The following is a 57,671-nucleotide window of genomic DNA, read 5'->3' on the forward strand; positions in this document are numbered from 1 at the left end:
CACCGAGTTGAAATAATACATTTAAACGGTGACAGTTATCGAATGAAGCATCGAAAGAACATCTTCGGGCAGGAAAGTGTAACAAATTAATCAGCAAAAACTGTAACATTTTACTTGACGGTCACAAGCCCCCTACAAAGAGGGAGTTGTCTTATTTGACGGGGATATTACAGTCCGCCGTGCTCATGCTCACGTTCAAACCCAGACCACTTACTGAACCTTCGAGATTGTGAAACGATATGCAAAGACAACCAAAAAAATAATTACTAGCAGTGAAACTCCTTTCAAAGATTTTTTCAATATGTACCTACAACCCCGCATATGTGGTTTCGCCCGACATACATAATGCTAAGTACCTATTGACCGTAGCCAATCAAAACTCCACCGAACCGTTACTGCAAGAAGTCGTTCCCAATTCTCTAAGTCTCACAAGTCGGTCAAAAACAGCAGGAAAGACCTTGCCTATGATTATTGCTACGTTAATTTCCTGCATTGGCTCAACTCACCTGAGCTGTTATTTTTCGTTCGTGACTTAAGGGCAATTCCCACGGTAATTTTCTTTGTAGTTTTATTATGTCTAAACTATCAAAAGACAGCGTATTGACAGAGAGTGCGGCTCTGACCCTAGGGGATTTTTTATATTGTAAATTAAATAAAACCATTTAGAAAAAATATTACAAGAACTTACTTATGGTAATATAAAAAAGAACAGTAATAATTTTTGGAGGGGTACAATTTATGTTGACGCATAGTTCTATAGAATTCAAAAGTGAGGAAATCTATCACTCTAAATCAAAAGAATACTTTGATGAGGTATTAAGTTCATATCATAATGGGAATTATCGATCGGCTATAGTCATGTTATACACTGTAGTTGTTAGTGACCTAATATATAAACTTCAAGAACTATCGGACAGATATTCTGATGAGATTGCCACTTCTATATTAGAGAAAGTTAAAGTAGAACAAGAATCAAGCCCTACTTCCCCAAGGTGGGAGATTACATTAATATCAGAAGTTAAAGAAAGAACAAATCTTTTAGAATCTCAAGATAAACTTAATATAGATTACCTGAGAGATCAACGACATCTATGTGCTCATCCTGTTTTAAATGGACAGGACATGCTTATAAGTCCTAATAAGGAAACCGTAAGAGCAAATATGATGAATATGTTAGATGGAATCTTATGCAAATCACCATTATTATCTAAGAAGGTCATTAATACATTCTTACAAGACTTAGCTTCTGTAAAAGACCAGTTGATCGAGGAGACAGAATTTAAGAGGTATTTAAATACGAAATATCTTAGTAAATTTAATCGAGTTACAGAGGAAAGGTTATTTAGGGATTTATGGAAATTTTCTTTTAAGTTATCTGACGATACCACAGCTGAAAATAGAGGGGTTATCAATAGAACTTTATTATTTTTATTTGAAAAGAACCGGTCGTCTTTTATAAATCTAATAGAAAGTGATAGTGGTTATTATAGTGACATTAATTTAGAAGACCAAACAATATTTACAAATTCTTGTTATTTCTTTTCAAAATTCCCTGAAGTTTATCAGTTTATGGAAGAACCTATAAAAATATTAATAAATTCAAAGGCTGAAGAAAATATAGAAACATTTAGTAGATGTCTATTCTTGTCAGAAAGTATGGAACAACATTTTGAAGAAATTAAAAACAGGATTGAAGGTTTATTACTTGTACCAAACATAAGTGACTTTACTAGAAAATATTTATATTATTTTTCCAAAGAGTATGATGTTATAGATGGATTCTTAGATTTTCAAATTTATTTAACAGAGAAAAGTAGTTATAGTTATGATGACTCAGATTATAATTTTAAGAACTACATCCTACCATATGGGGAAGATTTTAGTTTGGAGCAGTTCCAAAAAATATTAGAAATTGTTAATTCAAATTCGCAGATACATGATCGAAGAAAGGCTCGTTTAGATAATAGCCAATTAAAAGTATTTATAGAAAAGAGATATGGAGATGAAATCGATTATAGTGAATATCCAAATGTTGAATTTTAAAAAAACACCCTACCTCCACAAAGAATTTAGATAAAGACTGCAATTAAATTGCACAGATTTTATAGAAACAATGGAATTAACAGAAACAAATTGCATAAATAAACATCCAGAACCTGATTAAATGGACGTATTAGAATTTATAGATGCATAAATACTAGATAAAACTCACTCTAGAGAATTGGCAGGGTGGAGGTCGTTGGTTCGAGCCCAATCGGGATCCTTATGTGAATATATTTTGATAAGATAAAGGTAATCCTATCGCCATTAATGTCTAATCTTGTTGGAAAGAGAGCAAGGATAAAAGAATCAAGAACAAGAAGGATAAAATAACATTTTTGAAAGAGTTGCTTTTTTTGAATGATAAAAGGAAGCAACAGCGGCATGCTGAACTGACACAACACACCACTTTTGTGTAAGACCTGTGCATTTGAATAGAGAGTTTAATAAATAAGGGAATTGAGTATGTTTAGTTATAGTTGTCTCTTTTCTTCTTTCTTACGCAAAATCCAATCTTTAAAGTCATGCTTTTCGACTCTTTTTGAAGTACCAAATTCAAAGTTTGGAATACCACCTACTTCCTCATGAAGCTGAAACAATTCATATACTCTTCTTCTTGAAATATGAAGATACTCAGAAATGTGGAGAGCTGTTCAGCTCCAACTTAGAAAGGGATTCGTTATTTTTTGTATTAATGATGTCTACAGGAAGTCGACCATCGGAAGTCATTTATACAAAGGTTAACAACATAGATTATCTTAATGGAACAATCTTTGTAGAGAGGACAAAAAATAAAACGAGTAAATATATCATATTAAGGGAAGGTGTCGGTGCTGTTCTAAAGCGATACGTTGAAAAATACAAATTAGGGAATGATGAGTATCTTATTAATGAAAATGGAAAACCTTTGAAATTGAGTGAGTTACAAGACTTGTTTAATACGTTTCTGAAAAAAGCAAATTTACCTTCGTTTACCCTTCACAAACTAAGACATTCTTTTGCAACGATTATGGCTGAAAGTGGTGCAGAAGTTATGGTGATTCAACAATTATTAGGGCACAAAAAAATAGATTCCACTAGTACATATATTGAACTAAACTATGTCCGAAATAGAGGAATCGAATTACAAGTAAATTAAGATATATATAAACATATTCGTAAAGAGAAATATAAGAAGTGATATGTAATTAAGAACGCTCTCTGTCTCCAAATCAATCTACAAATTAGTAAACCCTTCTCTGTATTTCATTTGTAATGAACTCTACAAAGTGTTTGAACAAAGATAACCCCTTTTACAAATAAAAGGGGTTATCTTTGTATTGGATTTTAATTAATGGGGCATAAGCAAAACTGTTAGACTTCATTAGACAATTAATCGAATATTTGATTGCTATCAAAAGATGCCTGTTAAATCAAATATATATAAATTAAACCCGATTATTGAAGAAATACAGTATATTAATTTTAAACAAATAGAGAGCTAGAGAACTAAAATTTAGAGGTTTCGTCCCTAGATCATTTAATATATAAGTATAGTTTTGCTTAACTAGTCTCTTAAATTATGTTCTTTTCTTCTTATACCACCACAATCCTCCGATTCCTGCACCTACCAGTAGAACGATTGGTACAATGACTAACATTAATGGAAAAGAAGATGCTGACTCTGATTCCACTTCAGCTGATGGACTGGTCACCTCTTCAATTTCCTTATCGTTATCAGTTAATTCCAATTCTTCTTCTTCTTTTGGCTCTATTTGTTCTTTTTTATCAGTTTCATCGGATTTTTCCTCTTTTTCTTCATCCATAGAATCTGGTGTTTCAGATTCTTCTTTTTCTACAGGATTAGTTTCCTCTTTCTGAACTGTCTCTTTCTTATCTTCTTCTGTTACCAATGGTTGTTTTGTGTCAGTTTTTGGTTGTTTAGATACCTCTTGCTTTGGTTGAGTTGTAGTTTTTGTTTCTTCTTTAGTGTTTTGTTCTTGTTTAGGCTCTTCCGTCGGCTTAGTTTCTTGTTTTGGTTCCTCTTTAGGTTCAGTCGGTTCAGGTTTTGACTCTTCCTTAGGTTCTTCCTTAGGCTCTTCAACCTTCTGAATATAAACTGTTACGATTGCATGAGAATAAGTTCCGCCCATTGGCATTTCGAATTTTTGACCATTATACTCGACATAGCCAAATAAAGCACCTTGTAGAATGAATTCGTCAAGATTTGGACTATAGAATCCCCATGCATAGTCTTTTTGTCCACAAACTCCATCTGGGCGAGCTGGATTAGAATCTGTGTGTACGTTAGATTTGATCGTCATAGTACATTCAGGAATACCAGTTTTTTCTGTAAAGGTTACATTTGTGAATACTATCACTCCTAATAACCATCATTGTTAGTAATACTTTTTTCATATAAATTCCCCCTCTATAGTGTGTGTTCTCTCTATAATAGTTTGCCGAGTAAATAAAAAAACGCCTTATGGAAGTAGATAAAGACACACTATTAGTGTGATACATATCCACGTTCCCATAGGACGGACGCATTACGTTTGCTTCATTCCCGCTAATCCATTTCTATGGATTGCAAAAAACTATAAAACCTAAATATAATTAGGTTTTAATCGTTAGTATTATTGTGCGTCTGGTCATTTCTTTTCGTGCATATCATTGCGAGTGTTTGGGTTGATTATGCCCTAGTAAATCTTGGATATAGGCTAATCGCATTCCCCTAACTGCGCGATAAACACCCTATCCATTCTAAAAACTTAAACAAAGAAAAAATCAAAATTATTAAAGTATTATTCCGTTCCTTTCAACTAAAGTGTTATAAAACGGAAACACGCTAGCTACTAAGCTGGCGTGTTATATTCTCATATTAATATTTAACTAATTTCGTATTTGTATCTTGCGTTTGTTTTGACTTCGTAGGTTGTTGCTTACTTGTATTTAGTTTCGGTTGTGCATTAGTATTTCAATTTTTATAAAAAAAGCTTCTAGTTATAAAAAAGGATTTTTTGCAAATGTTACTCTGCAAAAATTGAGTTAATCTTTTAATAATTTTATTAAGTTATTATTTTTAATTCCTTTTACTCCCCAAATGATAGAAAGTGATACGATAATAATAACAAGTAGAGATAAGGAAACAACATTTTCAAATGTTAGTAAATTCGTAAAAAGATGACCATACTTACTAGTATTTAAAAATATAAAGTCAGATAAGAAAGCTAATAAATAAGCAATTAAGAAATAAATAGTGAAAATTACGCCATTTTCCAAAGATATTATTTTGATTATATCTTTTTTGGAATATCCTTGACAAAATAAAATAGCGAATTCTTTGGTGCGGTCGTAAATATAACCTTTATTAAGGAAGATTACAACTAAACCAATAATTACAGCTATTGTGATAGAGCCTACAACTAAATTCCGAACTAACGAGTGGTATACAAATGATAAATCGCCATTCTTTAAATCATATTGTGAAATGAATTGATATTTAGGGAAAACTTTCTTTAATTCATTATAGACACTTTCAAAGTTTTCTTCATTGTCAACCACGACTATCATTTGGTCAAAACCTGTTCCCATCGATCGTTTAAAATGTTCGAAATCTTTAGTGATATTTTTAGAATATTCTTCTGTTGCTTTATTTATTTTATAAGTTTGTACATGAAATTGATAAGCCTCTTCGGTCAATTTATCTTGACTTTCAGCTTGATGAAAGTAACCCACATAGATTGGGTAAGATGGCGATAAATTATATCTATATCCCGTATCATAAATACCGACAATTTTATATTCCTCAGTAATCATGTCATTTTTAGCAGAAGTAACATCTAATTCAATTGTACTATTAATTAAATTTGTATAATTTTCAGAGTCAGATATCATAAAAGCATATAGATCTGGAATTAATATTTCTTTTGAATCATCCTTAGGAAACTCTCCTGAAATTATATTTATATTATTAACGTTGTAATTATGAATGACTGAATAAGGAACGCTTTGTGCTGTTAATGTAAAGGTTATGGATTCTCCATTTCGAATCTGAGCAAGATCTTTTCTTAAAAATGCAGGTATATTTTCATAGTCTAATCTATATTCAAATCGATTTCCTTCATGATCATAAAAAGATTGTATACCTTCCACTGTAAGTTCAATTTTATCGATATGTTGAATGTTTTCGACCTTTTTAACATCTTCATTTGAGAACCCAATTCGCTTCCCATCATGACTTGCTAGAATATTATTCTCTTTTAAATCTTCTGCTGCTTCAGAGGTTAATTTCTGAGTACTAAAGACAATGGATTTATTATCGACTCCTGAAAAAAAGTTAGTAAATGATTCTAATGAAGCCGCTTGAAAAGCAGTAAAACTTAAAATGAAAAGCAATAGAATAATTACAATTGGTACCCCTAATAAAGAAATTCGTTTCATTTTACGAAACACACTTAAAAATGTATAGAGAAGAACATGTTTTTTTTGTTTAGTTTTTTCTAATTGATATGATTTTTGTTTTGTTTCACTATATTCCTGTTCGTTTTTTGAATTAGTTTGATTAATTTTCCCATTTTCTAACTTAAAAACTATATCTGCATAGTCAAGAATTGAATCATCGTGTGTAATGACAAAGAATGATATTCCTTTATTTTTCAATTTACTGATATAACTCATGATTTTATCGGTTGTCATTCCGTCTAAATTTCCTGTAGGTTCATCAAGTAAGATAATCTTTGGAGAACCTAAGACAGCACGCCCGATTGCTACTCTTTGTTTTTGCCCCCCACTAATATTTTTTACAACTTCATCTTTTAACTCAAGTAAGTCCATACTTTCTAGAACAGAATAAATTTCATCCCCTTTATAATCACCTGATAGATAAAGATTTTCATAGACAGTTAATTGTTCGAATAATTTAAAATCTTGAAAAACCATTTTTATTTCATTGGTTCTTAGATGATCCCAGTCTTGATTTTTGTATGCTTTGCTATCTTTTCCAAATAATTTATAAGAACCTTGATAGTCATTATCTAAACCGAATAGTATATTAAATAAGGTGGTTTTGCCACTACCACTTTCCCCAGTTAAGACATAAAGACTAGAAGGATTAGTTAATTGTAGGTTAATATCATTTAAAACAATTTTATCACCAAAAGATTTTGTTAAATTTCTTAAATCTAACATAGTATCCTCTTTTCTTAATCAACAAAAATCCATATCCTAATTGTATAGAATATGGACTTTTGTTAATAATATTCTTAATGGTTGAAGTACGGTGTGAACCATACTTGAGGTGATGCTGAAATACGACCTTGCTTATCCTTTAAAGGTGCAGACCAATGAGTAGTGCTGTATTCTTGATGAGCACCAATTCGTTTATTACTACTGCTCAAAATTTCACTTCCTGCACCCCATACTTGAAATTGAAAGTAATATGGATCTTCCATCGCGCTCGTTGCACCAATTTTTGAGGCCCCATTCACATCATAACCCCAACTAGATTTCCATGTACCTTGAGCAGCTGAAGCAAAAATAGGTGAAAGTAAAATTAAAGTAGCCCCTAAAATAATAGCAATATTTTTCCTCTTTTTCATAAAAACACCTCCCTCCACAATGATTATATATATTAATCTTACAAAAAACAACAATATTTGTTATAATTATGTCATAAGTTAGATTATTTCTGCTATATTATTAAAATCTATTACTATTAAAATAACTAGGATGGAGGATCATTTTGAAGAAAAAATTGTCTTTAAAAAAAGTTATACTTTTTTTCTTAATAAGTGCGATTATATTTTTATGTTTATATATTTTATGGGGTATATACAAAGCTCAAAATATTAGTGTAGTTCCTATTGAAGACATAAACAGCATCAGTATATCTGCAGACGAAGTTTTATCAACAGAAACTGAAATTACCGGAGAAGTTAAAGTAGATCGTTTTGAAGCAGTATCTCACATAAATAAAGAAAAAGTTGATGAAGTATTATATATCATCATTCATAAAGAACCATCTTTTTTTAGTAAAGGGACATTTTCAATTAATTTAAATGATGTAAATGATGTAGAATCTATTAATAATATCTCGATCATATCAGGTAATATATATACAGGAGAAGGAGTAGAGCGAGGTTATTCCCTTGGAGATTTAAAAAAAATACCTGATCAGGAAGTCATATGGGAACAACCTGCAGACTAATTGTTTTTTGAAAGCCCCCTCTCTCTTCGAAAGTTAAGTTAATTAATCGAATGAGGCCACACAATTTCGATAAAGGTCTGGCAGTTTCATAGACTGAAGGGTTATGAGGTAACGCTCTGAAAGACACAGACTATCCCTTAGGACAGTCTTTTTAATAATGTGATTTTAATTTTTCCTGGATGGGATCCCTCCCACTTTCTGTAGATATAAATAGTCTCATTAATACGGGATAAGGAATTGAAAGAGGAGTATGAGAAAATTAAGAAAATGAGTAGAGAAATTTTTAATAGAAAACATTAAGAAGCAACCCGGTAACTATAACAGGGTTGCTCTTTTATCATACATATCTTTTTCTATGTTATTTATTTTCTCCTTGAATCTAAAATTCCTACAACTAGTATAAGTACATCGTTAACGCTCTCCAACTATAATCTAAACCGACTCCATACAAATTGTTTTCCACCAATTCCCGAATGAATCTGACGATATAACAAGATATAATAGGTACTACAAGGAGGTTATTGAATGTTTCAATCACCAATGTTATTAAAGCAAGCAGATGAACAATTCGACATCCCGAATTATATCTTCGAACCGAAAGCGGATGGTATTCGCCTAGAATATACGAATATAAACCATAACGTAAAATTCTTTACTAGACATGGTAATGAAATAACTTATAAATTCCCCGAGTTAAAACAATCCCCTATTAAAGAAGATGTTATCCTCGATGGTGAGTTATTCGTGGTAGATCCTCAATCTGGTATTACTGACTTCGAACTTTGCATGAAACGATTTTCAGCTTCTAATAAAAGCATCATAAACACTCTCGCACATTACCAGCTATTTTTATCGTCTTTGATATTCTGTATTATGATGGAAAGAATTTAAAAGGGCTTCCTTTAATGGAGCGTAAACAAATCCTATCTGAAGTCGTACCAAAAACAGCACACTTTCAACCGATTATTTTTATGGGAAATACAGGGACTATATTATTTGAAGCACTCTCTTCTTCCCCATTTCGCGAAGGTATAGTTGCTAAGAAAAAAGCAGATTATATGTAAATAAACGAAGCTATGATTGGTTAAAAGTCATAGGATCACGCTTAGATTTCTTCGTATTATAGGAGTGGTAGTTATGATTATTGAAAAAAACGTCTGGATTATTCGACCAATGCCCGACGGAGTTAACCGATTGAAACAATTCTTAGACGATAACTTTATTGCCATTGGTTACCCAACAGGAACATAATTTGAGAAATTAAGTTACGATAACATTAGAGATTTATTGGAGCAAGAAAATTGGACTGACGGGATTGGTAATGTTAACCTATTTGTAAAAAAGATGCGTATTGGAGATTTAATTCTCGTACCAGACAACAATAAAAAATATGTTTACATCGGCGCAATAGAATCAGATTATTATCATGATCCAAAAGTTGATAAACCAAATGAAGGTTCTTATCCTCATCAAAGGAAAGTAAAATGGTTCTATGATAAAAATCCTCTCTTACGAAGTGATTTACCAGAGGAGATACGTGGTTCCTTAAGATATCCAGGAACAATTGCTAATATAACAAAACACATCGCAATAATCGAAGATCTATTAAATATAAGTGAAAAAATCAATCCTAAAGATAGCCTTGTAAAAAAGGCGCTCAAAGTTTTAGAAGAACTACTTGAAGATAATGATTCTGAAATTCGTCTTAAAGCTGCTGAAATTATTGTCAGACACGGAACACTAAATGAATAATAGATCTATTTGTCCAGTATTGGAAAAAAGGCTGATAAAATTAGTGATAAAGAATAGTTAAAAATAATTGAAAAAAGGATTTTAGTAAAGAAAAATGGCCATTGGCATAGTTTCAGGGTAAAAGCCAGTTAGAAGGAATTTCTGTTGAAAAAAATAGGAGCAATTGCTAACATTTTGCTAACGCAATCCTATGAAAAACGGTAAATTTAAGTTAAAAATGTTACACCTTATATTTCTAAAAACATTGATACACCGCACTTCTCGCACACATCATTAAAGATATTATACACTCTCAGCTTACGGGCGGCATGATGTAATCTGCCTCTCTAACCCTTGAAAAAAAAGGATTTGTTGGTAAGGTGAGAGTGAAATGCTAACATTTTGCTAACTAAATAGAGGAAGCTTCTCTTAAGTTAACTAAACTTGTGAGAGGCTTCTTTTATTAAATTCTTGCATAACGTGGAGATATACATTTGGTGGTAAAATCCCGTGGCCGTAATCAGCCTACATATCTTTTAAATTCAATAAATAGTTAATGAAGAATTTACTATAGCTAGTTTAATATTAAATACATACATCGGCCTTGGTTACACCATGAGTAATAAAATAAGACCAGATTGTTTTCATACTGAACAATCTGGTCTTTTTCACTCCTTGATACTGAGCATGACCATCTAGTTTTCATTTTATTTATTAGGGAGAGATGACAATCCGTAGAAAAACAATTGTAATAGTTGTTCTAATTCTTCGCTATTATTATTTTTTGTATTGATGTAATCATTTATTTCTTGAAAGAATAATTTAAAGTACCTCTTTAAGATCTGTTCAGAATAGTGGTGAGCAATATATCCATTGCTTTTTCCTTGTTGTATTAATTTGAGAAAAAAAGATTCAAATTTCTCCTCTATATTGTTAAGAAGAAAAAGAACTGATTCCGACTGATCTTGGTAAAGGATTGTCAAGAGCTTGATGTTTTTAGCCTCAAGAGTCATTATTTCCTTAATCTTTTCATTAAATGGAATCTCCGAATTTATTATCCTCTCATAGTCCTTTAATCTTGAATCTATCCAATTATTAAGCATTTGTTGATATAGCTGCTCTTTGGTGCCGAAATAATTGTATATCGTAGCAGGTGAAACACGGGCCATATTAGCAATTTCATCTACTCTTACCTTGTCAAACCCATACTTCATAACCAATTCATGTGAAGCTGAAAATATCTGCATTACTTTTTTTTCTTTTCTTCTTTCATATCCATCCATGTATTTTCACCTCAAATTAAATTCTATATTAACTTTTAGAGTAGTTCAATACATTTACTACATAATCTTATTGCAATTCAATATATAGTTATATACTTAATGTATAAAACAACTATAAAACTTTAAGAGGAGTAAAGTAAGAATGGATATTAAAATCCCTACATTTCTTCATGAAGTCTTTGGTGAAAGACAGAACATATTCCAATTAACAGTTATCTTACTCTTTGGAGTGCTATTTACATCATTACTATTTATTTATTACTCCAACACATTCTACGAGGTAGCATTATGGCGAAATGTATTAGCTTTTCTGTTAATATTTGATATTTTTTCTGGTTGTATAGCAAACTTCACGAAGTCTACGAGCAATTATTATGCAAACAACAAAAAGAAACAAATTATTTTCATATTAATTCATTTTCATCTAATATTTGTTGGATTCTTATTAGATACATCCATTTGGGCTGTTACTTTGGTTTGGATCTATACTATTGTATGTGCTTTTATCATTATTTCCATAAAAGAAAAAAATCAGACTTTTGCGGCAGGTTTATTATTAGCAATCGGTATAGGAGGGACTCCAATGCTTGAAATGGAAGTTTATATGCTGATTGTCAGCATGCTTTTTATGATTAAGGTAATATATAGCTTTAGTGTTAATCATTATCAAAATAGGATTTAGGTGATGTGATTATGGGTAGTAAGTATTCTATTAAACGATTGGATAAGAGGGCAAAATCAAGTTTTGTAGCTTTAATGGTAAGTTCATTTGAAAAAGATCCACTCTTTGTTTATTTGTTTGATGATGGTGATCAAAATAGGTTTCAATATAGAGCGCGCGCATTCGTATCATTTTTGTTTGATAAAAGTTTCTTTTTATTCGAAGAGATATGGGGTATTTATGATAAAGGAAGACTTGTAGGTGCCTATATTATTGAGTTACCGAATGTAAAACGAACTGATAAAATAATCGGTGGACTTTTATTGCTAAGTGGAATCGTTAAGCTAATGACTAAACTATCACTAAGCACTATAGCTAAACTTAATAAATATATGAAAGTATCTAGGTCACATGTAAAGAATAGGCGATTTCATTATCTCATCATGATTGGTGTTTTACCAGCAGAGCAAGGAAAAGGTATTGGTGCAATGTTAATTTTTCATATATTGAAACAAGTTAATGAAGAACAAAATACAAATGGAATCGCCCTAGACACTGAAAATAAAAATAATGTAGGCTATTACTACAAATTAGGTTTTACTCTAAATAGTGAACATCAATTTGGTGACATTACCATTCATAGAATGATAATCATAACATAAATATAATATTCTTTCTCGGCGGATAGGAAAGTGCATAAGTGCAACCAAGGCATTCACCATAAAGAATTGGTGAATGCCAAGTTTTCTACTAGTGAGCAACAACAGTGGTTAAGCGTTTGTCTGAATGCTAACATTTTGCTAACACAATCCAGTGAAAAACAAAAAATTTAATGATAAAGAAACTACAGACAAAATTCAACAAAACGCTGATAAACCGAACCCTCCGACACCAAGTTAAAGATATTACACGCTTGCACCTTAGGGGAGTCATGAAGTAATATGCCGTTCCAACCATTGATATGAGTGGGTTTTGAGTAAGATGAGAGTGAAATGCTAATATTGAGGAATTTAACGTAGGCTTCTCATTAGTTCACTGAACTTTTGGGAAGTTTCTTTTTTCATTCTTTCGTGACATGGATGTACATATTTTTGGTTATTTGGTCATCTGTATGACCAAGACGGTCCATAATTTGTTCGAGTGAGACACCTGTTTCAGCAAGAAGTGACGTTCATTATCAGTTTATTAAACCTACTGATTTTACTCAGTGAAAAATATAATAGAATAAAAAACGTTCAATCAGGCTCATCTCCATTTTAGGGAGGTGGACCGTTTTCTTATGTATAAAAGTCTATAAGAATAAGAATGTGGTAAAATAAGTTATGAATAAGTAGTTGTCACTACTAACTATCGGTAGCTTATTTAATAAAAAGAACGGTAGGATAAGAAATTAAAGTGGTTGAGGGGATTGTTGTCGGTACTCAGAGTGTGACAATTACCCAACTTCAGCTAGAGCATCGTTTAATAAGATGAAAAAAATCCAAAAAAAATAGAGGAAGATTTTTTTAAATTAACTTACTCAATAATCAAAACAGTAGATCAAAAAGATTTTAGCTTTGTAAGAAGTTGTCAAACAGTAATAAATTTCATGGAACATTGGAGAGGTTAAAGTGAAAGATTAATAACAATAAGTCAATAGGATAGAAAGAGAATTATTTATCTGTAGAGCCAAAAGTTACTGCCCTAATCGGAAGGTACACCTCAATATCACGAGGGAAGAAGTATTTTTAATGGGAAGATAAAAAATGCAGAGGCCTTACTTGGTAAGTATGCAGGAAAAGGACAAAGAGTAACAGATTATAAGGAGAGAGTTAATTTCGGTTCAAACATAGGCAGGTATATAGATTCTGAAGGAACAGCATGGCTCTCTCGTAACGGGATGATTGTTTATTCGAAAACAGGAGCACACATTTATCCTACAAGACCTTAAATTAGGAGGAAAACTATGATTTGGGGAGAACTTGCACTATTCGTAGAGAAGATCCCAACTTCGACAAGGTTAATTTTAAAATGGAATAGCGGACTTACCATAATGTGTGAATTCGATACACAGCATTATACTGATAATAACTTAGATGAAGATGACCCAGGTTATGAGGAGTTTCAAGGAGTATTATTTCTTGTAGAAGAGATAATCCAAGATGGAAATGAGGAAATAGTAAATTTTGGAGTGGGAAACTTGATTGAGTTGTCATACAAAAATGAACCAGATATTATTATGGATCTCAATAGAGAAGTGCTCTGGAAAAAGGCAGAAAAGTAAATCACATATTTGATGTTTGTATTTATGGGGAGATACGAAAAAAATAGTAACAGGTTGATTGGTAGAAAATAAAGCTTCAGAAGGTGTAATGAAAAAGCTTGGTTTGGTTAAGGATGCTGAGTTAAAAAGTCATGTTGTTTTACACAATAATCTCTATGATAGAGTGGGGTATAGAATACTAAAAGAAGAATGGGAAGAATTAAATAAAGAGAACAAACCGGGTAAGTAATAATGATTACGATTTAATTGGCTAATTGGAACTCTGAAGATTGTAGTTATTTATCAGGAGATTCCTATTACATAACTGTAATTGAAGTAAAATATTTCGAGTTATTCTTCAAGTCAAGGTAAGTTTTAGGGGAACAAGAGTTCTCTATTATAACAAGATTTTTTGCTGTGTAATACAAAACTACCATTTAATAGGAAATAACATTTAGCATTTCAAGTACTATTGTGAGGAAGACCATAAGCCTAACTCCTCGGTGAAAATAAGGAGGATTAGGCTTTTTCATTTTCAATCCATTGAGTTTTCTCTATCTGGTGACCCAAGTGGTAATTTTAGTGGAAAATGCTGGTGGAAAACGGAAGGTATGGTGCGTTTCTGTGTCTGTAATCATGATAGCAAATGCTAACATTTTGCTAAAGCAATCCAGTGAAAAACAGTTAAATCTTGTTAAAGATGTTACAGACAAAATTTTGCAAAACCTTGATTTACCGTACTATTTGCACTCGAAATTATAGATATTATAAACTTTCATCTCACGGGCGGCATGTTGTAATAAAGGTTTTTAAACCTTGTTGCATCAGTGTACAAGATACCAACCAAGCAGTGCAAGAAGAAACAAGCCAAAGACTGCTATCTTCCTTCCCGCCATTCTACGAAAAAGGTCATCGTCGCGCTACGGGTGCTTAGGATACAACCGATCGAGGATGTAAATATTCAAGTACATTCCCCAAATGCTAATGGAGGTTAAAATAAAAAACCAACCATCTGAGCTTATTAACACTTGATATTTTTCTGTAAAAAAATGAGCGATATAGAGAATAAATATCCCCGCAAATTTCCACTTCCACTTTATGTTTGAAAAATATAGAATCATTGTACTAACGGCCAAAAGCAGATGATAGGTACCAGCGATAATAGCAATACTGCAATCATTATCAGGAACCAGAGTTTCATTGAAACTACGAATACCGACTGCCTTAGATGCCCAAGTTACTAAATGAAAGTGCAACGTACACAATCCAAAGAAAATAAAGATGTTACGCCAAATGTGCCCACTGTGTTTTGATAAGATGGTGCTTACTATTTTCGCAATGCGAAATAAAATGAGAAGTCCGATAATAGTCATCCATGTCCGATACCAGTTTTGTTCATATATTCCCATTAGAATAAACCATTCTTCAATACCTCCGTAAATTAGAGCGATGATCAATTGCCAGCGAAATTTAAGATTTAAGACAGTAATGAGGATTGCAGATGCGGACACGGAAGTTTGCGAAAACAAATTCCCCTAAAACCGAATCATCGTGCTGGTTAGAAAAGATCTTAGGAAAATAAATGTACGCGTTCAAACACTTTAAAATAATCACTTCGAATGCAAAAAAAGTGATTCCGCTAATCGTTAAAAATAGAGCAAGTACGTGTTTACGGTTGGGTGTCTTGATGAAAACAATGACCAATACAATGATAGTAATAATCCCAAGGAAAATATACCATATCGTATTGTTCCAAAATGCATGCCCCATAAATCACAGTCCTTCCTTACTTATATAATGTGATATTTATTGGTAAACATTATATTGACCTGGGATTTAGAAAATATTCAGTGTAGTCAATTGTTTAGAGAGGACTTTGGGTCCAGTGAACCCTCTTATTTCTTTTCTTTTGCAACTGGAGATATATTTACATGCTTACGCAATAGTTAATCAATTATTAACCCTTCGTTATTATCCATTGAAGGTGAACAATCGTTACTTCTTCTATGTCCTTTCCTCTATTTCTATTATTTTCTAATCACTTTACAATCAATTTACTAAAATAGGGCTGTAGGCTTAGTGAAAAATTAGGCTCTAGCCAGTGTAACCAATAAATACCATTTTATATAATTACTTTTGTAAGTTCAATAATCATTGAGATCAAGTCTACTAAGAAGCAATATGTATAGTTCATAAAAAGTGATTAGTAAAAATATTGTTTGTGAAGAGAGGAGTAAAATCTTTGTTCTTGAAAATTGTAGAGAACGATTTCAAAAGGAACAAGATTGTAACGACGGCCGTATTTGTATTTATCACGATGGCAGTTATTTTGGCAAGTAGTGCCATCAATAATATTACCAATTTGATTCAGTCGATGTCGGAGCTGCAGAAACGAGCAGTTCCAGCTGACATCACACAGATGCATTCTGGAGAATTTGACCAGGCAGAAATTGATCAATTTACAGAAGAACATCGTGAGGATATAGCGATGCAAGAGACGATGGTTCTTCTAACGTTTGATGGAAGTAATATTCATTTTGGTGAAAATCAAACGATGGCTGGAACGGTACAGGATATTTCCTTTGTTGTACAAAATCAAAAATTTGATTTTATCTTGGACCTGGATAATGAAAAATTGGATGTAAGGGAAGGGGAAGTCGCAGTTCCTATCTATTTCATGGAACAATATGACCTAGAAATCGGCGAGACGATTACGGTGAAAAATGGAGAGTATGTGAACGAGTTTGTTATTTCAGATTATGCAAGAGATTATGAGATGAATTCTTCCCTTACTTCTTCAAAACGGTTTGTTCTGAATCAAGCTGACTATAATGAAATGCGTGTAATGCATGCAGGGGAATTGGAATATCTGATCGAATTCAAACTGAATGAAAACGGGGATTCTCAGGCTGTGCAGACTGCCTATATCGAAGCTGGACTTCCAGCAAACGGTCCTATAGTCGGAGGAAAGGTCTTTATGATATTTAATGCCATGTCAGATGCGGCAGTAGCAATGGTCATTATACTTATTAGTATTCTGTTGATTATTATTGCATCTCTCTGTATCAGACTTACGTTTCTAGCAACGATTGATGAAGATTTAAGGGAAATCGGTGTGATGAAAGCAATTGGTATATCCAAAAAGGATATAAAGAAGGTATATCTTAACAAATACAGAATCATGTCATTAGTAGCGGGCATCATAGGCTATCTGCTATCCTTCGCAGTAGTAAACCTGATTAACGGGAATATGAGACTGTACATATCCTCAGACTTAACAGGGAACTTAAAATATATACTAACTCTTGTTGCTCCACTATTGGTCTATTTTTTGATTGTAATATACTGCAAGAGAGTACTAAAGAAATTCGATAAGATTTCGGCAGTGGAAGCATTGCGTTCCGATATCATGGAGCAAAAGAAGAACCGAAAATATAGTTTTTCGCTGCTTAAGAACAAATTCTTCAGTACCAATATTTACATGGGGCTAAGGGATGTATGGAAACGATTCAAAATATATCGGTTACTGTTATTTATCTTTGCTGTCTGCACATTTATAGTCATTCTTCCTTTAAATGTGTATAACACCATGAATTCACCGGAATTTTCCACATATATGGGAATTGGGAAATCTGACATGAGAATCGATCTTCGAAAGACAGATACGATAACAGAAGATTATAAGAAGCTGCAGGAAGAGCTGCAAAATGATTCGGATATTGAAAAGTATGCCGCTTACATCACAAGTTCCTTTCATGTCAAAAATACGGAAGGTTCTTGGGACTATATTAATATTGAAACCGGTGATTTTTCCGTATTTCCATTAAAATATTTGGAAGGAAGACCACCGGAGGCTGAAGGAGAAATCTCACTTTCCTATGCAAATGCTTTAGAAGACGGATTAGACAAGAAAGTAGGAGATGAGGTAGTAGTAAAGGCTGGCGAGAAAGAAAAGACATTAAAAGTAACTGGTATTTATCAAGATATTACAAATGGCGGGAAAACTGCAAAGGCAGATACCAGTCTTGGTATTAATGAAGAAGCCGTTCTTTGGTATATTCTGAGCATGGATGCGGCTGAAGGCATTGATATTCGCGAGAAAATGGACTACTATCAGAAAACCTATGAATCTGCGCAGGTCAATGATATCAAAGAATATACCGGGCAGACTCTAGGAAATATCATTGATCAGATGAGCATTGTTTTGATAGGTGGAATCGCAATTGCAGTTATCATTATTGTATTGATCACTGTATTATTCCTTCGAATGTTATTATCAAAGGATATGTCTCAGATTGCCATAATGCGAAGTGTGGGATTAACTGCTAAAAATATTAGTCATCAATATATGGCAGGAACTTTAATGGTACTCGTATTGGGAATCATATTTGGGGTTTTGGCTTCCAATTATTTAGGAGATTTTTTAGTAAGTATAGCTATGTCCTCTATGGGAGCTGCAAAAATTGAATTGGTTAATGTAGCCTGGCAGACTTGGCTACTATGTCCGTTATCACTGATTTCAATAGTTGGAATTACGATATATGTGTCCTGTAAGGTAACTGTAAAAGAAGATTTATCTGTCATTTTAAGAAGTTAGAAGTACTGAAAGATAACGATGAAGTTTGAGAAAATAAGGCATTAACGGTCAAATTTGTAGGTATAGACTTTGATTTTATAGTCGGCATGGGAGGAATATAAATGAGCACTATCGTAGAAGCAAGAAGTTTGAACAAAAAAGTAGATTTAGATAATAATAAGCTTCATATTTTAAAAGACGTAAATCTGGAGATAGAAGAGGGTGAATTCGTGGCGGTTATGGGGCCTTCTGGAAGTGGGAAATCAACACTGCTATATAATTTAAGTGGTATGGATAGAATTACATCTGGCAGTGTAAAATTTAAGGGAAGTGAAATCGCGAGTTTAAAAGAAGAAGAGCTGGCACAGATTCGACTGAATAACATGGGATTTATCTTTCAGGATATTAATCTATTAAAAAATCTATCACTGATTGACAATGTGATGTTTCCTGCTCTTGTATCAAAAAATGCGGATAAAAATGTAATCAATCAAAAAGCCAAAAAACTATTGGAAATGACGGGGATTGAAAAACTTGCAGAAAATAATATCACGCAAGGATCGGGTGGACAGCTGCAGAGAGTTGCCATTTGCAGAGCATTGATACATGAGCCAGATATCCTATTTGGCGATGAACCGACCGGAGCCTTGGATTCTAAATCAACAGCAGAGATTATGGCCATTCTTGCAGAGATAAATAAAAAAGGGACTACCGTAATGCTCGTTACACATGATGCAAATGTGGCAGCAAAAACCGAAAGAGTGTTGTTTATTGTAGATGGAAATCTTGTTGCACAGAAGGAAATGAGTAAATACGATCCGAAGCATGATGATAGTAAGAAAAGAGAAGAAAGTATTCTGAAGTGGTTAGTGGAGAATGGTTTGTAATTTTCCATTTGAAAGGTGTCTTCCATTAAGTTCCAGAACTTAGTTTAACGCCGGGGGTAACATGAGATATAAACAAACAAAATTATAAGAATGACTGGTAAGAAAAGTTAATATCATCCTTAAATGAAACCCATGGAATAGCTTATTTGAGATTACTTAGAGACTACTTCGTATCTATTCATGAACTATTACTATCAGAAAAAACTGGTTAACTTTCTGAAAGCATAACTAAACAACATCTATACCATTGTCAAAAACTCAAGAACCCATGCAATTAAATACTATATTATCGAGATGGGAATCTCAGGTCCTAACAGAGTTACTAGAAAAACTAAAGATAATGTATGTAACAGAGGGTGTGCTTACTTTTACCATTATTTTCGATAGGAGTGGGAGTTTCATTAGTGATAATACAAAATTTTTATGATTGTTAAGAACGGATTTATTATGTTAGTAATAATAGAAAAAGGCTGTTTTTATAGATTGATAGAACATTAGCCAATACGAGAAGCAAGCTATTTCATATAATGTTATTAAATCAGATATGAAAGGAGGTTTTCTTATGGGACGCCGTAAGATTAGAAACGTTAGAAGCAGTGGAAACAATAATAATTCCGTGGCAGGTGTAAATAACAGCAACAATAATAATTCCGTAGCAGGTGCAACGGATGAAGTAATCTATAGCCCAACAAGAAATGTAGTAAATACAACAACTAATGAACGTACAATTAAACGAGTGCATCCTACTCAGGTTGAAAATGTCAATAGAACTATTGTTAGAAATGAAAATTATTATCCAGTAACAGAATCAGATGTAAATGAAACAGTTGTTGAGAACTATGACTGTGGTAGCGATATTAACAATCCAAACTGTAGACGTGTAGGAGGAAGAAGAAAAGGAAAATGTGGCTAGTAAAGGTCGTTAAAAGCATCCATTATTCATGGGTGCTTTTTCTGTACTTCAATACAAATCTAATTTCAATAGATTATCTCAAAGGCATGAAATATAAAGACTTTGCTGCCTAGTGGGATCTGCACATAAAGGAAATAGCTACGCAGTCACTCATGGCATATTTTGAAACTATGCTAACATCGAATTTCACTGACGAATTTGCTGACAAACACATGATTATATTATGAAGGGACTATTTTTCTAACAAAGGAACTTAATAAATTATAGATTCTCTATTTTCACATGCAAAAATGCATTTCGATGTATAATGATTAACTGAAAATGCTCATTCATTTTTACTAAAATCAAAGAATATTAAAAGATTGGAGGATTTATAGTAATGAAGAATCTCTTTCTTGTATTTTTCGTGATTGCTTTGTTGCTCTACTTTGCCTGAGGTAGTGTAAATTCGGTAGTCCGCCACCATTGACTTAACTTTTGTCAGTGTTGTGGAAATATCGCAGGTGTGACATAAATAATGCCTAAGAGGCACACCTACTTAAATATGATAACTCGGACAAGTCGATTCTAAGCATTCGCCGGTGGGCTCCGACCCCTTCCAGCGTCTGCAAAGAATCGGGCGTTATAGTCAATGGAAAGCAGCTACGCTGTTGCTCTGGCTTTATTCCATAAATGAGTAGTTCTATTAGTGGCTCTCTTTTCCGCAAATGATGGCTAAGGCTAAACAGTTGGTCCGATATATTAAATTTTCTAGTGATTTCACACAAATAATAAACTCATAGAGTTTTAAGATTTAGTGTAAATTTTCCAAAGAAGATTCTTTGAGACGTCAGTACTATATTTATCTAATTTGTATCTCCGTTTCTAAATGGAAGAGACATTCATCTTATACTACTTGGCAATTTCACTTAATGATTTATACCGTTTTCTCGTTTTTAAGACCTCAACTTTTGTTCTACTGTTAATTATTAGTAAAGTAGTTCATGTAAATTATATTTTTTCAAGAGGATGTTGCGTCATATTTCCCAATGCAAAGAATGGAGGATTAAGGAAAATTAAGTCGAATATATTATAATATTATCATTTCACTTTTGAAAATTGTTTGTTGAATTACACGTACAAGGTTTTAATCGGTCATTTATTAATAGTTTTTACTGTAGCTTGACTTCGTTATAAGTTTATTGTCATTGTGCTGTTAATAGCATTATAGGTTCATGTCTACTGAGAACATCAATCGCAGATTTCAAAGTTGGGTTAAATATGAATTTTATTCATGCTTTATTTCCCTTTCCATGAAGGATCTACAGATCAAAAAATAATTAGAAATCTAAGAACTTATATTAAGAGTTAAAATTATAAATAATATCTAAATTTAACTATTAAACTATTTTTCTGATTAATATAAAAAATAAAATAAAAATATTTACAAAAATATAAAATAATAGTAAATTATAATTGCACACATTAAATGACATAATTGTATGAAAAATTAGACTGGAAGGAGTGAGAGGAAATGAAGAAACTTTTAGTAATTATTGACAACTTTGGTAACATTCTCAACTGTTAGTGAAGCTGCAAGCGTTAGTCCATATTCTCAAACAATTCGGGGTTCTGATCAAAAAGCAAGTTGGACCTTTTCATGGAATCAAGGTGGAGCGAATGCAGTAAGATTTAATCCTGGGGATGGAGCAGGAAGTAGATTATGGGATTCTAGAAATTCAAAAGGTTATAGTCAAGTTTATTATACTTATAGTACTAATGAAAGATTGACATCTTATAGACCTTCATTTTCAGCTGTAAAACTATCTGATGGCACAGCCGAAACAGCTAGCGCATATGTCGAACATAGGTTACCATAGCTAGCTAAGGAAAATATGTATTTGGAAATACCTTTAAGTTCCACTTAAAGGTATTTCTTTTAGGAGGAATAACTTTGATTAAATTGCAAGATATCGTAATGAGATTCGGGACAACTCCTGTTACTATTGCACTAAATAAAATAACGTTGAATGTGGATCAGAACGATTGGGTCACTGTATTAGGAGCATCTGGGTCAGGGAAAACAACTTTGTTGAATATTATTGGAGGTATATTGAGCCCTTCTTCAGGGATTATACAAATAGATGCTGTGAATCTTAATGATATGGAAAAAGCTGATATACAAGAGTATCGTCGTAACAAAATCGGCTTTATTTATCAAGATTTTAAGCTGTTTAATCAGTACACTGTATTAGAAAATGTGATGATACCACAATTACCGTATGTCAAAAGGAAGATAATCGAGGATAACGGGAAATCTCTCCTAGAAAATGTAGGATTAAGCCACCGAATAAATCATTTTCCGACAGAATTATCAGGGGGAGAAAAGCAAAGGGTGGCTATAGCCAGAGCTCTCTTAAATAACCCGGATATTTTATTATGTGATGAGCCTACAGGTAATTTAGATAGTAAGAATACAGAAAAAATTATGCAAATTATCCAAAAACTACATAAAACAGGAATTACAGTAATTTTTGTCACCCATGATAATAGTTTAGTTGAAAATGGTAACCGAATTCTAACCATGCAGGATGGGATGATAAAGGAGTACGTAGGGGTATGAACCAACTATTAAAGAAAAATATTACAAAAAATAAAAAGACAAATCTGTTGTTCATCTTTGCGTTTTTTATTATTTTTTCTATCGCACCAATTGCTCTATTCTCCATTACAAATATGTATAACCATATACATGCTGATATTGCTGAACATTCTAGGGGAAGTTATGATCTATTAGTTCGCTCTCCTGATGCAATTACAACTATTGAAAAAGAACTAGGGATTGTTCCGGAAAATTACTTAGGTGGAGGAAGAGGAGGTATTTCGCTAGCGCAATGGAATGAAATTAAGAATAGATCAGACATTGAAATTGCTGCTCCAGTTGCCTCTTTAGGCTATTTTACAGGGATTAATACAACATTAGGTGTGTTACCCTCTCCTAATCATGCATCAGCATATCGAGTGGAATATTCCACGACTGATGGGGTTAATGACTATGTATATAATGCATATGAGCAAATATTTTTAGAGACTAGTAGTGAACTTTATCCAATTGTTAATCAAAATGAAATGTTTCATTTTATGCATCCCAAGCATGCTCTATTCCCCCTTCCAGTTACGTATAATCACCTAGTAGGAATAGATGCAAAAGAAGAAGAAAAGTTAACTGGTATTAGCTTTACATCTATTAAGCACGGAGAGGAAGAAAAGGGATTGGCCCAAGATTTTGGATCTGATCCAGATTTATTAGAAAGTGTTCATATTATTCCTGTTATGCAGTTACAAGATAGTGATATATCGGTAAAAGCTAAAATAGAAATGGGAGAATTACCTTTAACAAGTGAAGATACACTTCAGTTTCAGGATCAATTGGGAGTAAGCGAGGTATATGAGTTCAACAATAACCTCGAGGAATCTAAATATAAACAATTTTTCGAAAATCTAATGGAAACATCAAAAGAGAATGAGATATATCATGAACTGGATATAACAGAACATATTAAGCCTTTCAATGCAGAAGCTAAGGGGCTTGTTGTAAAGGAAAATGGGGAGCTTGTTGACATGGATGAGTATAGCAATAATGTGAGCTACGCTAACTCTTTAAATTGGAATGATATAACACGCTTCTATATAGCGACCCCTGTGAATTATGAACAAACATCTGAAGGACTTCGAGTTGAAAAAGTAGGACAAGAAAATGGTATTCCCATCTATCGCCATATTGAAGAAAAAGGATTAAGTATTAGAGAGGCTGATCAATCATATGAATCACTGTCTGTAATGACTGATCCAGTAGGCTATTATCATATAGACGGGAAGGAAGAAAGTTTATCATCTAGTCCATTAGGCATATATCAATTAGAGCCAGTAAAACATAGGGATGTTTCTGGAGAGGAAATTACGTTAACTCCCACCTTTACTGCCGGAAGCTTTGTCACTGCTCCTGCTGAAGGAATAACTAATATAGAATCGGCAGAATTTGTAAAGGGAGATAACCCAATTGATGCTATACGTGTCAAAGTTGCAGGGATTGATGAATATTCTCCAGCAGCAGCAAAGGAAATTGAGAGGATAGCCAATGAGATTACTGATATGGGATTGCATGTTGATGTTGTTGCTGGTTCTTCTATACAGGTTATCGATGTGGAAGTAGAAGGTGTAGGAGTAGTTCAAGAATCATGGACGACATTAGGAGCTTCTGGCCAAATCGTCGGGCAATGGGATACCACTAACCTATTATTGGGATTAGTCTTTATGCTAGTTTCAATTATTTACGTTATAAATCGAATTAAAGTGTGGGTTGCAGAGAAAGAGGAAGGGATACGACAATTCATATTGCTTGGATGGAAGTACAAACATATCAAAAAAATGCACAGAAAAGAGATTATTAGTTTACTTGCAGTTTCTATTTTATTATCATTTCTGGGTGTTGCAGTCTTTATGCATTCAGAAGAGCAATACTTCATGTTACTATTAATTCAAATATTGGTTATTCTGTTGATGGTGATCTTTGTAATAGTGTTACTAACAAAGCTATTTAATAGTATTTTTGAAGAGAAATGCAAGAAAGGGACTCATAAAGTAAAAGTAACCACGTCTTTAGTACTGAGAAATGTATTGTACTACCGAAAAAGTATAGTATCAACCTTCCTTCAAATTCTATTAGTAAGCTCGTTAGCCTCTTTTGTTTATTTATCATTAACAGAATCGGTAACGCAAACAAATCTAACAATACTAGGACAACATATAAACGCTGAAGTAAATAGTTGGAATAAGACTCTCATCATTTGTACGTTTTTATTAACGCTGATTACATTAATTGAGAATATGAGTACGATGCTTCAAAACCGGAGAGAAGAGATAAATAACTATAAATTTCTTGGGTGGAAGATAAGGAATATAAAGGTTCTATATATGAAAGAGATATCTCTTTGGACAGGTATTGCCTTGCTAGTTGGTAGCATCATAAGCTTCTTTCTTTTCTTCAGTTTTTATCCAGTAAGTATGAGAAATATTTTCTTCATCATCTCAACAGGACTGTGTTTATATATGTTAATTGTGATCGTATCTTATAGTATATTAAGGAGAAAATTGAAATATTCATATGCTTAAAAAAGAATCCTAAGCGGATAACTGATTTGGATATGGATGATAGACCCTAAAAACTTTCCCCTTAACGGTTTCGGAGTACCGTACTGTAAATTTATCAGATTACAATTTACCTACAGTAAAAGTACAAATTTAGGAACAAACTTGTAAAATATAACATAACACCTTGGTTGTTAAATACCTAGGCGTTATGTTATATAATGGAACTTAAGGTGTGTTTAGCAAAGGATGGTTATTAAATGAAAAAAATAGAAAGGCAATGATATTGATTTTAGTAGATTTGCTGTCTATTAGTCTTATCTTTAATTATAAGTTTTATAGAACCAATCAAGAAAGAAACAATTATTATAACACTTATATAAATGTTTTTTTACGAGATCAAGAATACAATAGCACAACTGGATTCGATAATTGAAGGAAAAAACAAAACAGATTTGCGTAAAGAATTTTCATCTTTAACAGAAACTTTGAGTAACATCGATTATATGATTAGTAGGGTGCCTTATTATATTGACGGTATGGGAGGATTATCCAATTATAATGGAGATGCGTTAGCTGTTATTGATCGCGGAACTAATTATGAGGAAATAACATACCATCATTTATTGAAGATCATGAACTTAACCAACAGGAAATAGCTTATTTGAGATTACTTAAAGACTATTTCGTATCTATTCATGAACAATTGCTATCAGAAGAAACTGGTCAACTTTCTAAAAGCATAACTAAACAACTATTTAACGATATTATAAGCTAGAATATTTTTGTCTTTAAAAAAGAAGATGAATTATTAGAAGAATACATAAAGCATAGTAAAAATTAGAAAAGTGGCCATTAAGGCTGAGGTATAATGTGTAAAAGGTAACGGAAATTCTCTTTTATCTTAATCTATACCATTGTCAAAAACTCAAGAACCCATGTTATTAAATACTATATTATAGAGATGGGAATCTAAGGTCTTAACGGTATTTACTACATTTTTTGTTGGGGTATAGATTACTTCATCTGTTGCACCTGCTACGGAATTATTATTGTTGCTGTTATTTACACCTGCCACGGAATTATTATTGTTTCCACTGCTTCTAACGTTTCTAATCTTACGGCGTCCCATATATAGACTACTTCCTAAGTGCAAAGGAGGTGTTGTTTATTTTATAGACAGACGCTAACGGATCATTTTTAAAATTTCCATGAATAGTAATAAAATCGTTATTGTAAACCATATAGTAATCTTTTACGTTTTGCGTATATAATAGATGGTTTGTAGGATAAGATAATGGAAAAAGGGAGCTTGACCAATGCCTAACTATGTCCCTTATTTGATCCTTACTATTATAAGCATAACAATATTGACTATAGTAATTGTTCATAAACGACAATTTGGTTTAATTGTACTATTTCTGTGTTTTTCTGGAATGGTATATATAGCAGAACTTTTTGTCATGATCATTGGAAACAGCTACTTTTATATTCCTGAAGTACTCTCTGTACAATACTACGACCACATACTAGGGGCAATTGTTTCAAATTTATTTGTCATTCCTACCTTAGGTATAGTAGCCGCGGTGTACCAGCTTAGGTTACGTTGGTTCGTACTATTTGCAGTAATATTGGTTGGTGTAGAATGGTTATTTGAGTGGCTAGATATTTATCATGCAAACTGGTGGTGGAAGGGATATACGTTCATCTCTGTATTGTTTTTCCTTTTATTAAGTAAGTTCTGGATGCGTGCTCTTCAGTTAGGTACTAAATGGTCACGTTTTCTATCGTTGTGGATGCAGGGTTGGAGTGGTACGGCTACTGTGATGTACATAATGTCTGTTGCGACAATTCGTCATTATGAATTTGGTTTTTTTGAAAATGTTTATCGTGATAACATGTTTATATCGGCGATCATGGGCTTGATAAAAGGTCTAATTTTTGTTGTAGCAATTATACAATTCCGAAAACTCCGCTGGCGTTTATTTGCACCTATTTTGGTTTACGGAATTGATTTGCCATTGTATTACTTAGGTGTCCTCGTGGTTGAAATACCATTTTGGGTGTATACAAGTATTTATTTCGTGCTGGCAACTCTTTTACTCTGGTGGATCCAGTATGCCTACTCTTTTATTTCCAAAATTGCAAGATGATTTTTTATAAGCAGGGATGGTTCCTTGCTGGTCTAATTTATAGAACTATTAACATTAATTTTACTAACAAAATCAGTTCAAAATACGTCACAAACGAATTTTATAGATAGAAATAAATGATACTTGTTATGCCACACTATTGAACACATTGTTAAACACCTCTTTCCTCAGATATCTATGTCGGACTTTGAACACAAACTTTTTAGCAATCGACTTGTTACCACCTTCACCAGTTAAATACTCTACTACATTTTTTATCATACTTGAGACCATAAATAACCCACTATAACCTTAAGAGCGCAGATCAGAGCAGAGCATGAGTTTTTCCTTTAATTCATTATGAATTTTTTTTACAAACTTTCCAAGTAGCATTGCCTTTTATTTTGTTTAATGAATAATAACATAGAAGTTAACCATTCTAAATTACAAGGGAATCAGGGAGTTAATAGAGATGATGATTACTATTATAGATAGTAAATTTGCTAAGGACATTTCTCTTGCATTAGTTTTTCGTTGATTTGTATCAACAAAATCGTTTATACATTTCTCCTAGATTCCGCATGGGAAAGGTGATTTTATAACAAGTTAAGTATTGATATTTTCTACTTTGGAGGATTCTATGAACAACCAGATTAGCATTTCTCAGTTTTTTATTATTTTTCTATTAAGTACAGGATTAATTAATCATGTACTTGTTATCCCTTTAATAATTGACGTTGCTGGTCGCGATGCCTGGATTAGTGCTATTATTGGTTTTTTTATGATTATCCCATTTCTTTGCTTATTGTTGTATGTTACAAAGCGGTTTAATAATGTCTCTATGTTTGAATGGCTGGAAACAAATTATAGTATCGTCCTTCGGAGAGCAGTTGCTATGTTGCTGGTTGTTTTCCTTTTTATTACTGGTTTTATAACTTTAAAGGAAACAGTGACCTGGACACATAATACGTATTTGCTCAATACCCCAATAATGGCTATCGGGTTCTCAATACTTATCGTTTCATTGTATATTTCCTATGAAAAGATAAATGTCATTGCAATTTGTGCTGGTGTATTGATTCCTTTTGTAATCATATTTGAAGTGTTTGTAACTGTTGGTACTATTCCAGATAAAAATTATTCGTTAATATTGCCAGTTCTTATTCAGAATGGTTGGGTTGATGTCATGAAAGGGTCCATTTTTGTTTTTGGATCATTAATAGAAATCTTTCTATTATTAATGATCCAGCATGAAGTCGCAAAGAAAGTGAAATTTCGTCATTTGATATTATTATCTCTATTTTTATTTTTTCTTACATTGAGCCCTTTAATAGGAAGTATTGCAATTTTTGGAACAGAGGAAGCAGGAAGAATAACATACCCTGCATTTATGCAATGGAGAATACTTAGTATCGGTCAATATTTTAATCATTTAGATTTTTTATCTATTTATCAGTGGCTTTCAGGTTCTTTTATTCGTTTGGCGCTTATTATGTATTTAATAACAAAAACATTCAAACTTAAAGAAAAAAGACAGCATATAATTATACAAACTGTTGTTTGCATATTCTATTTATTACTTATTCTGTTACCCATATCGGACGAGCAATTCTCACTCTTTTTAAGTAGATATTTTTATCTAGCAACAAGTATTTTTGGGATTATGATGACGGTATTTTTAGCTTTTCTTATAAAGAAATCTATGAATGGAATGTCGGCACATGAAAAATAATAATGCAGATATAAATGCTGCTTATTTTTATGATATTTTTCAACATTCTTCTGATGTGATAGTTGAGAAACATAGAATAAATAGTGAGAAAAAAACAGACGATATCATCGTTGTATATTGTGAAGGTTTAATTAATAGTGATCTGTTGGTAGAAAGTATTCTTCCGGAAATTCGGAAGGCTAACATTAAGGGTTCAGTGGAAGAAATAAATTGTTCTGATTCTATCAAATGGGTTATGGATCACTCATCAGTAGCTAAAGAAATACAAAATAAAGTTTTTGATGGGTATACTGCTATACTAATAACAGAAACAATTTATTTTTTTAATACATCTAAACCTCCACAAAGGTCACCTGAGGAATCAACAACTGAAGTGTCTGTTAAAGGACCACGGGATGCCTTTATAGAAGATATTGGCACAAATATTGCTTTAGTTCGCAAGCGTTTAAAAACGGATTCATTGGTTGCTAAATCCTTCACTATAGGGAAAAGGAGCAATTCAAAAGTATGCCTAGTTTATATGACAGATATACAAAATGAAAAAATAATTAAGGAGGTTACAGAGCGTTTAAAAGGGATTGATATAGATATAGTAAGCAGTGATAATCAACTGGCTGAACTACTTGTGGATTCCCGCTATTCTTTTTTTCCGTTATTAGAGAGCGTATCACGACCCGATGGAGTTGTTAACTATTTGTCCCGTGGACGCTTCGCAATTTTTATAGATAATGTACCAAATGTTATTATTGGGCCAGCTAATCTAGGCGTTCTCTTGAAAACGTCTGAAGATGACCATATGCCGTTTTATTATGCTTCATTTGAAATTTTAATAAGAATTGTTGGATTAGTATTGTCTATTTTCCTTCCATCATTTTGGGTCGCTTTATCTACATATAATATGGCTCAGATCCCTTTTTCATTGCTTGCGACAATTGGTGCTAATCGAATTGGTATTCCTTTTAACACCACCATTGAATTGTTGCTAATGATCGGTCTTTTTGAGCTTTTTCGTGAAGCAGGTGTCAGATTGCCAAAAGCTGTTGGACAGACAGTTGCCGTAGTAGGAGGACTTATTGTTGGTGATGCTGCAATTAGAGCGGGATTAACATCCCCAACAATGCTTGTTGTCTCATCTATTACTGCTGTTGCGACATTTACATTAGGGAATCAATCCTTGTTTGGAACTGTTACTATTTTAAGGTTATTTTCCATACTATGCGCCGGTGTTCTAGGAATGTATGGTTTTTTCCTCAGTATGTTTTTGATTATTGGCTACCTTGCTAAACTTGAATCTTTTGGAATACCATATTTAAGTCCTATTTCCCCATTCGTTAAAGATGATTTTCCTAAAACGATGCTAAGAATTCCAGTAAATAAGCAAACTAAACGTGCCAGTATACTTAACCCAATGGATGATGACAGGCAGGAGGAAAAATAAATTGAGACTATACAAAGGTGTTTGGATAGGAGCTATTCTGTTACTTACTTTAAGTGGTTGCTGGGATGAAAAGGATGTCGGTGAAGTTAATTTTGCTACAGCTATTGGCATAGATTATGTGGATGAAAATTATATACTCTATGTGCAAATGATGGATTTCGCCAATGTAGCTAAAAAGGAAGGGGGGAAGCAATCTGAGGATGTTTCATTATTTATTGGAAAAAGTTTAGGATCTACGTTAAATGAGGCAGTGACTAATTTATATCATACATCCCAGGAATCGATTAATTGGGGACAAGTTGGAGCAATCATTTATTCGGAATCTGTGCTGAAAAAGGGAATTGAGACCTTTGAACAAGCCATAAATAGAAATGGAGAGTTTCGTTACACACCATGGATGTTCGCTACAAAAGAACCTGTGGAAGAAATACTTGGTGTTTCTGGCTTCTTCAAGTTACCACCTCTCTATACGATTTTATACAAACCAGAAAATGGGTACAGAGTGCATTCGTTTATCAAGCCAATAAGAATGCATAAGTTTGTTTCAATCTATAAGGAACCAGGTAGTACTGCAGTATTACCATCTATAAGTTTAGACTATGATTCATGGAAAGAGATTTCTACAAAGGAAGACCCCAAAAAAACGTTGAAAATAAATGGTGGTTTTCCGATTGTCCAAGAAAAATTTACGAAATGGATGTCTCTTGAAGAATTAAAAGGATTACGGTGGATTGAATCTGATACGGAAAATACTCCGGTTAAGATTATAGAAGACGAAAAAGTTATAGGAATGGTAGAAATAAGTAGACCCTCGACGAATATAAAACAGATAGAAGAAGGGAGAAGTGCAAAATTTAACATTGAATTAAAAGCAACTGGACAATTAACGGATCTAAAGGAAAGTAGATCGTTAGAAGAAATAGAACAATTGATAAATCATCAAATTGAAGAAGAAATTAGAAAAACTTATCAAATAGGGTTGGATAATAATACTGATATATATAGTTTGAGAAGGATTTTATTTCGCAATGGTATGAAGCTTGAAAATGTGAAAGATTTCCAACTTACAGAAGAAACTTTAAATGAAATTTCAACCACCTTTCATCTTGAAAGTAAAGGTATATATGATTGAGGGAGAAGCAATTGAAAACAGTTCTCTTGTACCAGTTTTCATAATATTAGAATAGAATGGTTTCACTGTTAGTGGCTCTTTCCGAAGTTTTTAAACAAATTATTTAGATTACGAGACTACCTGTGGTACCGATTAAAATATTACTCGTGTTTATTTTCAAAGTTTATATAAAACTCTCACTTATACAAAAAATTGGAATATAAGGATTTACCTTTCATCGGGTATAAAGTTATAGTAAAATTGAACTGGTGATTGGAAGTAAAGTAAATATATGGAACCATTACAACTTTCATCACATATAAATTTGCAACTAAAGTAGCATTTATGCAGTAGGTGCAGATAAATAAAAAACAATTTTTTATTCATTCCTTCGATAATAGCAAACTCATTGAAAAGTGAGGACGCAAAGCTACGGGCCTAATGGAATAATTTCTATGGCAGCCGGGTTGCCGAAAAGGTTGGAGATAATATTAATGATGTATTAATTTACATTTTTATGTCCACCGATATTTCGTGTGGACTTTTTTATTTTCAATTTGTCTTGCTAGTAGAGGAAATGATAGGAGAAAGGAAAGGAATTAGCATGTCACAACAAGAACACTGGAAATCAAAAATTGGCTTTATTTTAGCGGCTGCAGGATCTGCGATTGGCTTAGGAGCTATTTGGAAGTTTCCTTATGTTGCAGGAACTGGTGGTGGAGGAGCGTTCTTCTTCTTATTCTTAGCATTTACACTTGTGTTGGGAATGCCACTATTATTAGGGGAATTTATTATTGGGAGAAAGGGACAAAGTAATCCGATCGATGCGTATAGTAAACTAACATCCAATCCGAAATGGAGTTTTATAGGTAAAATTGGAGTATTTACTAGCTTTATACTTTTATCTTTCTACAGTGTAGTCGGCGGTTGGATTATCCTATATATCGTAAAAATAGTGTCGGGTGGATTAAACGGACTGGAACAAGGGCGATATATGGAGTTATTCGAAGAAATTATCTCGAATCCTTTTGCGACGCTTACTGCTCAGTTCGTATTTATGCTTATATCCATTCTTGTCGTTTCTAAAGGAATTCAAAAAGGAATAGAATTAGCAAGTAAAATCATGATGCCTGCTCTACTAATACTCTTTATTGGATTAGTGATTCGTTCGTTGAGTCTTGATGGTGCAATGGAAGGCGTGAAGTTCCTATTAGTACCTGATTTTTCAAAATTGACGTCAGAAAGTATATTATTTGCACTTGGACAGTCATTTTTTACGCTTTCTTTAGGGGTTTCCGTTATGGTAACTTATGCATCTTACTTACCTAGAACGCAAAATTTACCACAATCAGCTTTTTCTATCATTATATTAAATACAATTATCGCATTATTAGCAGGATTAGCTATTTTTCCTGGGGTCTTCTCCTTTGACCTCGAACCGAATGCGGGTCCGGTTTTAATATTCGCGGTTTTACCTGAAGTATTTAACCAAATGCCTTTTGGGATGTTTTTCTTTTTAGCCTTTTTAATTTTGTTTTTATTCGCTGCTTTAACATCTGCCTTTTCTATGATTGAAATTATTGTGGCTTCCGTTACGAAAAATAATCCAATGAAGCGTAAAAAATCAACTTGGATAGTAGGAATTCTTATTTTTATCGTTGGTATACCATCTTGTTTATCTTATGGTATTTTGGCAGACGTACAGCTATTTAATAAAACATTTTTCGATCTAATGGATTTTGCAGTAAGTAATGTTTTAATGCCCTTAGGTGCACTATTAATTGCAATTTTTGTATCCCGAAAAGTATCAAAGGATGTACTATTTACAGAATTAAAGTCTGGTTCGAACATAGGATCCGTTTTCTTTTCGATATGGTTTGTCTTATTAAAATATGTAACTCCGATTGCAATTATTATTGTCTTTTTAGATGTATTAGGGTTATTTAATTGGATAATAGATTTATTTAATTAGGAATACAACAAGTTAAAACTTCATGGAGGTTATGTGTATGGCGACAATGAAGGAAATGCAAAAATTGTTTCCAAGTATAGATGGTAATGAATATCAAAGAGAAGAAATAATCTCTCATATAAAAAATATTTTTACGGAGATAGATGAGTTAAAAGATCCTTCCAAATTAACATTAGGGGAAATGCCAGAGTATACCGAGGATTACTATAACCGTGTTATTCAACAGGCAATGGTTCCAGAAATGGGATTACCTATGGAAGATACAGTCCAAAAGCTTTTAAACTTAGTGAAAGGACATCGCTATGTTAATCGCAATTATGTAGCAAATGCAGCGCCGCTACCAAACATAGCGAGTATTTTAGGTAATTTGATAATGGTATTGGTTAATGGTAATAACCTCTGGGATGTGGAAGGTCCAGCGGCAGCAACGGCAGAAGTAGAAGTAACAAGTATGCTATCAAAGTTAATCGGATATGATGCAACCGTTAGTACAGGTTATACAACCTGGGGAGGGCAAGGAGCTGTTTTTCAATCCTTACGTCTTGCTATTGCTCGCCACGCTCCACAATCGAATCGCAATGGAGTACCTAACAATGTCTATTGTTTCTGTTCGGAGCTTTCTCATTATAGTCTGTATAAATCAGTTGAAGCGACTGGGATTGGCATAGATAACATGATTCGAGTGAAGGTTAAAGAGGATCACTCTATGGATTTAGAAGACTTACAAGAAAAAATGGAGCAGGTGATAGCTGAAGGCGGTATTCCTCTCTATGTTCTTGCTACCATGGGTACAACAGATACATTTGGAATAGATGACCTTGCAGGGATGAAAAGAATTACGGAAGAGTTGGAACAAAAAAATGGTTTAAATCCAATCTATATTCATGCCGATTCTGCAATGGGAGGTATGTACACCTTCTTTAATGAGTATGACTTCGAAAATAATCCATTGCAGTTTGATGAAAAGGTATGTGACGTATTAACTAATTATCAGCAGAAATTTAGAAACATAAGATTGGCAGATAGTATGGTATTTGATTTTCATAAACTTGGACAAACACCATATATTACTAGTTTGTTTTTGATAAAAGACAAAGAATACTTAAAATATGTAGATTTAGATGCTTCTGAAACACCATATGTTGGAAATCGTGGATATGGAAGCTACCATACAAGCTATACACTGGAATGTTCTCGAATGGGAAGTGCAATGGCGATATATGCTTCGTTATTAGCATTTGGTGTGGAAGGTTATCAAGAGCTATTAGCTAATTATATCCGTGTAAATATTGCTTTTAGAGAAGCATTAACCAAAGAGGTTCAGAATGTAGCAATGACGAATGATATTTCACCGATCACGACTTTCCGCTTTTATCCAGAAGCACAAAAATGGAACGATGAGCGGGATGGTCATTTGACATGTGAAGAAATGACGGAAATTAATCAGTTTAACGATGAGTTTGCAGAAGTACTTGGATTGGAAAGGGATACGATTTTCTTTGGCAATACAAGAAAGCAGCGTTTAATAGAACCTGTAAATTCAGACCAGCGAATTCCAGTGTATGCACATAAGTTTTTTGCCGTTTCCCCATATACAACAATAGAGGAAATTGATCGTTATGTTGCTTTTTTAAAGGAACATATGGCATTTTATCTTAAAACTCGTGAACAAATATTGGTTTAAAAAGAGAATAGGAGAAACAAAATGAATAAATTTAGAAAACTATCATTTACAACAAAAATTATTATTATATCTACTTCTTTAATGCTTTTAGTAGGAATTACTTTACTCGTTAGTAGCATTAAGATTCAAAAAGATGTATTAGAAGAAGAAATGGAAAAACAAGCAGTGGACATTGCTAATCAATGGGGAGAGCAAATTGACCAGGGATTAGTAGCTGAGGCGGCTGAAAATCCAACTCCGGATGGAAATGTACAAAAAGAGTTAATTTCATTTTTTGATTCCATCTCAGCAAATAACCCACTTGTAGCTCAAGGTTATATACTAGGCACTGAGCTTCAGGATGGAAAATCAGTTATTATTTCCACACCTACTCATATGATTGAGGCTTTACAAGAATTTGATATTCACCTTGGTGATCTATATGAACAACCGAATGTAATGATTGAAGGTATTCATGAACTTGTGGAAACAGAGGAGATCACAACATCTGAAATATATGATGATGATTTTGGAACATGGATTACGGTTCTTTATCCGATTACGAATAACTCGGGTGAACTTTATGCTTATTTCGGAGTAGACGTAGATGCTAGTATGGTTAAAGAGGGAACCAATCGATTTTTGACTAACTCCTTGATCATTCTTATACCGTTAATAATTGTATTTGTGATTATTAAAATTATCTCTATTCGTAAAAATGCCCAGCCACTAAAACATTTAAATTCGGGTATTGATGAAATGAGAAAGGGAAATTTAGATATTCACTTACCAACTAGAGAAGATGATCTAGGGAAGATGAATGAAGCCTTTAACTATATGGCCCAAGAATTGAGAAATATGATTAGTAAAATAGGTGAGACGTCTACTACGGTTTTACAGTCTTCAGACCTTGTAAAAAATGTAACGGATCAATCGAAAGAAACATCTGTCCATATAAGTGATAATATCAAGCAAATGACAAGTGGTATTCAAACACAAGAAGCTGCTATTATGGAGTCTTCCAATGCAATTGAACAGATGGCAAGTGAAATTGAGGGAGTTGCAAGCTCGTCACAAGATATTACGGTAGTTTCGAAGGATATGGCATCTGTTTCTCATGATGGTTTATCCGCTATCCAAAATGTGATATCTCAAATGGATACCATTAACAAAACAGTGGAACAATCAAGTAAAGTAGTAACCTCTTTACAAGACCGTTCGAATGAAATTAGTAGTATTCTAGAAGTTATTACAGGCATTTCGGAGCAGACCAACTTACTTGCCTTAAACGCAGCAATTGAGGCAGCGCGAGCAGGTGAACATGGACAAGGGTTTGCTGTTGTTGCACAGGAAGTTAGAAAATTAGCAGAGGAATCCAGTGAGTCAACGGAAAAAATCTCCAAAATTATCGAAGAAATTCAAATGGAAACAAGTAATGCTGTTTCTGCTATGGAGATCGGAACAAATGAAGCACAAAAAGGAACGGAATACGCACATACCACGGGAGAGTTATTCGAGAAAATTAAAGCATTTACAGAACAAGTTACGAATAAAATTGAGGATATTTCTGCTGCTTCTCAAGAAATTTCTGCTGGTACCGAAGAAGCATCTTCGTCAGTTAAGGAATTAACGGTTGTTGCAAGTAATAATTCTGAATTCGCATTAGAAATAGAAGCGAGTACATCTGAACAAGTTGAATCCGTTAACCAATTATCAGATGCTGCTGAAGAATTGAACCACCTTGCGCAAGAATTACAATCCATGATTACAAAATTCAAAGCATAATTAGACGGGACGAAGGGTCAGTCCCCTCGGGACGGAGGGACAGACCCCTCGACCCAGAATGAGGAGAGGAAAGGTAAACGTATTATTCGTTTACCTTTCCTCTCATTTTGTGTCTATTTACGCACCATTTTCATTAAATGGGGATGGTTCGAAATCAATTTCAATGTCATATTCTTCTAAGAACTGTATATAATTCTCTGTGGATATCGTTTGTAATTTTGAAAAGTCTTCGTCGTCTTCTCCTAACGCTCTAAACCTATCTAATGTAAGGACGGTTTCACCATCTCCAGAAAGTGCTACAAAACTGGATCTTTGGAAATCATCGCTATCCGTATCATCAAGGTACTCATCTTTATATGTGGAATCAAAATAGGTAATATCAGCCGTATCAGGTCCTAGCCATGTATTTGTATCCACATTAAATATAACCTGTCCATATTCCCTTATTTCATCGATCACATATCCATTAGGTCGGACAAAATTCATTTCAAAACCATGTCCTAACTGGATCTCTTCTTCGGTGTCTCTATCATATATATAACTGTCAACATAATTATAATGTTTTCCACCAGTTACTCCACGATATCGATACATAATGTACTTTCCGTCTGGAGAAATTCTGCCTTCAACAGTTGTCGCTTCATCATCATCCGGAACCGATTGAAATGGAACGGGTTCTGAGTCGCTAGTTGTATCGTATACATAGGAATTCCAATTTTCATCATTAGCTCCATAGATGAAGAAAACTTCACCATTATGGTCAAAATTAAAGCCTAATATTGTTGGCATATCTTCTATTTCAATAAAAGGCTCTTCTCCGTCTTCTGTTAATTCATAAATCGTTCCATCTTCACTGTACTCTACTGTAAATAAAACTCTACCGTCATTCAGTACTTTTAAGTTTCTATCACTATCGGTAGAATGTGTAATAGTGTTTTCTGTAATATCATACACAACGGAAACTCTAGTTTCGTTTTCATCCTTACAAGAGCCTGTAAAATAGATTGTATCTGATTCTTTCATAGAGAAGATACAATCTGTAAAACTATCTATAGATGAAGCATCAATCATATCGCCGTTGTAATAAAAATATGGTGTCCTCTCTTCATCCTCGCCTGTATCATCTTCTAGATTAAAAAATACTACACTTCCATCATAATTAATGGAAATATTATCTCGAGAAATATCCTCCTCTTCCTGAAGAGAATGAATTTCAGTGACTATTGGTTCACCCACCTCCGAATTGGAATCATTTTCTTCCGTGTTCGAATCCGATTCACCTTCGTTAGTACCTGAATCTGAGTTTCCTTGTACAGGTTCTGTAGTATCATCATCTGAACTACAACCTATTAAAAGTAATCCGGAGAATAAAATAACCATAATCAGTTTGAAATATTTTTGCACTACTATCTCCTCCCATCAAGTAATAAAATTAGCAATCATTACCAATGAAGTCAACGATCTACCATATTTTTTCTGAAAAACAGTACTAAAGACATTGTGTGTTTTATAGGTTAGTTAAATTTATAGGTGTTTTATCCTATTCGTTTTCACTCGGTAAATAAGATTTTTTTCAGTATTTTTACAAGGGTGTACAATCCATACAATTTTCTTAAAAAAATTTACCCAATCCCCCCAAATTTTGAACCATACTCACGTATAGATAAGTGAATGGAGAGAAAGGCAAAATCATTGAAAAATGATGACGCAAAGCTATAGGGACTAAGGAGCATTTCTATGTCAGCCAGCTGCCGTCGAAACAATGCAATGACCCTCTCTTTTTACTAGATTCATAAGGAAGTGGATGGAGGTGACAGATTGAAAAACAGGACAAGCTTAACTCTATTTTTCTGTATATTTTTACTTCTACTATTAGGGGCGTGTCAAAAAGATGAAAATAAAACGGCACAACTAGATGAAGGAAATGATATGGAAGAACAGCAAGAGGAACAAAACTATCTTTATCAAGATGAAATGGTTAAGGTTGTCGATACAGCAGGCTGGAAAAAGGAGCAAGAAAATACCGATGATCGTGATAATAATATTGTATTTAAAAATGGAAAAGTGAAAGTTATTTTAACGTCTGTTTCCAACGAACGTTCGCTAGATGAGATCAAAAGGGAATTAAAGGCGTCATTCGGTAACAGTGAGGCAATCGAGGAAACAGAGCAGTATCTTTCCTTAAAAACGAATCGAAAAGATAGTGTTCGAACAGATATCTATTTAAATAATGGTACGAAACAAACTGGAATTATTATTTTTATGACCCCTCTTAAAGATTATGAAACGAATCAAGCAATCATAGAAGAGTTTAAACAAAACATACAATTCTTTTAATATGGAAAAGGTGGTATTACAATGAAAAAAATTATGTCTACAGGTATTTTTAGTATCGTTTTATTATTTACAGGAAATGTTTATGCCGAGGAAAATGAAGTAGTAGTTGATCCTGATTCAGATCTCTATGATACCTCACGATTAATAGAGGACGTAGAATATGAATTAACGGAAGAAAATAGTGAAAAGGCACTTCTTCAAGATGAATTTGCAGAAGATCGCTTAAATGAAGCGGAATTATCTCTTGAGGAAGATAATGAAGAAAAAGTAGAAGAGTTACTAGAGGATTATGAAGAGCATATGGAACAGCTGGAAGAAGATATGGAAGAAGCAAAAGAGTCAGGTGAAGATACAACGGAAGTGGAAGAAACAATAGTGGAAAATAGTCAAAAACGTTCCGAAAACCTAAAAGCCCTTCTAGAACGTGAAGATATACCAGAAGTTGCGAAGGCCGGTATTGCAAAAGCATTAGAAAATCAACAAAAGGCTGAGCTTAGACATTTAGCAGCTCTTCAGAAAGCAGAAGAAGCACAATCTACTGAAGAAGAAAAAGAAGTAGAAATTACCGAAACGGAAGAAGTGGAACAAGAAAAGGCACAAGAGAAAGCAGAGCAAAAGGCAGAGAAATTAGAAGAAAAGGCTGAAAAAGCTCAAGCAAAGGCTGAGAAAAAACAAGAAATGGCGCAAGAAAAAGCAGAAAAAAAGGCAAAGAAAGCTGAAGAAAAGGCAAAAAAAGCTCAAGCGAAAGCTGAGAAAAAACTAGAGAAAGCGCAAGAAAAAGCAGAAAAAGAACAAGAGAAAGCACGAGAAAAAGCAGAAAAAGCCAAAGAGAAAGCAAAAGAAGATGAAGATGAAGAAGAAGATAATGAAGATGATGAAGATGAAGAAGATGAAGATGATGATGAAGAGTAAAAATAAGAAGTAAAGCTGCGGAAAAAGCTAACCAGAGGAAAGTTCAAATTGGTGAACCGGCTTCGGAAGAAAATAAATAACACCAGCTAATGGTAAGAAACAAGAGGAAGGTTCGGAGAGATCTGAGCATGGAGAACAAAATACGGGTGGAGAGCACACATCAGTTGGTCACAAAGAAATGACTTCAATTACACCATAGTTACTACAATTATAATGAAATGGAATGCAATAGTACCCACTTTTTCCAATAAAAGGGGGTACTATTCTTCGTTAAATAGGTTTACCCTCAGGTAGATAGTAGAGTACGATTATTAATAAGAGTTCTACAAGGAGGGCAACATGGAAACTTCAATTCTAAAAGAGACCTTAGTAGAAGTTAGACAAGGCAACGAATTTGCTAGAGAACGATTGATTCGACACTATCGGCCATATATCTTAAATACTGTTGGTCATATTTGTAAACGATATGTGAACTGGAGTAGTGATGAAACTAGCATAGGTCTTATTGCATTTAATCGTGCAATAGACACATACGAGAGTGAAAAAGGGCGCACCTTTTTAAATTATGTATATTTATTAATTCAACGAGATTTAATTGACTACTTTCGAAAAGAAAAGAGACATGTGCATCGTATATCAGATAATGATGGGTTAGAACATGATCATGCTGAAATTATAGCATCATTAAATTCGTACCAAAAAACAAACCAAACTTCAGCACTCGTGGACGAAATATTAGAGCTTGATGAAAAGTTAGGTAAGTTTAACATTGCCTTTGAGGAGTTAGAGAGTCATAGCCCGAAACATCAAAAAACGCGAATCAAAGTTATGGAAATGGCCACTGAATTTATGAAACACCGAGATTTAATTGATGATTTAATAGATAAAAATGTTTTTCCTGTATCTGCGTTTACTAAAAGAACAGGGTACAGATCGAAATCAATTGAGCGATACCGAAAGTACCTGATTACCATTATTATGATTAAGCTACATTCGGATTGGAAACATCTTGCAACGTTTGTTCAAGTCGGGCCAGGGGGTGTAAGAATATGAAAAAACATACAATTGAAGGCATCGTGACCAAAGTGACGGAGACGGAATATGTTCTTCTTTGCAAAGATGGTACATTCAAAAACATACTGCGAACTGAAGATGACATGCCAATGATAGGTGAAAGAAGGACGTATTCTACCAAAGTGAATACTATTCCCATCAAGCTTGTATCTACAATAGGAATGGTGGCGATTTTGTTTATTGCTTTTTTATCTAATAGTATGATTCAAGATCAATCTGAGACACACTATATTGCAGCCATTGATATTAATCCAAGTATTGAGGCGCATTTAGATCAGAACTTAAACGTGTTAGAACTATCCCCTTTAAATACCGACGGAAAACAAATCGTTGATACGATTAATTTTGATGATCTAGATTTTTATCAGGTGGTTGAACTCATTGTATCTGAATCGATTGCAAATGATTATTTAACGGTAGAGGAAAAAGGTAGAATTGAGACCTCCATTGTGAAGGTAGCGAATGATACTGATCCTGATATTGATAATGAACTAAAGGAAGTGTTACAAACGCAACTTGAACGTCATAACATTGTTGCAGATGTACAGGTATTCAATGAGACAAAGAAATTATACGAAGAAGCTGAACATGAGAATATTTCGATGAATAAATATAGACATTTTCAAGCATTAAGAGAAAAAGGAATCGTTCAAGATATTCAGGAAGTAAAAGAAAAATCTGTAAAGCAATTACAGGAAATGAATTCCGAAGAAGATAAGAAAAGATCTCCTGCTGATGAGGTAGAGCATGGTAAATCTGTAGGAGAAGATCATGAACCAAATTCTGAATCAAAGCAGGATCATACACGATCAGAAAGTAATAAAAAAACAAATCAACCGAATAAAAAGCCTAGCATTCAAGATAAAGAAGAACCACCTAATGATAAAGCTATAAAAGAAAAAGATAGGAAGAATAAATCTAATCAAAAGAAACCAACACCTAAAAATGAAACAAAGCCAATTACAACCCCCAAAAAAGATAATCGACCTGATGAAGAAAGTGGAAATGACAAAGACGAAAAAGAAGAAAAAGAAGAACAAAAGAAGCCAGAAGCGAATAATAGACAATCTAATGATACTAATCCCGGAAAAAGTGAAACGGGTATGGAGAACAAATCAAAGCCAGAAGAAAAGGAAGAAAACAAGGAAGAATCTGCCACTGAAAAAGAGACTCCTACTGGTGAAGAGAACATGCAATCAAGAGATGAAAATGCAAAGGAAAATCCCCCTTCTCGTGACCAGTCTAAACCATAATACGAATGGAGAAACCCATTTTTGGGAGCTTTCATATGCGTGAGATGATTTACATTCACTCTGAAAATTGTATTCTATATGTACACGTTAAAAGCTAACTTTCCTAATGCAGGAAAGTTAGCTTTTTTTTCGACATTTACATGTAAATGTCGATAACTTTCTCAATAAATATAAAAAATTTAACTTACTCATAACAAATTCAATAGTACAGGTTTTTCAGAGGAAAGACTTCTATTTTGTGTTTCAGTAGATGATTAATTACTATGTTCCGTTACTTCATAGCTGTGTTTTTGCATATAAGAATCTATTCCATGTATAGGTTTTGTATAGATCTATTTATTATAATTCAAAAGGTTATAGATCAATAGTTTTATAACAAGGCTAAAAGAGAAGATTGGGGTGATAGATTAGGTATTCAATCCGTTCCCTTTGGGTCATGTGTAATTCAATCAAATTATAGACAAGGAGTGAAGACAGATTGAAAAGATTCAGATCAAAAATATCAGTATTTTTAATTGTGTTGCTTCTAATTGGTACAGTGATGCCAACACAATTTGTATTTGGGGCGAATGTTATTGTACCAGATGGTCATGAAATTGATTATGACGATAATGTTCCTGCTGATAATGCAGTACCAGTAGCTGTAGCGCCTGATTTAACAGTTACAGCAGAAGATGGTGAAGTATTCTCAGGTGGAAATATTAAGTTTCAAATTAATGGTGGAAGCGACCCTTCAGAAAAATTAGTTCTTCGAAATGGGAAGTACACACTTGACGGTGGTCAGGAAATGGAAATTTTAGACGGTGTTATTTACTTGGATACAAATGAAAATGGAAATTTTAATGATCCAGGTGAGGACATCGCGAAAGTGAATGATATCTTAAATGGAGATGGAACATCACTTCAAATTGATTTTTCAACAATCCCACTTCCAAATGGGGATTTTGAAAAGGGTAATACGGGTGAGGTTACTGAAACCAACCCAATTCCAAATTGGACCATAAATACTTCAAGTATTGGACCTAATGGAACTACTATCGATCAAATATGGCTAGGGGAATTAGCTGAGAAAACGCAGGGTCGTACTTATGACAGCGTAGTAAGTAGTGGGAATGGCACCTATACCGTAACAGGACCAGGTGGCGAGTATTCCTACACTACTAATGTCGATTATAATGGAACAGCATCTACAAGTGATATGCAAAATGTTGAAGGCTTTGAGGCAGAATTCGGTAGTTTGGATAGATATGTAAAGAATATTTATCAAGATGGAGAAACTTCAAGTCAAGCTTTAGAAATTGGTTTCTTGAACGCTAAACTTAAATCCGGAGATTATGCTGTAACAGATGGGCAAATCGCTTCTTCCTTTGGTGCGGAAGCTATTAGTGACCCATTTGAGGTAAATGCAGGTGATCAATTAGGATTTGATTGGAAAGCCAATGACGGTGGAGATGATTATGAAGTTTATGGTTATTTAATAGATGAAGTAGGTAACCACACTGAAATTCTTTATGGTAGAGGATCTGCACAAGGTTGGACTACAAACACTGGGGTTATTCCAGCAGATGGAACATATAGATTCCGTTTCGTTTCAGGCTCTTTTAACCGTACAGATGGTACAACTCATGGGGCAACATTAAGTATTGATAACATTCGTATCCTCAGCGGAAAAGTAGTAGCAAGTATAGCTGAACAAATAGGACAACTTGTTACGTATGAAACTACGGAACTATTAGGTGACCGTGATGTGGACATTACCGTCACAAATGGGACTGGTGGAGTAAGTAATACAACAACGGTACCAGTTTTAATGGACAATGAATTAGAACGGTCATTAACAATAGAAACACCTACTGAGGATGAAGTTGTCTATAATCCAACACCAGGAATTACTGGTGATGTATTGGATGGTTCAACAGTAGTTGTTGATGTAACTGGACCTGGTGGCTACACGTATACAGGAACTGCCACTGTTACAGACGGAGAGTGGACGATAAATGCCATTGATGGGTTGACTGAACCGGGGGAATATACGATCAGTGCAACGGCATCGAATGGGTCTTTGGCTACAGATCCACCTGTCACATCTACATTTGTTTTTGTAAATAAAACAATGCTAGAAGATTATATAGCTGAAGTAGATGATTTAAACCGAGAAGACTATCAAGCTGGATGGGATGATTTCGAAGAAGCATTACGTGAAGCGGAAGGTCTAATAGCTGAGATTGATAACATGGATAATGATGTAAATCCAGATCAAGCTGCTGTAGATCAAGCATTAAAAAATCTTCAAGATGCGAAAGCAGCACTAGAAAAACATTCACCGGTACACTCTGAACCCGCAGCTTACGAACATGGTGAAAATGAAATCACAATTGACTTTGATAAGGATGTTGTGTTAACAGCAGGAGATACAACCGAAGGATTCACCGTTACCGTTGATGGAACGGAATATACCGTTACAGATGCAGTGGCTAATGGTGATAAAGTAACGTTAACAGTTGACCAGCCATTAGATAGTGATGCGGAAGAAGTGAAAGTAGTATACACCAAGAATGAAACAAATCCTAATCTATTCGGAGACGAAGAAAATGGTTCAGCGGATGAGTCATTTGAAATTGTAGCGAAAGACGATTTCGGATCAGCGTTACAAATCGAGACAACTAAAGGCAATACAGATAATCAAACACCTGAGTTCACTGGCAGTGTACATGTGGATGCTGATGAAGGTACCTTAACAATCTACGACAACACTGGAAACGAAGTGCTTACAGACATGCAAGTAACGTTAAATGGTGATGGCACATGGACGTACAATGTTCCTATGGAGAGTGAACTTGATTTTGGAGATTATACGTTTGAAGTAACTGCTATAAATAATGAAACTGGAAGAACGATTACAAAGTCTGCGGCATTCACAGTGGTTGATAAAATCGATCTTCAAACAGAATACGATGAAGTTATAGAATTTAAGGAAGAAGAACATCGTTCAGGCTGGGATGATTTTGAAAAAGCCCGGGAAAAAGCTGATGAAATTCTAGTAAACCCGACAGCATCTCAGGACGAAGTTAATCAAGCATTAGACGAACTTCAAACTGCAAGAGAAGCTCTTGAAAAACATTCTCCAGTAGCAGAAAATGCTGTATTTGAGCATGGTGGAGATGAAATAATAGTAGAGTTTGATAAAAATGTGAAGTTCACTGATGGAGAATTAGACCTAACAGCTGGTTTCACCGTTACAGTAGATGGCGTTGAAGTTGATGTTCAGAATGTGGAATTAGTTGAAGTAGACACACAGGGCAAAACGAAAAAAGTTAAATTAACTTTAGCTAATGGCACAGAGCTCTCAAGTGACGAAAATGTAAAAGTTTTCTATAACAAAGAAAGTGGAAGTTCGAATCTTGTTGGTGATGAGGAAAATGGAACAGCTGTAGAAGACTTCATATTCCAAGCTGGTGATCCATTTGGACATGCCCTGCAAATTTATCATCCAGAGGGTACTACAAATGATACAACGCCTACAATTGAAGGTACAGCTGATGCAGACGCCGACAGTGCAATAATTACGATCATAGGTCCAGATGGTAAAGAATTGGTTGTCGATACGGATGAATTAACAATTAATCCTGACGGTACTTGGACATACAATGTAAATGAAAAACTTGCACCAGGTGAATACACCGTCATTGTGACAACTTCTAAAGAAGGTCGTTCCGATGTAACGAAATATCATACATTCACTGTTGTTGATAAGGAAGCACTTATTGACCTAGAAGATGATATTACGTATCAAGAGTTACAAGAAGATAAATACACTATAGGTTCATGGGATAAATTTAAAGATGCGCTCGACAAAGCAAGAAAGGTAATCGATGATCCGAATGCAATACAAGCTGGGGTCGATCAAGCGAAAGCTGAATTAGAAAAGGCTTATAATGAGCTTGTTTATATTGAAGATTTAAAGAAAAAAGTGGACGGAACTAATGACTTAGAACCAAGCGATTATACAAAAGAAAGCTGGGCTACTTACCTGAAAGCATTAGATAAAGCCAAAGAAGTTTTAGCAGATATTAATGCAACACAGGAAGAAGTAGATGTAGCACTAGCTGAATTAGAAAAGGCTTTAAAAGAATTGGAAGTAGTAGATACAAAAGAAAATATTTTACCTAAGACGGCTACTGACATCTATAATTGGTTGTTGTTAGGAGTTGCATTCATATTGGTTGGAACACTTCTATTCTTAACTAGACGTAGGAGAACAGAATAGGAAAAATTAAATAGAATAGAGTTTTGCTAACCTTATAACTTGCTGCCGGATTATTCCGGCAGCATTATTTTAATGAAACAGAAGTAGGGGGATGGTATAAGTCGTTTTTACCGAAATAAAAGGACAAGTTAGACCAAGTAAATGTTACAATTACAATATAAAAAATTTGTAGAAAAATAGAAATTTATAAGAGGAGTATAAAATGAAAGCAATTCTGATTGATGATGAACCATTATCGCTAAATTATTTAGAACATCAGCTTGTAAGTATTTCAGATATTCAAGTTATCGGTAAGTTTACCGATCCCTACGAGGGAAAATTAGCGATAGAAAATAATAACATAGATATCGTTTTTTTGGATATTCATCTTCCACAGATTAATGGAATTGAGTTGGCGGAACAACTATTGGAAATGGATCAAAGTATTCGAGTTGTGTTTGTAACAGCTTACGACAATTATGCCATTAAAGCATTTGAGATGAATGCACTTGATTATGTCATGAAACCTATTTCTAAAAAACGCTTATTAAATACCATTCAACGGATCAAACAAAAAATAGATAATTCAAGTACTAGAAAGTTCTCGGAAAAATTGAAAATAAGTATGTTTGACCAATTATTGCTTTCGAACCATCAAAGGCAAACGATATCACTTCACTGGCGAACAACCAAAGTTCAGCAGTTATTCTTATATTTACTCCATAATCGAGGGAAAGTGGTTGGTAAATTTGAATTAGTAGAATTACTTTGGCCAGATCTTGAACCTCATAAGGCCAATGCGCAATTATACACGGCCATTTATCATATTCGTAAAACACTTGCTGATTTTGATCGACATTTTCATATTACAAATACATCAGAAGGATATCTACTAACATTAAGAGATGTAATATTGGATGTAGAAGAGTTTGAACAATATATTCGATCGGAACAACCTATAACTGAACAGACGATTGCAGACTATGAACATGCAGTAGGGTTATATAAAGGAAAATACTTACAAGGATTTGATTACATTTGGGCAGAAAGTGAGAGGCAGAGGCTGCAGTTACTTTGGATTAGAACATCATTGAAACTCGTATATTGGTATTATACGAATCATTTTTATGAAAAAGCGATGGAGCTGGGATTAGAAATTTGCCGATACAATCCGTTAGAGGAAGAGGCCTATTTTCTAGTGATGAAGGCATACACAAAAATAGGTAAAAACGCATCTGTACATCTTCTTTATCAACAGTTACAAGAGATACTGATGGAAGAATTAAATGAAAAACCAAATTCAACCATTACGAATTGGTACCGAGATTGGGAAAAAGAAAAATAAGGAATGATTATTTCTCCTTCATTCCTTATTTTTTGGTATTTGAAAAGAGACAACGGTGCCCTGTTCGTTATTGCTATGAATGGTTATTCCTCTGCCATAAAGCTGGTTCATTCGTCGGTTAATATTTCTTAGTCCTATTCCTTTACTCTCCTTATCAAAATTGTTTTCCGTGATAACTGCATCCTGAATTTCCTTTGTCATACCCTTCCCGTTGTCATGAACCGAAATTTCTATGAATTCGGAGTATCTTTTTATTTGAATACAAATTTTCCCTCCCTTTTGACGTTCAAACACCCCATGTTTAACAGCGTTTTCAACAATCGGCTGTATGGACAATGGAGGTAAATATTCATCGATACCGGTATCAACTTCCCATTCAACCTGTAAACGCTCACCAAATCGTTCCTTTTCAATATATAAATACGATTGAACGAGAGCAAGCTCGTCCTCAAGAGGAACAACAGGGTCAGAGTTTTTAAAGTCAAAGCTATAGCGTAAATAGTTACTAAATTCTTCGAGAAGAGCTTGCATTTTCGAATAGTCCGACATTCCAAGCGCTGCGATGGAATTTAATGTGTTAAGTAAAAAATGTGGCTGAATTTGTGATTGTAGCCAAGCTCCTTCCATACGTATGCGCTCTTCTATAGATAATTTTATATCGGTTAAGGCACGAACTCTTGCCTTTAATTCAAATGCATCTACCGGCTTTTGCACATAATCGTTAGCACCTACTTGAAAACCTGTTAAAATATCCTCTGAACTTGTCCGCGCGGTTAAAAGCAACACAGGAAGTTCTGAAATATTAAATCTTTCTCTTATTCGTTTTGTTAATTCATATCCGGATATTTTTGGCATCATTACGTCTGAAATGACAATGTCAAATCGAATTTTTTCCAAGTACGTGATTGCTTGTTCAGCACTAGTAACAGCAGTTATGCTGTAACCATCTTGTTCAAGAATATCTATCAGTACCTTCAGGTTCACATTATCATCATCGACCGCTAAAACTTTTGGATTTATTTTAGTAGATTCCCTATCAGATAAATTAGGTGAATCTGTTGTCGCGGCTATATGGTTTACGGGATCGTTTGAAATAAGCAAGGGCTGTTCTTCTTCTCCATAAACGAAATCCTCAGAGGTAGGAAGTGTAAATGAAAACACCGATCCTTTGCCTGGAATAGATCGAACGGTCAGAGTTCCATCATGCATTTCTATTAATTGTTTGCTAATACTTAACCCAAGTCCGAACCCACCACCTATTTGGGATGAGTGCTTACTAGCTTGTTCATAAGGTAGCAAAATGCGATTTATATCGTTTTCTTCAATACCTATTCCTGTATCCTCCACGTCAATCTGAACCAGTTTGTCTAATGTTTTGCAGCGAATTGTAATGGTTCCTTGTTCCGTGTATTTTACTGCATTATGTACTAAATTGAATAGAACTTGAATTATTCTATTCTCATCTGCATGCACAGCAGGTAATTTATCTGACATTTTTATATGTAATTGGATAGGCTTATTTTCTAACATAAAGCTAACCATATCAACAACGCCATTAATAACAGATTGCACTTCTAAGCTAGTGTAATTCAATTGTATATTATTTTCTTTCAATCTAGTAATATCCACTAAATCATTTAACATAATGGACATTCTGCCGCTAATACTGCTCATCACTTCGAGACGTTCCTTATGTTTTTCATGGATAGAGACACGATCATTTAAAACGGTGTGTGTAATATTGCTGATGACGTGTAATGGATTTCTCAGTTCATGAGATGTATTGACTAAAAATTCATCTTTTCGTTTTATCTCTAATTGTAATTTATTTGCTAAGTGCTTTGTCTCTTCTGTTGTTTGTAGAAAACGTTGAAACCAAAATGCAGAAAAGGCAAGTATGGCAATAATGAGATCAAAGGGATAATGGATCATATCCAAAGGAGTGTGATTTTCAATTGTTGTCCATAGAATATTTATCCCTATACTTAAACTGGCTAGCAAAAGGAAAATGACGTTTTCTTTTTGCATAATAGCTTTTACTAGAATATAGATTGAAATTGTAATTGATAAGACAAATACACTTATTAGCAGTAAGCGAATAATCATTTCGACATATAGATATGGTAATAACAGAACTATGAAGACATATAATCCACATAAGACTTTAAACCAGAAAATAATTTTTTTATTGCTATATGAAGAAAATAAGTTACTTAGTACTAGTGGTAAATATGCTGCGACACCAATATAAGAAAGGGAACTTATATTTCTTTCCCATTCAAAGCTTAGATCGATCCATGAGAACAATAGTCTATCATCAGCAACGAGAACACTGAAAATAGCACATAGAATTAATAAGGAAAAGTAGTATAGACTCTTGTTTTTCATACCTAAAAAGTACAATATAATGGCGTATAAACTATGGAACAAAAAGACACCGCATAGTAAAAGCTGCAGTCCAATAGATAAAGAAGTGTATTGATTTACAGCTTTTATCGTTCCAAAGCGGATTGGTTTAGTGATCCCCCCTTCTCCTCGGATAGTGTGGTTAGAAACATGGATGACCACATCTATTTCGTTGTTATTTGGTGTAGCCTCCACAGTGTATGGCGGATTTCGTGCTTGGTAATGTTTCAAGTTTGTCGAGGTTTTTCCGGAATTACCAACTAATTTACCGTTTACAAAAACTTCGGATGCATTTCTAATTTCCTCGACCCGTAATCCAAATGATTGTGTTTGATCATCATCAAGCAGGATCCGTAGTCTGTAAGTTCCATAGCGAAAGAAGTTTTGGTCTTGTGGTGAAAATGACTCATCCCAAGCTTGTGGGAGTTTAAAGTTACGTTTTTTACCGTCCAATATTTCTTCATTTGTCTTAAATTCTTCAGGGGGGATCAATAATGAAGGGTAAAATTCCCACTCTCCATTTAATGCAAGAGTTTTTTTGGATGAAAATTCCCAACCGCGTAAATCGAGTACACCTTGTTTGAATTCTGACTCCTTAGAGTAGTTAAAGGAGCCTGCAAAATCTATCCAAGTTAACCGTATTGCTGTAATAAAAACTAAAAAAACTATGATGGATATTTTCCATTTCATTTTCGTTTTGATTTTTCTCATCCTATACAACCTTATTTGTTATTGTCCTACTTGAATCATATTGCAAAGTCAGTAGATTTGAATGTTAGTCATAAGAAGTATAATAGATTATTAAAAGTCACACTTTGTCGAAATAATCATAAAATAGTTTCAGATTAAAATCAAGTTAGATAAGATTAATATTTTAGGATAACTAGAGGAGTGAATTAATGGCTGATAAAGAATAAGGTATGAAAAACTGAGGAATCCTAATTTATAAAAATGAAAAGGAAAATATTGTAGAGATGAATCAGGAATACATAGAAATAACAAATGAACTATATAGAATAGTTGCAGAAATACAGTCTATTATGATAGAGGAATGGGTTGAAAATGTTGTATTTACTGGTTATTGGTGGCTAGGTATGATTCTAAGTGTCATACCATGGATTATTTGGGGATTAGTCCACAATAAAAAGAGTAGAAACCGAATGCTTTATGTAGGATTTTATGTCATCTTAATTTCTTCGTTCTTTGATTTTATAGGTGTACAGATGGGATTATGGATATATTACTATGAGTTAATACCATGGATTCCTGCTTATGAACCGTGGTGTGGTACGCTTTTGCCAGTCATTATAATAATGTTAATTGAATTTAGACCGAATATATCACCATATTTCAAAGGGTTATTTTTCGCAGCTCTAACAGCATTTGTTGGTGAACCATTATTCGAACACATAGGTCTTTATAATGCCATTCATTGGAGTAGTTTTTACTCATTTCCTATTTACTTTTTAATCTTTTTATTTGGCTATTGGCTGAGTAGAAGAAATAATTTTGAAAAATACTGAGCACCTTAAAAGCATCTTATCACAACTTCACTAAAACCTCACTATGGTAAATCTACCTATAGAAGACGTTTCCGTTTCGTATCATTGTTACGGAAACGTCTTTTTTCCCTTCTTAGGATGGTGCCTTTACTAGCTTTCTTTCTTAACCATATCTTATAGTAAGGGGGTGAAAATATGGATAAAGTGTTAATGTTTGCTACTGTATTATTGCCTATCATAACTGCTTTAGTAGAGGTTGTGAAAAAAACATTTGCTTTACCAAAAAATATTATTCCAATTACAAGCTTAGTTGTAGGTTTAGGTATAGGAGCTGTAGCTTATCCATTTACGGATATGGATTTAGTATTACGGTTATGGGCAGGAGGATTAGCAGGATTAGCAGGAACGGGATTATTCGAATTAGTTAAGAAAACAGGTAAAAGTAAATAAAATTATAGCGTATGTATTAAGAAGAAATAAACACACTAAATGATTCCTAACCATCCAAGTACAGCATTCATGATGAATAATTTATTTTTGCAATAATGTTGTAGAGCTGATCGAGAAGAAAAAGCCACCACATAGGTGCCTTTCCCGCGTCTATTGGGAAAGGCACCTAAATTGATAGCCTTGTCATACTTGTTCATACATACTTTTACTTGCTGAAAGAATTATTACCTATAGACTGTATTGCTTTCAGCCACAGCCGCACCCTTTACGTTTTATAGTTCCTTTGTTATTGGATGAGGAATTCATTACAATCCTTTTATTGCTATTATGAGAACTAATTCTTTTTTTCTTTAAATCTTTTGCCTTCAAATATATCAGCTCCTTTCGTTTATAGTGCATTATAGTATGATGTACATATAGAAGAGTGGGCTATTAAGATGGTTTTATATAAAAAAGGCGTTCTGTATAGTCTATTCCTTGAATATGATACCATTTCATTATTGGTGTATGAAATTTGTAGGATATTATAACCATATTTACTTTTGTATCAGGATGGTTGATCAAATCGAACCTGGAAGGAACAGGGGCTGTAGTAGGGTGGGTGTGATATATTGCTAATACCTGCTCTTCCAGTTGCATAATCTTACGGATTACTTTGTCTACCTCTTGTTCACTGACAAAATATCTGCTTTTAGACCGTACTTCGTTATCTAATGGCCAAACTGATCGTACAAAATCACCATTCCCTGACAATAAGCCACATGCTTCATAAGGTATTTTTTCTCTTCCGTTTTCTACCATTTTTTCATAGATGCTTTGTGATAAATTAATTTCATTGAATTCCATGCTAATCCTTCTTGAAAATAGAGAAAATGGATGCCAACTCTCTTTTCTTACTAGGTTGTTCATCCTTTTTCTCATTAGTATCCTCTGTGAGCACCAGCTCTTCATCTACCTTATCTGTTATGGGATTTCGAGGTGAGGTATCATTTGGTAACGGATGATTTATTGGTTTATTATTTATATTTGTTTCAGAATGATCCGTAGGAGGATTATTATTTATATTTGTTTCAGAATGATTCGTAGGAGGATTATTATTTAAATTTGTTTCAGAATGATTCGTCGGAGGATTATTATTTAAATTTTTTTTAATTGGATCATCTCGGGAAGGAACTGAGTTATTGTTATCCATCGTAAATGAAGGGCTATTGTTAACATCTTTTACTCCATTCGTTTTAGTCTTTTGAGGTGTGGTGGTTTTAGTAATGATATTTTTATTTACTTCAAATTGAGAGCTTCTAAATGACTTCTTAGTTTTATTAACTGGGGTTGCATGTTCAATATCCCCAATAGATTTTATGGTTCGTGGGTTCGGATTATAGTTTCTTTTCATCGTTGTTTTACCACTTGTTATTCTATTATTCTTTGTGTTTGTGGCCTGCCCTGTATTGAAGGATTGTAACATATTTTGTAGTCGCCTATATTCTGATTGTCGAGGTGCAGCTGTTTTCCTTGGATTTTCTTGTTTCAATTGTTCTTTTAATTGTGTGAATTTTTCTTCTTGTGAAACAATTTCTCCTTTTACTTTTGTTAGACTCTCATCGGTTTTATTAATTACAATATTCATCTTTTCAAGTAATTCTGTAAAGCGTATTTCTTTTACTTCTCCCTTAATCAAATTCACGTCCAGTTTCAGTTGATTCAATGAATCGTTAATGGTTTGTATTTGTGAAGTTAATTTTTGGGCCTGTGTTTCATACCCGGTTAATTTTTCCTCATATCTATCTTCCATCGCATGCATTTCTCCTTTTAGAGTAGAAAATTTTAACCTATAATCATATAACTCCCTTTGCATTTCTAGATATTTAACTAAAAGATCTCCTGATTTTAAAGTTTTTATATTCTGCTTATAGAGATTAAGATCTCGTTTTAATTTGTCAATTTCTTCCGAGTTATATAGTTTATACTGATACATCACGATTCACCCTTTTTACAGCACATTAATATATTATTTATGAAATACCAATTCGTTACAAATGTACATTCATTTATCAATTGAAGAATGTAAGTATCCTCTTATAATCTATGTTCATTTTAGGAGTGAAAACAGTTTAGATACTTTACAAGAATTATTTTCATACTATGTTATGCACCCAACTTACTAAATATCATGATAAATCCGCTATTTAATTAAACCATTTGTATCATGTCGTCATAGGCTAAGAATGTAAAGAATTTAACTAATTTGGAGGTGTTTGCAATATGAAAGCAGAAAATTTAGCTGGAGGGCAGGAACTCCTGTGTATTAACACAGAGAAGGTATATGACTGGATTCTTAACGAAGCAACCTTTGATTTAACTCTAGGTGACTTGGAATTACCCTTAAATCCTATTACTGGGGATCAATTAGAGTGTGATGATATTGATATTGATACAGTAACTTGTGCGGTTGCTCCAACGGAGGTTGATCCAATTGTAATTTTGGATCGTGTTAATCAGGAGTTTGTCGTCAATGGTGCAGAAGTTACATTGCAGTTAGTGAGCATTCGTAAAAACTTTGAAGTAACTGTTTTTGTGGACTTAATTCCAGATCTTGGTGGGGCAACAGTTGAAGTTGGAACTGTTGAATTCACGAGATGTGAGCAGGTAATATTATGTGCACCAGAGGGCACCGACGTGGATGTAACGTACACCGATTTGGATTGTTTTGTATGTACAGCAGTTTGTGATCCAGGTACTACAACGGAAGTCGATGAGATAGATGTAACTGTTACAGTTCGTTTATGTCAAAGCATTCAATCTACTTTTGATGTAACGTTAGAAATCGTTGCTGACTTCTGTCAACCAAGGGATATACTTCCATTCCCTCCATGTCCAGCACCAACTATGCCAGAACAATGCCCGGTTGTATTCCCTAATACTGCTGGAAATGGCGATAATGGTGATAACGGATAAGCTTTCAGCATAGGGATAAAGAGAGGAAACACTCCTCTCTTTATTTTTTATGGAGGTGAATGATTTCATGCAAAACATCAATGATGTACGAAAAAAAGTAGCCGCTCTTCAAAAAATGAATGCTTCTTATGTAAAACAAATAAAATCATTAATAAGTGATATGGATGTTTCGAGTAGTATTCCGTTTATTAGCTATTTCACATATTCTTTAAACATCTCACATGAACCGGAGCGTGAAAATTTTTGTATTGGCTCCTTCCATATTCATAATTTAGGAAACAAGCCTCTAGTGAACCCATACATCTGTATTAAGATCGATTCTGAATCTCCCTTCGATTTTTCAGGTAAATATTTTTATAAGGATTCCAAACAAAAAGTTAGATTGAATCAGGCATGGGAAAGATTTAACGATCCTAAGGATAAGCATGAATTTTGGTTGAAACCGAATGAAAAGCATACGCTTGAACCTTCAGAGACGTTAACTTTCTCTAATTTTCAGGTAAAATGGATCCCTAATTCATCATATATAGGTAGAATTAATGGTTTTTTATATGGTGATAAAATAAATGAAGGAATCAACGCGCTTAACCAAATTAGTATAAATGGCAATATGAAAGCAGGAGGGGATGGAGATGAATGAAAACCATCACAATGAGGAACAGCAATTACTAATAAAGAAAATAGTCGATAATTATATGAAGGAGTCTACAGAACGGCTATACAATGAGGATAAAGAAATAACGAATAATAGCTTTATATTTTTAGAGAATAACACGATTCATATGATAATGACTTATATGCTTATGCATTTAGATACCCAACGCAGTCAAGGTAATACGAATGAAGTTAAATCACAGGATCTACAGGAAATATCGGAAAGTCTTGATTCGCTAATTGAGGAAAACAACTTGGTTTTTAAAGAAATAATAAATTTGTTACAAGAAAAGAACTAGAGTTTTTGGATGACTAAGAGATGAAAATATTTATTTGTTAGAAATTAGGCTTTATTGCATAAGATCTTTAGAAGGGTTGTACAATGGTGAAAAAACAAAAAGGTTGGATATATTTTCCTGTTGAAGTAAAGGTAAGGGAAATGGAAGCTAAGCTATTATTAGCATATTATGCAGTTAAAGAAGGTTATGATGTTGTCATAGGTGATCATATAATGGTTGAATTAGCATCGGAAAAATATCCGAAAGGTATTTTTTTTTCAAAAGGATATCCACATGGATTCCGTAGAAGAGTAATAACAAATGCAAAAGATAATGGTCATATAATAGTAGAATTAGATGAAGAAGGCTTACTTGTGAAAGATAAAAAATACCTGCGCGACAGAATGAGAAGAGATATGCTTACATTCGTTAGACAGGAGTACTGTTGGGGGCAATTTCAAAGGGAAGTTATTACTAAGGCATATCCTGAATATAAAGAGAAATGTCATACGACTGGTAATCCTCGCTTTGATCTTTTAAAACCTAAATTTAGAAGTATTTATCAAGAGGAAGCGGAACAGCTTAAAACTAGGTTCGGAGAGTTTATTTTAATAAATACGAGATTTTCTCTTTATAATACGGTAAAGGGAATGAAAGATAATGTGCATTTCAAGCATATAAAAAGTTTATACTATCATTTTTTAGAGATGATAAAAGCAACGTGTGAACAATTTCCGTATACAAACATCGTCATCAGGCCACATCCAGGAGAAAACTTT

At 33.8% G+C, this 57,671-nt stretch carries 45 protein-coding genes, 5 pseudogenes and 2 riboswitches (1 of these 52 running past the window's edge); of the genes and pseudogenes, 38 read left to right on the forward strand and 12 right to left on the reverse strand.

Annotation, left to right across the window (positions count from 1 at the left end):
- Together ACFSTA_RS20855 and ACFSTA_RS20370 are read left to right on the forward strand one after the other, a co-directional pair.
- A pseudogene (locus ACFSTA_RS20855) lies at positions 1 to 90 on the forward strand (ATP-binding protein); the annotation flags it as partial.
- Between the two features lie 648 nt (positions 91 to 738).
- Positions 739 to 2,043 (forward strand): hypothetical protein, encoded by a 1,305-nt coding sequence (locus tag ACFSTA_RS20370; RefSeq protein WP_377558671.1) that lies wholly within the window; start codon positions 739 to 741, stop codon positions 2,041 to 2,043.
- A 470-nt stretch (positions 2,044 to 2,513) separates the two neighbouring features.
- Here ACFSTA_RS20370 and ACFSTA_RS20375 read toward each other — a convergent pair whose 3' ends face one another.
- Positions 2,514 to 2,639, reverse strand: coding sequence for a hypothetical protein (locus ACFSTA_RS20375; protein WP_377558672.1), 126 nt, complete (start codon positions 2,637 to 2,639; stop codon positions 2,514 to 2,516).
- A gap of 17 nt (positions 2,640 to 2,656) precedes the next feature.
- Between ACFSTA_RS20375 and ACFSTA_RS20380 the strand changes: the two genes are divergently transcribed.
- A complete protein-coding gene (locus tag ACFSTA_RS20380; protein WP_377558673.1) occupies positions 2,657 to 3,178 on the forward strand; it encodes a tyrosine-type recombinase/integrase in 522 nt (173 codons plus the stop codon).
- A gap of 421 nt (positions 3,179 to 3,599) precedes the next feature.
- On the opposite strand, the gene ACFSTA_RS20385 is transcribed toward ACFSTA_RS20380, so the two are convergent.
- The 3 genes from ACFSTA_RS20385 to ACFSTA_RS20395 form a co-directional block, all read right to left on the reverse strand.
- On the reverse strand, positions 3,600 to 4,400 hold the full coding sequence (locus ACFSTA_RS20385; RefSeq protein WP_377558674.1) for a hypothetical protein: 801 nt from the start codon (positions 4,398 to 4,400) through the stop codon (positions 3,600 to 3,602).
- A gap of 667 nt (positions 4,401 to 5,067) precedes the next feature.
- Positions 5,068 to 7,209 carry an ABC transporter ATP-binding protein/permease gene (locus ACFSTA_RS20390; protein ID WP_377558675.1) on the reverse strand — a complete coding sequence of 714 codons (2,142 nt, stop codon included), beginning with the start codon at positions 7,207 to 7,209 and terminating at the stop codon, positions 5,068 to 5,070.
- Positions 7,210 to 7,283: 74 nt separating this feature from the next.
- Positions 7,284 to 7,619 (reverse strand): hypothetical protein, encoded by a 336-nt coding sequence (locus ACFSTA_RS20395; protein ID WP_377558676.1) that lies wholly within the window; start codon positions 7,617 to 7,619, stop codon positions 7,284 to 7,286.
- A gap of 143 nt (positions 7,620 to 7,762) precedes the next feature.
- Between ACFSTA_RS20395 and ACFSTA_RS20400 the strand changes: the two genes are divergently transcribed.
- The 3 genes and pseudogenes from ACFSTA_RS20400 to ACFSTA_RS20410 all read left to right on the forward strand — a co-directional run bounded on the left by ACFSTA_RS20400 (position 7,763) and on the right by ACFSTA_RS20410 (position 9,979).
- The gene (locus ACFSTA_RS20400) at positions 7,763 to 8,227 is read left to right on the forward strand and encodes a hypothetical protein (protein ID WP_377558677.1); all 465 of its coding nucleotides are present in this window, start codon (positions 7,763 to 7,765) and stop codon (positions 8,225 to 8,227) included.
- Between the two features lie 540 nt (positions 8,228 to 8,767).
- Positions 8,768 to 9,291 (forward strand): annotated as a pseudogene (locus ACFSTA_RS20405) (ATP-dependent DNA ligase).
- A 223-nt stretch (positions 9,292 to 9,514) separates the two neighbouring features.
- Positions 9,515 to 9,979: a hypothetical protein gene (locus ACFSTA_RS20410; protein ID WP_377558678.1), complete on the forward strand. Its 465-nt coding sequence runs from the start codon at positions 9,515 to 9,517 to the stop codon at positions 9,977 to 9,979.
- A 686-nt stretch (positions 9,980 to 10,665) separates the two neighbouring features.
- Here ACFSTA_RS20410 and ACFSTA_RS20415 read toward each other — a convergent pair.
- Positions 10,666 to 11,241 (reverse strand): TetR/AcrR family transcriptional regulator, encoded by a 576-nt coding sequence (locus ACFSTA_RS20415; RefSeq protein WP_377558679.1) that lies wholly within the window; start codon positions 11,239 to 11,241, stop codon positions 10,666 to 10,668.
- 142 nt (positions 11,242 to 11,383) lie between these two features.
- Between ACFSTA_RS20415 and ACFSTA_RS20420 the strand changes: the two genes are divergently transcribed.
- Positions 11,384 to 11,923 (forward strand): hypothetical protein, encoded by a 540-nt coding sequence (locus ACFSTA_RS20420; protein WP_377558680.1) that lies wholly within the window; start codon positions 11,384 to 11,386, stop codon positions 11,921 to 11,923.
- Positions 11,924 to 11,934: 11 nt separating this feature from the next.
- Positions 11,935 to 12,564 carry a GNAT family N-acetyltransferase gene (locus ACFSTA_RS20425; protein ID WP_377558681.1) on the forward strand — a complete coding sequence of 210 codons (630 nt, stop codon included), beginning with the start codon at positions 11,935 to 11,937 and terminating at the stop codon, positions 12,562 to 12,564.
- 348 nt (positions 12,565 to 12,912) lie between these two features.
- On the opposite strand, the pseudogene ACFSTA_RS20860 reads toward ACFSTA_RS20425, so the two are convergent.
- Positions 12,913 to 13,073: pseudogene (locus ACFSTA_RS20860) on the reverse strand (site-specific integrase); the annotation flags it as partial.
- A gap of 531 nt (positions 13,074 to 13,604) precedes the next feature.
- Between ACFSTA_RS20860 and ACFSTA_RS20430 the strand changes: the two are divergent.
- The 4 genes and pseudogenes from ACFSTA_RS20430 to ACFSTA_RS20445 form a co-directional block, all read left to right on the forward strand.
- A pseudogene (locus ACFSTA_RS20430) lies at positions 13,605 to 13,832 on the forward strand (polymorphic toxin type 50 domain-containing protein); the annotation flags it as partial.
- A 15-nt stretch (positions 13,833 to 13,847) separates the two neighbouring features.
- On the forward strand, positions 13,848 to 14,165 hold the full coding sequence (locus ACFSTA_RS20435; RefSeq protein ID WP_377558682.1) for a hypothetical protein: 318 nt from the start codon (positions 13,848 to 13,850) through the stop codon (positions 14,163 to 14,165).
- A 58-nt stretch (positions 14,166 to 14,223) separates the two neighbouring features.
- Positions 14,224 to 14,394 (forward strand): GNAT family N-acetyltransferase, encoded by a 171-nt coding sequence (locus tag ACFSTA_RS20440; RefSeq protein WP_377558683.1) that lies wholly within the window; start codon positions 14,224 to 14,226, stop codon positions 14,392 to 14,394.
- Between the two features lie 320 nt (positions 14,395 to 14,714).
- A complete protein-coding gene (locus ACFSTA_RS20445) occupies positions 14,715 to 14,906 on the forward strand; it encodes a hypothetical protein (RefSeq protein ID WP_377558684.1) in 192 nt (63 codons plus the stop codon).
- Positions 14,907 to 15,064: 158 nt separating this feature from the next.
- Here the strand turns inward: ACFSTA_RS20445 and ACFSTA_RS20450 are convergent, their stop codons facing one another.
- Positions 15,065 to 15,673 carry a hypothetical protein gene (locus ACFSTA_RS20450; RefSeq protein ID WP_377558685.1) on the reverse strand — a complete coding sequence of 203 codons (609 nt, stop codon included), beginning with the start codon at positions 15,671 to 15,673 and terminating at the stop codon, positions 15,065 to 15,067.
- Between the two features lie 713 nt (positions 15,674 to 16,386).
- Here ACFSTA_RS20450 and ACFSTA_RS20455 point away from each other — a divergent pair.
- The 7 genes from ACFSTA_RS20455 (at position 16,387) to ACFSTA_RS20485 (ending at position 26,306) form a co-directional block, all read left to right on the forward strand.
- Positions 16,387 to 18,741 carry an FtsX-like permease family protein gene (locus ACFSTA_RS20455; protein WP_377558686.1) on the forward strand — a complete coding sequence of 785 codons (2,355 nt, stop codon included), beginning with the start codon at positions 16,387 to 16,389 and terminating at the stop codon, positions 18,739 to 18,741.
- Positions 18,742 to 18,842: 101 nt separating this feature from the next.
- Positions 18,843 to 19,607 carry an ABC transporter ATP-binding protein gene (locus ACFSTA_RS20460; protein ID WP_377558687.1) on the forward strand — a complete coding sequence of 255 codons (765 nt, stop codon included), beginning with the start codon at positions 18,843 to 18,845 and terminating at the stop codon, positions 19,605 to 19,607.
- 562 nt (positions 19,608 to 20,169) lie between these two features.
- Entirely contained in the window at positions 20,170 to 20,520 is a 351-nt protein-coding gene (locus ACFSTA_RS20465) for a spore coat protein (RefSeq protein WP_377558688.1), read from the forward strand.
- Between the two features lie 1,535 nt (positions 20,521 to 22,055).
- A complete protein-coding gene (locus tag ACFSTA_RS20470; protein ID WP_377558689.1) occupies positions 22,056 to 22,379 on the forward strand; it encodes a hypothetical protein in 324 nt (107 codons plus the stop codon).
- 74 nt (positions 22,380 to 22,453) lie between these two features.
- A complete protein-coding gene (locus tag ACFSTA_RS20475; protein ID WP_377558690.1) occupies positions 22,454 to 23,122 on the forward strand; it encodes an ABC transporter ATP-binding protein in 669 nt (222 codons plus the stop codon).
- Positions 23,119 to 25,671, forward strand: a complete 2,553-nt coding sequence (locus ACFSTA_RS20480; protein ID WP_377558691.1) for an FtsX-like permease family protein — start codon at positions 23,119 to 23,121, stop codon at positions 25,669 to 25,671. The genes ACFSTA_RS20475 and ACFSTA_RS20480 overlap by 4 nt, the downstream gene beginning before the upstream one ends.
- Positions 25,672 to 26,102: 431 nt before the next feature.
- The gene (locus tag ACFSTA_RS20485; RefSeq protein ID WP_377558693.1) at positions 26,103 to 26,306 is read left to right on the forward strand and encodes a hypothetical protein; all 204 of its coding nucleotides are present in this window, start codon (positions 26,103 to 26,105) and stop codon (positions 26,304 to 26,306) included.
- Positions 26,307 to 26,575: 269 nt separating this feature from the next.
- Here ACFSTA_RS20485 and ACFSTA_RS20490 read toward each other — a convergent pair whose 3' ends face one another.
- Positions 26,576 to 26,779, reverse strand: a complete 204-nt coding sequence (locus ACFSTA_RS20490; protein ID WP_377558694.1) for a hypothetical protein — start codon at positions 26,777 to 26,779, stop codon at positions 26,576 to 26,578.
- Between the two features lie 187 nt (positions 26,780 to 26,966).
- On the opposite strand from ACFSTA_RS20490, the gene ACFSTA_RS20495 reads away from it, so the two are divergent.
- From ACFSTA_RS20495 to ACFSTA_RS20525, 7 genes are all read left to right on the forward strand, one after another.
- Complete coding sequence (locus tag ACFSTA_RS20495) at positions 26,967 to 27,800, forward strand: hypothetical protein (protein ID WP_377558695.1); 834 nt, start codon at positions 26,967 to 26,969, stop codon at positions 27,798 to 27,800.
- Between the two features lie 619 nt (positions 27,801 to 28,419).
- Positions 28,420 to 29,511 carry a GerAB/ArcD/ProY family transporter gene (locus ACFSTA_RS20500; protein WP_377558696.1) on the forward strand — a complete coding sequence of 364 codons (1,092 nt, stop codon included), beginning with the start codon at positions 28,420 to 28,422 and terminating at the stop codon, positions 29,509 to 29,511.
- The gene (locus ACFSTA_RS20505) at positions 29,501 to 30,949 is read left to right on the forward strand and encodes a spore germination protein (protein WP_377558697.1); all 1,449 of its coding nucleotides are present in this window, start codon (positions 29,501 to 29,503) and stop codon (positions 30,947 to 30,949) included. The genes ACFSTA_RS20500 and ACFSTA_RS20505 overlap by 11 nt, the downstream gene beginning before the upstream one ends.
- 1 nt (position 30,950) lies before the next feature.
- Positions 30,951 to 32,081, forward strand: coding sequence for a Ger(x)C family spore germination protein (locus tag ACFSTA_RS20510; RefSeq protein ID WP_377558698.1), 1,131 nt, complete (start codon positions 30,951 to 30,953; stop codon positions 32,079 to 32,081).
- A 368-nt stretch (positions 32,082 to 32,449) separates the two neighbouring features.
- A riboswitch (cyclic di-GMP riboswitch) is annotated at positions 32,450 to 32,535 on the forward strand.
- Between the two features lie 129 nt (positions 32,536 to 32,664).
- The gene (locus ACFSTA_RS20515) at positions 32,665 to 34,032 is read left to right on the forward strand and encodes a sodium-dependent transporter (RefSeq protein ID WP_377558699.1); all 1,368 of its coding nucleotides are present in this window, start codon (positions 32,665 to 32,667) and stop codon (positions 34,030 to 34,032) included.
- Positions 34,033 to 34,078: 46 nt separating this feature from the next.
- Complete coding sequence (locus ACFSTA_RS20520; RefSeq protein WP_377558771.1) at positions 34,079 to 35,716, forward strand: pyridoxal phosphate-dependent decarboxylase family protein; 1,638 nt, start codon at positions 34,079 to 34,081, stop codon at positions 35,714 to 35,716.
- 21 nt (positions 35,717 to 35,737) lie between these two features.
- Positions 35,738 to 37,480, forward strand: a complete 1,743-nt coding sequence (locus ACFSTA_RS20525; protein ID WP_377558700.1) for a methyl-accepting chemotaxis protein — start codon at positions 35,738 to 35,740, stop codon at positions 37,478 to 37,480.
- A gap of 117 nt (positions 37,481 to 37,597) precedes the next feature.
- On the opposite strand, the gene ACFSTA_RS20530 is transcribed toward ACFSTA_RS20525, so the two are convergent.
- Complete coding sequence (locus ACFSTA_RS20530) at positions 37,598 to 38,884, reverse strand: hypothetical protein (RefSeq protein WP_377558701.1); 1,287 nt, start codon at positions 38,882 to 38,884, stop codon at positions 37,598 to 37,600.
- A gap of 268 nt (positions 38,885 to 39,152) precedes the next feature.
- A riboswitch (cyclic di-GMP riboswitch) is annotated at positions 39,153 to 39,236 on the forward strand.
- A 62-nt stretch (positions 39,237 to 39,298) separates the two neighbouring features.
- Between ACFSTA_RS20530 and ACFSTA_RS20535 the strand changes: the two genes are divergently transcribed.
- From ACFSTA_RS20535 to ACFSTA_RS20560, 6 genes and pseudogenes are all read left to right on the forward strand, one after another.
- A complete protein-coding gene (locus tag ACFSTA_RS20535) occupies positions 39,299 to 39,817 on the forward strand; it encodes a hypothetical protein (protein WP_377558703.1) in 519 nt (172 codons plus the stop codon).
- A gap of 33 nt (positions 39,818 to 39,850) precedes the next feature.
- Positions 39,851 to 40,183, forward strand: a pseudogene (locus ACFSTA_RS20540) (DUF5667 domain-containing protein); the annotation flags it as partial.
- 885 nt (positions 40,184 to 41,068) lie between these two features.
- Complete coding sequence (locus ACFSTA_RS20545) at positions 41,069 to 41,782, forward strand: sigma factor (RefSeq protein ID WP_377558704.1); 714 nt, start codon at positions 41,069 to 41,071, stop codon at positions 41,780 to 41,782.
- Positions 41,779 to 43,056, forward strand: coding sequence for an anti-sigma-I factor RsgI family protein (locus ACFSTA_RS20550; RefSeq protein ID WP_377558705.1), 1,278 nt, complete (start codon positions 41,779 to 41,781; stop codon positions 43,054 to 43,056). The genes ACFSTA_RS20545 and ACFSTA_RS20550 overlap by 4 nt, the downstream gene beginning before the upstream one ends.
- A gap of 478 nt (positions 43,057 to 43,534) precedes the next feature.
- On the forward strand, positions 43,535 to 47,323 hold the full coding sequence (locus ACFSTA_RS20555) for a SwmB domain-containing protein (RefSeq protein ID WP_377558706.1): 3,789 nt from the start codon (positions 43,535 to 43,537) through the stop codon (positions 47,321 to 47,323).
- 202 nt (positions 47,324 to 47,525) lie between these two features.
- Positions 47,526 to 48,647, forward strand: coding sequence for a response regulator (locus ACFSTA_RS20560; protein WP_377558707.1), 1,122 nt, complete (start codon positions 47,526 to 47,528; stop codon positions 48,645 to 48,647).
- A gap of 18 nt (positions 48,648 to 48,665) precedes the next feature.
- Here the strand turns inward: ACFSTA_RS20560 and ACFSTA_RS20565 are convergent, their stop codons facing one another.
- Complete coding sequence (locus ACFSTA_RS20565; protein WP_377558708.1) at positions 48,666 to 51,764, reverse strand: ATP-binding protein; 3,099 nt, start codon at positions 51,762 to 51,764, stop codon at positions 48,666 to 48,668.
- Positions 51,765 to 52,027: 263 nt separating this feature from the next.
- On the opposite strand from ACFSTA_RS20565, the gene ACFSTA_RS20570 reads away from it, so the two are divergent.
- Together ACFSTA_RS20570 and ACFSTA_RS20575 are read left to right on the forward strand one after the other, a co-directional pair.
- Positions 52,028 to 52,576: a CBO0543 family protein gene (locus ACFSTA_RS20570; RefSeq protein ID WP_377558709.1), complete on the forward strand. Its 549-nt coding sequence runs from the start codon at positions 52,028 to 52,030 to the stop codon at positions 52,574 to 52,576.
- A 174-nt stretch (positions 52,577 to 52,750) separates the two neighbouring features.
- The gene (locus ACFSTA_RS20575) at positions 52,751 to 53,005 is read left to right on the forward strand and encodes a holin (RefSeq protein WP_377558711.1); all 255 of its coding nucleotides are present in this window, start codon (positions 52,751 to 52,753) and stop codon (positions 53,003 to 53,005) included.
- A 432-nt stretch (positions 53,006 to 53,437) separates the two neighbouring features.
- Here ACFSTA_RS20575 and ACFSTA_RS20580 read toward each other — a convergent pair whose 3' ends face one another.
- Both ACFSTA_RS20580 and ACFSTA_RS20585 read right to left on the reverse strand, forming a co-directional pair.
- Positions 53,438 to 53,851, reverse strand: a complete 414-nt coding sequence (locus ACFSTA_RS20580; RefSeq protein WP_377558712.1) for a Mov34/MPN/PAD-1 family protein — start codon at positions 53,849 to 53,851, stop codon at positions 53,438 to 53,440.
- A gap of 1 nt (position 53,852) precedes the next feature.
- A complete protein-coding gene (locus ACFSTA_RS20585; protein WP_377558713.1) occupies positions 53,853 to 54,980 on the reverse strand; it encodes a hypothetical protein in 1,128 nt (375 codons plus the stop codon).
- Between the two features lie 287 nt (positions 54,981 to 55,267).
- Here ACFSTA_RS20585 and ACFSTA_RS20590 point away from each other — a divergent pair, with 287 nt between their 5' ends.
- The 4 genes from ACFSTA_RS20590 to ACFSTA_RS20605 all read left to right on the forward strand — a co-directional run.
- Positions 55,268 to 55,960 (forward strand): BMQ_0737 family morphogenetic spore coat protein, encoded by a 693-nt coding sequence (locus ACFSTA_RS20590; protein ID WP_377558714.1) that lies wholly within the window; start codon positions 55,268 to 55,270, stop codon positions 55,958 to 55,960.
- A gap of 67 nt (positions 55,961 to 56,027) precedes the next feature.
- Positions 56,028 to 56,600, forward strand: a complete 573-nt coding sequence (locus ACFSTA_RS20595) for a hypothetical protein (protein WP_377558716.1) — start codon at positions 56,028 to 56,030, stop codon at positions 56,598 to 56,600.
- A complete protein-coding gene (locus ACFSTA_RS20600; RefSeq protein ID WP_377558717.1) occupies positions 56,593 to 56,913 on the forward strand; it encodes a hypothetical protein in 321 nt (106 codons plus the stop codon). Before ACFSTA_RS20595 ends, ACFSTA_RS20600 begins: the two co-directional genes overlap by 8 nt.
- A gap of 83 nt (positions 56,914 to 56,996) precedes the next feature.
- Positions 56,997 to 57,671 carry the 5' portion of a surface carbohydrate biosynthesis protein gene (locus ACFSTA_RS20605; protein ID WP_377558718.1) on the forward strand. The gene runs 591 nt beyond the window's last position, so the window shows 675 of its 1,266 coding nt (coding positions 1-675); it begins with the start codon at positions 56,997 to 56,999; its stop codon lies beyond the right edge, outside the window.

The sequence above is a fragment of the Ornithinibacillus salinisoli genome, assembly GCF_042684965.1.
Classification (GTDB): Bacteria; Bacillota; Bacilli; order Bacillales; family Amphibacillaceae; genus Ornithinibacillus; species Ornithinibacillus salinisoli.

Coding starts and splice junctions, on each gene's coding strand:
- ACFSTA_RS20370 (WP_377558671.1), top strand. CDS start 739: ATGTTGACGCATAGTTCTATAGAATTCAAAAGTGAGGAAATCTATCAC.
- ACFSTA_RS20390 (WP_377558675.1), bottom strand. CDS start 7,209: ATGTTAGATTTAAGAAATTTAACAAAATCTTTTGGTGATAAAATTGTT.
- ACFSTA_RS20395 (WP_377558676.1), bottom strand. CDS start 7,619: ATGAAAAAGAGGAAAAATATTGCTATTATTTTAGGGGCTACTTTAATT.
- ACFSTA_RS20415 (WP_377558679.1), bottom strand. CDS start 11,241: ATGGATGGATATGAAAGAAGAAAAGAAAAAAAAGTAATGCAGATATTT.
- ACFSTA_RS20420 (WP_377558680.1), top strand. CDS start 11,384: ATGGATATTAAAATCCCTACATTTCTTCATGAAGTCTTTGGTGAAAGA.
- ACFSTA_RS20425 (WP_377558681.1), top strand. CDS start 11,935: ATGGGTAGTAAGTATTCTATTAAACGATTGGATAAGAGGGCAAAATCA.
- ACFSTA_RS20435 (WP_377558682.1), top strand. CDS start 13,848: ATGATTTGGGGAGAACTTGCACTATTCGTAGAGAAGATCCCAACTTCG.
- ACFSTA_RS20460 (WP_377558687.1), top strand. CDS start 18,843: ATGAGCACTATCGTAGAAGCAAGAAGTTTGAACAAAAAAGTAGATTTA.
- ACFSTA_RS20465 (WP_377558688.1), top strand. CDS start 20,170: ATGGGACGCCGTAAGATTAGAAACGTTAGAAGCAGTGGAAACAATAAT.
- ACFSTA_RS20480 (WP_377558691.1), top strand. CDS start 23,119: ATGAACCAACTATTAAAGAAAAATATTACAAAAAATAAAAAGACAAAT.
- ACFSTA_RS20490 (WP_377558694.1), bottom strand. CDS start 26,779: ATGGGACGCCGTAAGATTAGAAACGTTAGAAGCAGTGGAAACAATAAT.
- ACFSTA_RS20495 (WP_377558695.1), top strand. CDS start 26,967: ATGCCTAACTATGTCCCTTATTTGATCCTTACTATTATAAGCATAACA.
- ACFSTA_RS20500 (WP_377558696.1), top strand. CDS start 28,420: ATGAACAACCAGATTAGCATTTCTCAGTTTTTTATTATTTTTCTATTA.
- ACFSTA_RS20505 (WP_377558697.1), top strand. CDS start 29,501: ATGAAAAATAATAATGCAGATATAAATGCTGCTTATTTTTATGATATT.
- ACFSTA_RS20515 (WP_377558699.1), top strand. CDS start 32,665: ATGTCACAACAAGAACACTGGAAATCAAAAATTGGCTTTATTTTAGCG.
- ACFSTA_RS20520 (WP_377558771.1), top strand. CDS start 34,079: ATGAAGGAAATGCAAAAATTGTTTCCAAGTATAGATGGTAATGAATAT.
- ACFSTA_RS20525 (WP_377558700.1), top strand. CDS start 35,738: ATGAATAAATTTAGAAAACTATCATTTACAACAAAAATTATTATTATA.
- ACFSTA_RS20545 (WP_377558704.1), top strand. CDS start 41,069: ATGGAAACTTCAATTCTAAAAGAGACCTTAGTAGAAGTTAGACAAGGC.
- ACFSTA_RS20550 (WP_377558705.1), top strand. CDS start 41,779: ATGAAAAAACATACAATTGAAGGCATCGTGACCAAAGTGACGGAGACG.
- ACFSTA_RS20560 (WP_377558707.1), top strand. CDS start 47,526: ATGAAAGCAATTCTGATTGATGATGAACCATTATCGCTAAATTATTTA.
- ACFSTA_RS20565 (WP_377558708.1), bottom strand. CDS start 51,764: ATGAGAAAAATCAAAACGAAAATGAAATGGAAAATATCCATCATAGTT.
- ACFSTA_RS20570 (WP_377558709.1), top strand. CDS start 52,028: ATGAATCAGGAATACATAGAAATAACAAATGAACTATATAGAATAGTT.
- ACFSTA_RS20575 (WP_377558711.1), top strand. CDS start 52,751: ATGGATAAAGTGTTAATGTTTGCTACTGTATTATTGCCTATCATAACT.
- ACFSTA_RS20580 (WP_377558712.1), bottom strand. CDS start 53,851: ATGGAATTCAATGAAATTAATTTATCACAAAGCATCTATGAAAAAATG.
- ACFSTA_RS20585 (WP_377558713.1), bottom strand. CDS start 54,980: ATGTATCAGTATAAACTATATAACTCGGAAGAAATTGACAAATTAAAA.
- ACFSTA_RS20590 (WP_377558714.1), top strand. CDS start 55,268: ATGAAAGCAGAAAATTTAGCTGGAGGGCAGGAACTCCTGTGTATTAAC.
- ACFSTA_RS20595 (WP_377558716.1), top strand. CDS start 56,028: ATGCAAAACATCAATGATGTACGAAAAAAAGTAGCCGCTCTTCAAAAA.
- ACFSTA_RS20600 (WP_377558717.1), top strand. CDS start 56,593: ATGAATGAAAACCATCACAATGAGGAACAGCAATTACTAATAAAGAAA.